Origin of the sequence: Bradyrhizobium sp. 197 (assembly GCF_023073375.1) — a bacterium.
Taxonomy (GTDB): Bacteria; Pseudomonadota; Alphaproteobacteria; order Rhizobiales; family Xanthobacteraceae; genus Bradyrhizobium.
Map to the genome: position 1 here is coordinate 1 of NZ_JADPJJ010000002.1, position 53,626 is coordinate 53,626.

Annotated in this window: 64 protein-coding genes and 1 pseudogene (1 of these 65 cut by a window edge); 35 read left to right on the plus strand and 30 right to left on the minus strand. The window is 63.7% G+C overall.

Annotated features, from left to right (window positions below):
* Nucleotides 1-201: 201 nt before the first annotated feature.
* A complete protein-coding gene (locus tag IVB27_RS00165; RefSeq protein ID WP_247440447.1) occupies nt 202-741 on the plus strand; it encodes a P-loop NTPase family protein in 540 nt (179 codons plus the stop codon).
* 49 nt (nt 742-790) lie between these two features.
* Here the strand turns inward: IVB27_RS00165 and IVB27_RS00170 are convergent, their stop codons facing one another.
* Genes IVB27_RS00170 through IVB27_RS00180 form a run of 3 tightly spaced genes read right to left on the minus strand, consistent with a single transcriptional unit; the run spans nt 791 to nt 4,709 of the window.
* Nucleotides 791-1,408 (minus strand): Isoquinoline 1-oxidoreductase subunit, encoded by a 618-nt coding sequence (locus IVB27_RS00170; protein ID WP_247440449.1) that lies wholly within the window; start codon nt 1,406-1,408, stop codon nt 791-793.
* Between the two features lie 8 nt (nt 1,409-1,416).
* Nucleotides 1,417-1,941, minus strand: a complete 525-nt coding sequence (locus tag IVB27_RS00175) for a (2Fe-2S)-binding protein (RefSeq protein WP_247440450.1) — start codon at nt 1,939-1,941, stop codon at nt 1,417-1,419.
* Entirely contained in the window at nt 1,938-4,709 is a 2,772-nt protein-coding gene (locus IVB27_RS00180; RefSeq protein WP_247440452.1) for a xanthine dehydrogenase family protein molybdopterin-binding subunit, read from the minus strand. Before IVB27_RS00180 ends, IVB27_RS00175 begins: the two co-directional genes overlap by 4 nt.
* A gap of 229 nt (nt 4,710-4,938) precedes the next feature.
* Between IVB27_RS00180 and IVB27_RS00185 the strand changes: the two genes are divergently transcribed.
* The 4 genes from IVB27_RS00185 to IVB27_RS00200 all read left to right on the plus strand — a co-directional run bounded on the left by IVB27_RS00185 (nt 4,939) and on the right by IVB27_RS00200 (nt 8,484).
* Nucleotides 4,939-6,546 (plus strand): multicopper oxidase family protein, encoded by a 1,608-nt coding sequence (locus IVB27_RS00185; RefSeq protein WP_247440454.1) that lies wholly within the window; start codon nt 4,939-4,941, stop codon nt 6,544-6,546.
* Between the two features lie 41 nt (nt 6,547-6,587).
* Nucleotides 6,588-7,511 (plus strand): IS1595 family transposase, encoded by a 924-nt coding sequence (locus IVB27_RS00190; protein ID WP_247440456.1) that lies wholly within the window; start codon nt 6,588-6,590, stop codon nt 7,509-7,511.
* 280 nt (nt 7,512-7,791) lie between these two features.
* Nucleotides 7,792-8,004: a hypothetical protein gene (locus IVB27_RS00195; RefSeq protein WP_247440457.1), complete on the plus strand. Its 213-nt coding sequence runs from the start codon at nt 7,792-7,794 to the stop codon at nt 8,002-8,004.
* Nucleotides 8,005-8,028: 24 nt separating this feature from the next.
* The gene (locus tag IVB27_RS00200; protein ID WP_247440459.1) at nt 8,029-8,484 is read left to right on the plus strand and encodes a hypothetical protein; all 456 of its coding nucleotides are present in this window, start codon (nt 8,029-8,031) and stop codon (nt 8,482-8,484) included.
* Nucleotides 8,485-8,945: 461 nt separating this feature from the next.
* Here the strand turns inward: IVB27_RS00200 and IVB27_RS00205 are convergent, their stop codons facing one another.
* Entirely contained in the window at nt 8,946-10,130 is a 1,185-nt protein-coding gene (locus IVB27_RS00205) for a hypothetical protein (protein WP_247440461.1), read from the minus strand.
* Nucleotides 10,131-10,332: 202 nt separating this feature from the next.
* Between IVB27_RS00205 and IVB27_RS00210 the strand changes: the two genes are divergently transcribed.
* Nucleotides 10,333-11,955, plus strand: a complete 1,623-nt coding sequence (locus IVB27_RS00210) for an ABC-F family ATP-binding cassette domain-containing protein (RefSeq protein ID WP_247440463.1) — start codon at nt 10,333-10,335, stop codon at nt 11,953-11,955.
* 71 nt (nt 11,956-12,026) lie between these two features.
* Nucleotides 12,027-12,902 carry an MBL fold metallo-hydrolase gene (locus tag IVB27_RS00215; RefSeq protein WP_247440465.1) on the plus strand — a complete coding sequence of 292 codons (876 nt, stop codon included), beginning with the start codon at nt 12,027-12,029 and terminating at the stop codon, nt 12,900-12,902.
* A 16-nt stretch (nt 12,903-12,918) separates the two neighbouring features.
* Here IVB27_RS00215 and IVB27_RS00220 read toward each other — a convergent pair whose 3' ends face one another.
* Together IVB27_RS00220 and IVB27_RS00225 are read right to left on the minus strand one after the other, a co-directional pair.
* The gene (locus IVB27_RS00220; RefSeq protein WP_276000864.1) at nt 12,919-14,010 is read right to left on the minus strand and encodes a type II asparaginase; all 1,092 of its coding nucleotides are present in this window, start codon (nt 14,008-14,010) and stop codon (nt 12,919-12,921) included.
* 251 nt (nt 14,011-14,261) lie between these two features.
* Entirely contained in the window at nt 14,262-14,510 is a 249-nt protein-coding gene (locus tag IVB27_RS00225; protein ID WP_247440466.1) for a hypothetical protein, read from the minus strand.
* 188 nt (nt 14,511-14,698) lie between these two features.
* Here IVB27_RS00225 and IVB27_RS00230 point away from each other — a divergent pair, with 188 nt between their 5' ends.
* Nucleotides 14,699-15,166: a cupin domain-containing protein gene (locus tag IVB27_RS00230; protein ID WP_247440468.1), complete on the plus strand. Its 468-nt coding sequence runs from the start codon at nt 14,699-14,701 to the stop codon at nt 15,164-15,166.
* Nucleotides 15,167-15,171: 5 nt separating this feature from the next.
* Here the strand turns inward: IVB27_RS00230 and IVB27_RS00235 are convergent, their stop codons facing one another.
* Nucleotides 15,172-16,134, minus strand: coding sequence for an alpha/beta hydrolase (locus tag IVB27_RS00235; protein WP_247440470.1), 963 nt, complete (start codon nt 16,132-16,134; stop codon nt 15,172-15,174).
* A gap of 116 nt (nt 16,135-16,250) precedes the next feature.
* Between IVB27_RS00235 and IVB27_RS00240 the strand changes: the two genes are divergently transcribed.
* Both IVB27_RS00240 and IVB27_RS00245 read left to right on the plus strand, forming a co-directional pair.
* Nucleotides 16,251-16,928 carry a nitroreductase gene (locus IVB27_RS00240; protein ID WP_247440473.1) on the plus strand — a complete coding sequence of 226 codons (678 nt, stop codon included), beginning with the start codon at nt 16,251-16,253 and terminating at the stop codon, nt 16,926-16,928.
* Between the two features lie 144 nt (nt 16,929-17,072).
* Complete coding sequence (locus IVB27_RS00245; RefSeq protein WP_247346629.1) at nt 17,073-17,276, plus strand: hypothetical protein; 204 nt, start codon at nt 17,073-17,075, stop codon at nt 17,274-17,276.
* A 27-nt stretch (nt 17,277-17,303) separates the two neighbouring features.
* Here IVB27_RS00245 and IVB27_RS00250 read toward each other — a convergent pair whose 3' ends face one another.
* The 3 genes from IVB27_RS00250 to IVB27_RS00260 are packed head-to-tail and all read right to left on the minus strand — an operon-like array spanning nt 17,304 to nt 19,899.
* The gene (locus tag IVB27_RS00250) at nt 17,304-18,425 is read right to left on the minus strand and encodes an HD-GYP domain-containing protein (RefSeq protein ID WP_247440476.1); all 1,122 of its coding nucleotides are present in this window, start codon (nt 18,423-18,425) and stop codon (nt 17,304-17,306) included.
* Between the two features lie 50 nt (nt 18,426-18,475).
* Nucleotides 18,476-18,796, minus strand: coding sequence for a PilZ domain-containing protein (locus tag IVB27_RS00255; RefSeq protein WP_247440478.1), 321 nt, complete (start codon nt 18,794-18,796; stop codon nt 18,476-18,478).
* On the minus strand, nt 18,793-19,899 hold the full coding sequence (locus IVB27_RS00260) for a DUF2336 domain-containing protein (protein WP_247440479.1): 1,107 nt from the start codon (nt 19,897-19,899) through the stop codon (nt 18,793-18,795). The genes IVB27_RS00255 and IVB27_RS00260 overlap by 4 nt, the downstream gene beginning before the upstream one ends.
* 301 nt (nt 19,900-20,200) lie before the next feature.
* Between IVB27_RS00260 and IVB27_RS00265 the strand changes: the two genes are divergently transcribed.
* Nucleotides 20,201-21,148, plus strand: a complete 948-nt coding sequence (locus tag IVB27_RS00265; RefSeq protein WP_247440481.1) for an AraC family transcriptional regulator — start codon at nt 20,201-20,203, stop codon at nt 21,146-21,148.
* A 45-nt stretch (nt 21,149-21,193) separates the two neighbouring features.
* Entirely contained in the window at nt 21,194-21,784 is a 591-nt protein-coding gene (locus IVB27_RS00270) for an NADPH-dependent FMN reductase (protein ID WP_247440483.1), read from the plus strand.
* 6 nt (nt 21,785-21,790) lie between these two features.
* Here the strand turns inward: IVB27_RS00270 and IVB27_RS00275 are convergent, their stop codons facing one another.
* Together IVB27_RS00275 and IVB27_RS00280 are read right to left on the minus strand one after the other, a co-directional pair.
* Nucleotides 21,791-23,872 carry a methyl-accepting chemotaxis protein gene (locus IVB27_RS00275; RefSeq protein WP_247440485.1) on the minus strand — a complete coding sequence of 694 codons (2,082 nt, stop codon included), beginning with the start codon at nt 23,870-23,872 and terminating at the stop codon, nt 21,791-21,793.
* An 89-nt stretch (nt 23,873-23,961) separates the two neighbouring features.
* On the minus strand, nt 23,962-24,402 hold the full coding sequence (locus IVB27_RS00280; RefSeq protein ID WP_247346654.1) for a DUF1810 domain-containing protein: 441 nt from the start codon (nt 24,400-24,402) through the stop codon (nt 23,962-23,964).
* A 191-nt stretch (nt 24,403-24,593) separates the two neighbouring features.
* Here IVB27_RS00280 and IVB27_RS00285 point away from each other — a divergent pair, with 191 nt between their 5' ends.
* The 3 genes from IVB27_RS00285 (at nt 24,594) to IVB27_RS00295 (ending at nt 27,106) form a co-directional block, all read left to right on the plus strand.
* Entirely contained in the window at nt 24,594-25,547 is a 954-nt protein-coding gene (locus IVB27_RS00285; protein WP_247440624.1) for a DUF2778 domain-containing protein, read from the plus strand.
* 63 nt (nt 25,548-25,610) lie between these two features.
* A complete protein-coding gene (locus IVB27_RS00290) occupies nt 25,611-25,868 on the plus strand; it encodes a hypothetical protein (RefSeq protein ID WP_247346656.1) in 258 nt (85 codons plus the stop codon).
* Between the two features lie 146 nt (nt 25,869-26,014).
* The gene (locus IVB27_RS00295; protein WP_247440487.1) at nt 26,015-27,106 is read left to right on the plus strand and encodes a TRAP transporter substrate-binding protein; all 1,092 of its coding nucleotides are present in this window, start codon (nt 26,015-26,017) and stop codon (nt 27,104-27,106) included.
* 20 nt (nt 27,107-27,126) lie between these two features.
* On the opposite strand, the gene IVB27_RS00300 is transcribed toward IVB27_RS00295, so the two are convergent.
* The 6 genes from IVB27_RS00300 to IVB27_RS00325 all read right to left on the minus strand — a co-directional run bounded on the left by IVB27_RS00300 (nt 27,127) and on the right by IVB27_RS00325 (nt 32,354).
* The gene (locus IVB27_RS00300) at nt 27,127-27,909 is read right to left on the minus strand and encodes an ABC transporter ATP-binding protein (protein WP_247346660.1); all 783 of its coding nucleotides are present in this window, start codon (nt 27,907-27,909) and stop codon (nt 27,127-27,129) included.
* Nucleotides 27,897-28,952, minus strand: a complete 1,056-nt coding sequence (locus tag IVB27_RS00305) for a dihydrodipicolinate synthase family protein (protein ID WP_247440489.1) — start codon at nt 28,950-28,952, stop codon at nt 27,897-27,899. Before IVB27_RS00305 ends, IVB27_RS00300 begins: the two co-directional genes overlap by 13 nt.
* 6 nt (nt 28,953-28,958) lie before the next feature.
* A complete protein-coding gene (locus IVB27_RS00310; RefSeq protein ID WP_247440491.1) occupies nt 28,959-29,780 on the minus strand; it encodes a GNAT family N-acetyltransferase in 822 nt (273 codons plus the stop codon).
* Nucleotides 29,767-30,804: an NAD-dependent epimerase/dehydratase family protein gene (locus IVB27_RS00315; protein ID WP_247440493.1), complete on the minus strand. Its 1,038-nt coding sequence runs from the start codon at nt 30,802-30,804 to the stop codon at nt 29,767-29,769. The genes IVB27_RS00310 and IVB27_RS00315 overlap by 14 nt, the downstream gene beginning before the upstream one ends.
* 40 nt (nt 30,805-30,844) lie before the next feature.
* Nucleotides 30,845-31,615, minus strand: a complete 771-nt coding sequence (locus tag IVB27_RS00320) for an ABC transporter permease (protein ID WP_247346677.1) — start codon at nt 31,613-31,615, stop codon at nt 30,845-30,847.
* A 91-nt stretch (nt 31,616-31,706) separates the two neighbouring features.
* Nucleotides 31,707-32,354 (minus strand): TetR/AcrR family transcriptional regulator, encoded by a 648-nt coding sequence (locus IVB27_RS00325; RefSeq protein ID WP_247346687.1) that lies wholly within the window; start codon nt 32,352-32,354, stop codon nt 31,707-31,709.
* A 101-nt stretch (nt 32,355-32,455) separates the two neighbouring features.
* On the opposite strand from IVB27_RS00325, the gene IVB27_RS00330 reads away from it, so the two are divergent.
* From IVB27_RS00330 to IVB27_RS00350, 5 genes are all read left to right on the plus strand, one after another.
* On the plus strand, nt 32,456-33,472 hold the full coding sequence (locus tag IVB27_RS00330; RefSeq protein WP_247440495.1) for an ABC transporter substrate-binding protein: 1,017 nt from the start codon (nt 32,456-32,458) through the stop codon (nt 33,470-33,472).
* A gap of 296 nt (nt 33,473-33,768) precedes the next feature.
* On the plus strand, nt 33,769-34,467 hold the full coding sequence (gene minC, locus IVB27_RS00335) for a septum site-determining protein MinC (protein WP_247440496.1): 699 nt from the start codon (nt 33,769-33,771) through the stop codon (nt 34,465-34,467).
* Between the two features lie 21 nt (nt 34,468-34,488).
* On the plus strand, nt 34,489-35,304 hold the full coding sequence (gene minD / locus IVB27_RS00340; protein ID WP_247346704.1) for a septum site-determining protein MinD: 816 nt from the start codon (nt 34,489-34,491) through the stop codon (nt 35,302-35,304).
* Nucleotides 35,301-35,582: a cell division topological specificity factor MinE gene (gene minE, locus IVB27_RS00345; RefSeq protein WP_247346707.1), complete on the plus strand. Its 282-nt coding sequence runs from the start codon at nt 35,301-35,303 to the stop codon at nt 35,580-35,582. The genes minD and minE overlap by 4 nt, the downstream gene beginning before the upstream one ends.
* Before the next feature lie 200 nt (nt 35,583-35,782).
* Nucleotides 35,783-35,968, plus strand: coding sequence for a hypothetical protein (locus IVB27_RS00350; RefSeq protein ID WP_247440498.1), 186 nt, complete (start codon nt 35,783-35,785; stop codon nt 35,966-35,968).
* Nucleotides 35,969-35,989: 21 nt separating this feature from the next.
* Here IVB27_RS00350 and IVB27_RS00355 read toward each other — a convergent pair whose 3' ends face one another.
* From IVB27_RS00355 to IVB27_RS00370, 4 genes are all read right to left on the minus strand, one after another.
* Nucleotides 35,990-36,235, minus strand: coding sequence for a hypothetical protein (locus IVB27_RS00355; protein WP_247440500.1), 246 nt, complete (start codon nt 36,233-36,235; stop codon nt 35,990-35,992).
* Between the two features lie 116 nt (nt 36,236-36,351).
* Entirely contained in the window at nt 36,352-36,741 is a 390-nt protein-coding gene (locus IVB27_RS00360) for a hypothetical protein (RefSeq protein ID WP_247440502.1), read from the minus strand.
* A gap of 92 nt (nt 36,742-36,833) precedes the next feature.
* Nucleotides 36,834-37,064, minus strand: coding sequence for a DUF6894 family protein (locus IVB27_RS00365; protein ID WP_211396093.1), 231 nt, complete (start codon nt 37,062-37,064; stop codon nt 36,834-36,836).
* Nucleotides 37,065-37,443: 379 nt separating this feature from the next.
* Nucleotides 37,444-38,445: a hypothetical protein gene (locus IVB27_RS00370; protein WP_247440504.1), complete on the minus strand. Its 1,002-nt coding sequence runs from the start codon at nt 38,443-38,445 to the stop codon at nt 37,444-37,446.
* A 318-nt stretch (nt 38,446-38,763) separates the two neighbouring features.
* On the opposite strand from IVB27_RS00370, the gene IVB27_RS00375 reads away from it, so the two are divergent.
* Entirely contained in the window at nt 38,764-39,381 is a 618-nt protein-coding gene (locus tag IVB27_RS00375) for a L,D-transpeptidase (RefSeq protein WP_247346795.1), read from the plus strand.
* 7 nt (nt 39,382-39,388) lie between these two features.
* On the opposite strand, the gene IVB27_RS00380 is transcribed toward IVB27_RS00375, so the two are convergent.
* Both IVB27_RS00380 and IVB27_RS00385 read right to left on the minus strand, forming a co-directional pair.
* Complete coding sequence (locus tag IVB27_RS00380; RefSeq protein ID WP_247440506.1) at nt 39,389-39,820, minus strand: COG4315 family predicted lipoprotein; 432 nt, start codon at nt 39,818-39,820, stop codon at nt 39,389-39,391.
* A gap of 121 nt (nt 39,821-39,941) precedes the next feature.
* Nucleotides 39,942-40,406, minus strand: coding sequence for a MarR family winged helix-turn-helix transcriptional regulator (locus IVB27_RS00385; protein ID WP_247440508.1), 465 nt, complete (start codon nt 40,404-40,406; stop codon nt 39,942-39,944).
* Nucleotides 40,407-40,509: 103 nt separating this feature from the next.
* Here IVB27_RS00385 and IVB27_RS00390 point away from each other — a divergent pair, with 103 nt between their 5' ends.
* The 3 genes from IVB27_RS00390 (at nt 40,510) to IVB27_RS00400 (ending at nt 44,010) form a co-directional block, all read left to right on the plus strand.
* A complete protein-coding gene (locus IVB27_RS00390; RefSeq protein ID WP_247440510.1) occupies nt 40,510-42,432 on the plus strand; it encodes an FAD-binding monooxygenase in 1,923 nt (640 codons plus the stop codon).
* A gap of 155 nt (nt 42,433-42,587) precedes the next feature.
* Complete coding sequence (locus tag IVB27_RS00395) at nt 42,588-43,559, plus strand: SH3 domain-containing protein (RefSeq protein WP_247440512.1); 972 nt, start codon at nt 42,588-42,590, stop codon at nt 43,557-43,559.
* A gap of 223 nt (nt 43,560-43,782) precedes the next feature.
* Nucleotides 43,783-44,010 carry a hypothetical protein gene (locus tag IVB27_RS00400; protein ID WP_247440514.1) on the plus strand — a complete coding sequence of 76 codons (228 nt, stop codon included), beginning with the start codon at nt 43,783-43,785 and terminating at the stop codon, nt 44,008-44,010.
* 19 nt (nt 44,011-44,029) lie between these two features.
* Here IVB27_RS00400 and IVB27_RS00405 read toward each other — a convergent pair whose 3' ends face one another.
* Nucleotides 44,030-44,245, minus strand: a complete 216-nt coding sequence (locus IVB27_RS00405; protein WP_524536456.1) for a DUF3551 domain-containing protein — start codon at nt 44,243-44,245, stop codon at nt 44,030-44,032.
* 175 nt (nt 44,246-44,420) lie between these two features.
* Between IVB27_RS00405 and IVB27_RS00410 the strand changes: the two genes are divergently transcribed.
* The 3 genes from IVB27_RS00410 to pdxY all read left to right on the plus strand — a co-directional run bounded on the left by IVB27_RS00410 (nt 44,421) and on the right by pdxY (nt 46,208).
* Entirely contained in the window at nt 44,421-44,627 is a 207-nt protein-coding gene (locus IVB27_RS00410) for a hypothetical protein (protein WP_345946791.1), read from the plus strand.
* Between the two features lie 90 nt (nt 44,628-44,717).
* On the plus strand, nt 44,718-45,077 hold the full coding sequence (locus IVB27_RS00415; protein ID WP_247440517.1) for a hypothetical protein: 360 nt from the start codon (nt 44,718-44,720) through the stop codon (nt 45,075-45,077).
* 318 nt (nt 45,078-45,395) lie between these two features.
* Nucleotides 45,396-46,208: a pyridoxal kinase gene (gene pdxY, locus IVB27_RS00425; protein ID WP_247440519.1), complete on the plus strand. Its 813-nt coding sequence runs from the start codon at nt 45,396-45,398 to the stop codon at nt 46,206-46,208.
* Between the two features lie 12 nt (nt 46,209-46,220).
* Here the strand turns inward: pdxY and IVB27_RS00430 are convergent, their stop codons facing one another.
* Both IVB27_RS00430 and IVB27_RS00435 read right to left on the minus strand, forming a co-directional pair.
* Nucleotides 46,221-47,534 (minus strand): hypothetical protein, encoded by a 1,314-nt coding sequence (locus tag IVB27_RS00430; RefSeq protein ID WP_247440521.1) that lies wholly within the window; start codon nt 47,532-47,534, stop codon nt 46,221-46,223.
* A gap of 70 nt (nt 47,535-47,604) precedes the next feature.
* On the minus strand, nt 47,605-47,835 hold the full coding sequence (locus tag IVB27_RS00435; RefSeq protein WP_247440522.1) for a hypothetical protein: 231 nt from the start codon (nt 47,833-47,835) through the stop codon (nt 47,605-47,607).
* 67 nt (nt 47,836-47,902) lie between these two features.
* Here IVB27_RS00435 and IVB27_RS00440 point away from each other — a divergent pair.
* From IVB27_RS00440 to IVB27_RS00460, 5 genes and pseudogenes are all read left to right on the plus strand, one after another.
* Nucleotides 47,903-48,073, plus strand: a pseudogene (locus tag IVB27_RS00440) (Flp family type IVb pilin).
* A 36-nt stretch (nt 48,074-48,109) separates the two neighbouring features.
* A complete protein-coding gene (locus tag IVB27_RS00445; protein WP_247440524.1) occupies nt 48,110-48,340 on the plus strand; it encodes a hypothetical protein in 231 nt (76 codons plus the stop codon).
* 171 nt (nt 48,341-48,511) lie between these two features.
* Nucleotides 48,512-48,766 carry a hypothetical protein gene (locus tag IVB27_RS00450; RefSeq protein ID WP_247440525.1) on the plus strand — a complete coding sequence of 85 codons (255 nt, stop codon included), beginning with the start codon at nt 48,512-48,514 and terminating at the stop codon, nt 48,764-48,766.
* A 105-nt stretch (nt 48,767-48,871) separates the two neighbouring features.
* Nucleotides 48,872-49,177 (plus strand): hypothetical protein, encoded by a 306-nt coding sequence (locus IVB27_RS00455; protein ID WP_247440643.1) that lies wholly within the window; start codon nt 48,872-48,874, stop codon nt 49,175-49,177.
* 72 nt (nt 49,178-49,249) lie between these two features.
* The gene (locus tag IVB27_RS00460) at nt 49,250-50,170 is read left to right on the plus strand and encodes a DMT family transporter (RefSeq protein ID WP_247440527.1); all 921 of its coding nucleotides are present in this window, start codon (nt 49,250-49,252) and stop codon (nt 50,168-50,170) included.
* 68 nt (nt 50,171-50,238) lie between these two features.
* Here the strand turns inward: IVB27_RS00460 and IVB27_RS00465 are convergent, their stop codons facing one another.
* The gene (locus IVB27_RS00465; RefSeq protein WP_247440528.1) at nt 50,239-50,589 is read right to left on the minus strand and encodes a zinc ribbon domain-containing protein YjdM; all 351 of its coding nucleotides are present in this window, start codon (nt 50,587-50,589) and stop codon (nt 50,239-50,241) included.
* A gap of 211 nt (nt 50,590-50,800) precedes the next feature.
* On the opposite strand from IVB27_RS00465, the gene IVB27_RS00470 reads away from it, so the two are divergent.
* Both IVB27_RS00470 and IVB27_RS00475 read left to right on the plus strand, forming a co-directional pair.
* Nucleotides 50,801-51,337, plus strand: a complete 537-nt coding sequence (locus tag IVB27_RS00470; protein ID WP_247440530.1) for a helix-turn-helix domain-containing protein — start codon at nt 50,801-50,803, stop codon at nt 51,335-51,337.
* Nucleotides 51,338-51,567: 230 nt separating this feature from the next.
* Nucleotides 51,568-52,239 carry a cell envelope biogenesis protein TolA gene (locus IVB27_RS00475; protein ID WP_247440629.1) on the plus strand — a complete coding sequence of 224 codons (672 nt, stop codon included), beginning with the start codon at nt 51,568-51,570 and terminating at the stop codon, nt 52,237-52,239.
* 141 nt (nt 52,240-52,380) lie between these two features.
* Here the strand turns inward: IVB27_RS00475 and IVB27_RS00480 are convergent, their stop codons facing one another.
* Nucleotides 52,381-52,638, minus strand: coding sequence for a hypothetical protein (locus IVB27_RS00480; protein WP_247346760.1), 258 nt, complete (start codon nt 52,636-52,638; stop codon nt 52,381-52,383).
* Between the two features lie 286 nt (nt 52,639-52,924).
* On the opposite strand from IVB27_RS00480, the gene IVB27_RS00485 reads away from it, so the two are divergent.
* Nucleotides 52,925-53,206 carry a hypothetical protein gene (locus IVB27_RS00485; RefSeq protein ID WP_247346762.1) on the plus strand — a complete coding sequence of 94 codons (282 nt, stop codon included), beginning with the start codon at nt 52,925-52,927 and terminating at the stop codon, nt 53,204-53,206.
* Nucleotides 53,207-53,250: 44 nt separating this feature from the next.
* Here IVB27_RS00485 and IVB27_RS00490 read toward each other — a convergent pair whose 3' ends face one another.
* A protein-coding gene (locus IVB27_RS00490) for a transglycosylase SLT domain-containing protein (protein ID WP_247440532.1) crosses the window boundary here: on the minus strand, nt 53,251-53,626 show its final stretch. Its footprint extends 419 nt past the window's final position; only the last 376 of its 795 coding nucleotides appear in the window; its start codon lies off the right edge, out of view; it ends in the stop codon at nt 53,251-53,253.

A 53,626-nucleotide genomic window follows, 5' to 3' on the forward strand; every position in this document is an offset into this window, starting at 1 on the left:
CGAGAACTTCTTCGGCAAGCTCAAGGAATTCAAGCGCATCGCAATGCGCGCCGACAAGACCGACCAGAGCTTCACTTCAATGATCTATCTGGCCGCGGCCGCGATAAACTCCAGATGAATCCCAACAGACCCTAGGCCATGTCGATCATGAGCGACCGAATATTATCCGGCAATGAGGCAGGACTACCATCTGCAAGTTGAATGCCTGAACCTCTGATCGAACGTACGGTAATTATTGGAAACAGCGGCTCAGGCAAAAGCACGTTGGCCGAAGTCATTGCGATTCTCGCCGATATCCCCGCGATTGATCTTGATCTGTTGCACTGGGAAGACGATGGCTTTGGCTCAAAGCGAAATGAAGCCGTCGCGCGAAAGATGGTTCTCGATATTTCAGGTCAGCCGCGCTGGATCATCGAAGGTGCATTCGGATGGCTTGCGGAAGTCGCCCTTCCCAAAGCAACCGCTCTCATTTGGCTAGATTTTCCCTGGAGCCTTTGCCGCGCCGGTCTGCTGGCTCGCGGTCTGCGGCGAGGAGCAACAAATCATGACGCCGCCGAACTGATGAAGTGGGCGGAGGCCTACTGGACTCGGCAGACACCTTCGTCGTTTGCTGGTCACTCTAAGCTGTTCAACGATTTCTCCGGTATCAAGTTGCGGCTGGAGAGCCGAGAACAAGTTGCTGAATTGCTCGAAAAGCTGCGCGACAAAGTGACCAATATTGATCCACGTTTTGGGCCTTAGGCTGCACGCTCGGAAGCCGACATTGAGTTGATGAGTGCTCGTCTTCGCGTCACGGCGCGGGACACGCCGCTCCGGTCTTCACCCAGGCCTCCACCAGCGCGCCGGCCTGCTCCTGCGTGCCCGGGACGGGCGAGCGGCCGAAGCCGGGCTTCCAGGCCCAGCCGACGAGGGTGTCCTTGCCGATATGGTCGATCAGGTCTTCCACCTTGCGCCCGCCATTGCGCGCGGGATCCCTGATCTGCTCGCAGATCTCGCCGATGGTCTTGCCCTCCCAGGCCATTTCCCGCGGAGCAAGATGCCATTCGGGATGGCCGGGCATGCGGCCGGGCTCGAAATTGGCCTTCTGATGGCAGGTGTTGCAGCGCATCGCGTCGAGCCCATGACCGTCGGCGCCGCGTGTGACCGGCGGCTGATGCAGGCGGGCATTGTCGCCCTGGTGCGGCCTGTCACCGGCCGGATGGCAATTGGTACAGCGCGGATGCGTCAGCACCTTGCCGAGCTCGGTGAAGATCGCAGCCGATCGCTTCTCGGTCTCAGTGATGCCGGCGAAGCTTTCCGGCGCGGCCAGCGCATGGCCCGCGCTTTCCGAGGCGGCGTAGCCCGCACTGAGACTGCCGGCGAGTGCCGCGACCACGGCCATCATCTTGAACCGCGCATCGGAGATCATGGCGCGTGTCACTTGGTGGCCATGAGGTAGCGGTTCGAATCGGCCAGGATCACGTCGCGCACCGCCTCGTGATATTTGATGTAGCCGGTGCAGCGGCAGAGATGGCCGTCGAGCGCGTCTGCGATGGTCTGCTCCAGTGCCTCGCGCGCGACCGGTGTCCGCGACAGGCGCTCCAGCAAGACCTGGCCCTCATTGAGGAAGCCGGCGGTGCAATAACCGCATTGAAAAGCGAAATGATCGATGAAGGCCTGTTGCAGCACCGAGAGCTGGCCGCCTTGGGCGTGGCCCTCGACAGTGCGGATCGATTTGCCGTCAAAGGACACGGCGGGCGCGACGCAGGTGGGGCTGGTGGTGCTGGTGCCGTCGGGCGCGTCGACGATGATGGCGCAGCTCAGGCATTGCGCGGCCCCGCAGCCGAACTTTGTCCCGGTCATCCCGAGCATCTCGCGCAAAAAATCGTTCATCGAGAGGTCGTCGCGGACGTCCATCGGGCCGTGCTTCCGGCCGTTGATGGTGAGGCTGAGGGTGGTCACGCGAGCACTCCCTTCAAAAGGTTTGCTGTGACCGGCAGCGCGCGGAAGCGATGGCCGGTGGCGTCGTGGATGGCGTTGATCAGCGCCGGCACGATCGGGATCATCACGACCTCCGCCATGCCCTTCGGTGCTTCGTCTGCTGTTTGCGGCTTCAGCATCTCGATCTCGAGATCCCGGAGCGGCAGGTCGGAGCCGCGCGCGACCAGATAGCGCCCGAGATTCCATTCGCCGTTGCCCGGGCCGCCCTCGAACGGTGGCAGGGTTTCGAGCAGCGCGTAGCCGACGCCCATGGCGAAGCCGCCCTGGGCCTGACCCATCACCACCTCGGGCACCAGCGCGGTGCCGCATTCGAACACGCTATAGGCCTTGGCGATGCGAAGCGCGCCGGTTGCGCGCTCGATCTCGACGCGAACGACCGTGCCGCACATCGAGGTGTAGGCGGTGCCGATCCGGTTGTTGTCGGTCGGCGGAAACTTGACGCTGACGCGGTTGATCCGCTCGAACTTGCCATTGGCGCGGCGAATCGCGAGCGCGTCGATGTCGGCGCGGTATTGCTCGCCGGACAGCGGAAAGCGTGCCCGCGACCACGCCCAGCGGGAGAAACTGTGCGCAACCGCACCGGTGACGAAGCCGCGCGCATGAGCTGTTGCCGCGAGCAGGGGGAGGGCCAGCGGTTCGAGGCCGGGCATCGTGAGCTGGCCGTTCTGCCAGCTTGCGCTGGCCCATTGCCGTGCGCGCGGATCTGACTTTGCGATGCGCCACAGCTCAAGCGCCGCGGGCCACAGGCCGAAGCGGAAGATGACGCGGGCGGCTTCCGCGGCGGAATGCGTGCCGACATGCGCGCCGATCGAGGAGCTTGTCGGCGAGCTGATCGCGGGCACCCAGCGCGGATTTTTCTCCGCGGCATCCTGGGTCTTCTGGTCGATGGTGGAGGGATCGCCTGATGTGACCAGCCCGAGCACGTCATAGCTGTCGACGCGGGCGACCGAGACCTCGTCGGCGATGGCACCGAGATGGCTGGCGACCCGGTTGGCCAGCGCCGTCCCGATGCCGTTGCCCATCTCGACATGATCGCAATAGATGACGATCCTGCCGTCGGGGGCAAGCTCCACGCGCCCGAGCGAGCCGTCCGCGCCGGAGCCATAGTCTTTCGTCACGCAGGCGACGCCGGTGCCGACCAGCCGATCCGACGATGTCTGTTTGAACTGTGCCCGCTGCTGCCAGATCGGGTGCTTCTCGAGCTTGTCGAGGATTTCGGGCGTGCGCACCGAGACGATGTAGGGATTGCCGGTCATGGTCCGGCCGTTCTGGGGCAGCGCATTGCGCCGCCGGAATTCGATCGGATCGCGCTTGAGCTCGGACGCCGCCTCGTCGATCAGGACCTCCAGCGCCGTCATGGCTTGCAGTATGCCGTAGCCGCGCATCGAGCCCGCGCTCACGCCGCGCGAGTGCACGGCGACGGTCCTGACGTCGACCTTCGGAATGTCGTAGATGCCGATTGCGCCAGTGGCCGCGACGACGGCGACGCTGGCCGAGAAATGGGCGAGGCCGCCGCCGTCGAGCACGTGGTCGGCGGCAAACGCCTTGATCTTGCCGGTCGCGCGATCAATGCCGATGCGCGAGCGCATCTTGATTGCGTGGCGCTTGATGCCGGCCTGAAACTGCTGGTAGCGGTCATGCGCCAGCCGCACCGGCTTGCCGGGAAAGCAGACCGCCGCGAGCGCAACATAGAGAATGAAAGGTGTGTGATCGCGGCCACCAAAACCGCCGCCGACATGGGCGAACTGCGCGTTGATGTGCGCCGGCTTGTAGGGCGCGCGGGCCTTGCCCAACAGATGCGCGATCGACTCCGCCGCCTCGTAGGGCGACTGGACGCCAAGCAGCAGTTCGAGGTTGCCGCCCTTGCCGTCGTACCAGGCGAGCCCGCATTCCGGCTCGAGGAACATCGGGTCGACCGATTGCGTCTCGAACTCGCGGTCGAGCACCAGCATGGAGGCGTCATCCGCTGCAAGCTCGGCACGGATCTGCTCGCCATATTTCGCCGCCTTGGCGTAATCCGCCGGCATTTCCTTGGCGAGCGGCGACCACACCGGCAGCGCCGCGCTCTGCACTTTCTTCGGCGAGACCCAGCCGGCCTGGAGCGGCGAATAGACGTCCGGCTTGTCAGGCGAGGGACCTGCCACGCGGGTGAAGCGGAAGGCCCCGTAATCCGGGACGACGACAGGCCCGGTCTCCTCGCCGAATTGAACGAAAGTGCCGTCGCGCAACGCGAGGCGCGCCTGGTCGAAGGCGTCGAACTTTTCGAAGATCAAAAGCGCGACCGGCTGGCCGAGATAGAGCGGCGTCTTGCCGATCGGACAGAACAGGTCGCCCGCATAGAATTCCGGCACCTGCGTCCCGATCCGGTCGAGATCGGCGGCCGTCACGACCACCGACGGCTTGAGCGCGCCGCCGAGGCGGCCCAGGTCCATGCCGGTATAGACATGCGTGGCGTCATTGGCGCGGACCAGGATCGCGTGCGAGGTGGCCTGCGGCCAGCCCGGCAGATCATTGGCGCGGAAGTCGGAGGCGTAAAGCTTTGCGCCGGTGACCTTGGCGACCCCGTCGACACGGCCGGCGCCCGTTGTCGCGGGATTGAACTTGCCGCGTCCAGGCAGCGTCTCCTGGGCTGCGAAGGGAGCTCCTGCCGCCGAGGCAAGATGCGACAGGCTGACCGAAATGCCTCCCGCCGATAACCACTTCACGAACTCGCGTCGCGAAGGCAGCATGATCTGATCCTTGTATGAGGTTCTAAAGCCGTTCCGATGCCGATGGCATCGATGCCCGGACGGTATGCGCCAACGCTAGCGTGAAGCTGTCATGATTCGTCATGCGACGATAGGAAGGGACAGAGCGTTTACATCGGATGAAGACGGCGGCTCCGGTGAATTTGCCTTTCGTGCTTGCTTTGCAGTCGAATCAAACCGAAGACTGATCGGCAACCGGGGGCGGAACTCAATGCAGCATGATCCAGACGATGTGTCTCCTGTCGCCACCGCGACGGGCACGACGAAACTGTCCCGGCGCCAATTGCTCGATTACGGTCTCAAGGCCGGCGCGCTGTCGCTGATCCCGGGCGCTGCGAACGCACAACACGCCGCACACGATCACGCAAGCATGTCTCACGCCGCAGACATGTCGCCGACCATGGGCATGGTGCCGGAAACGCCGGCTCCCGCCATGGACCAGCCGCTGGTCGAGCCCGAGGTGCGCAGATCCGCCAATGGCGTGCTCAGCACCACATTGCGCGTCGGCTACGCCTATCGCCAGATCGGCGGCGTCAAGCTCTATGTCAGGTCGTACGACGGCGGCAGTCCCGGTCCGACCTTGCGGATGAAGCCCGGTGAGACGCTGCGGATCAAGATGATCAACGACCTGCCGCCGAACCGCGATGGGTTGCCCGCGGACATCAGCCATCCGCACCAGTTCAACAACACAAACTTCCATTTCCACGGCGCGCATGCGAGCCCGAGCGGAATTGCGGACAATGTCATGCGCTCGATGGCGCCGGGTCACAGCTACAACATCGAGATCTCGCTGCCGGCTGACCACACCAGCGGCACTTATTGGTATCACCCGCATCACCACGGCAGCGCCGATATCCAGATGTCCAGCGGCATGGTGGGCGCCGTCGTCATCGAGGGCGATTTCGCCGGTGTGCCGGAGATCACGGCCGCGCGCGAGCGGCTGCTGGTGCTGACCCAGGTGGTCTACGACGCCAAGGGCATGGTCGAAAATTTCGAGACGCTGTTTCCGGAGACCGCGACGCGCTTTCTGGCGATCAACGGACAACGGCGGCCGGCGATCGAGATGCGTCCGGGCGAAGTGCAGCGCTGGCGCATCCTCAACGCCGCCTATCAGGACGACATGCTGCTCGACTTGGAAAAGCACGATCTGCATGCGATCGCCTATGACGGCATCCAGCTCGGCGCCATGCAGTCGCTCAAGCAGGTCCTGATCGCGCCCGGTCAGCGCGCGGACATTCTGGTGAAGGCAGGCGGCCCCGGCACCTACGCCTTCAACGCCGCGCCCTACGACCAGGGGCATCCTTCGCCGGTCGGGCCGCTGGCGCGGGTCGTCGTGGCTGGCGCGCCGATGGACATGAAGCTGCCGCGCGCCTTGCCGCCTGCGCCGCTCGCCACGATCAAGGATTCCGAGATCACCAACCGTCGCAAGGTGACTTTGTCGGCAACGGCGCCTGAGGCCGATGCGGCCGGCCATTGGCAGGAGTTCGAGTTCTTCGTCGACGGCAAGAAGTTCGATCCCGGCCGCATCGATCAGCGGGTCAAGTTGGGCGCGGTCGAGGAGTGGACCATCGTCAACACGCATGAGCATGACGACCACGTCTTTCACATCCATACCAATCCGTTCCAGGTGGTGTCGGTCAACGGCAAGCCGCTGGCCGTGCCGGAATGGCGGGATTCCGTGATCGTGGAGCGCAAGGGCGGCGAGGTCGTGTTCCGCTCGCGCTTCATCGATTTCACCGGTGTCTATATGCTCCACTGCCACATGATGAACCATGAGGAGATGGGCATGATGCAGACCGTGGAGGTCTACAAGCCCTAAGCCCAACCCCTAGATTTTGAGCATCCAAGGGGTTTCGCGTCATGTCGCAGTTCAACGCACCACACTTTCAGAGCCACGAAGCGGCCCGGGCCTATCTTGAGGCGATCCGCTGGGGCGCTGAGCGCGTTTGTCCCCATTGCGGTACGGTCGGGCGGTCTTACGAAAACAAGAAGAAGCCGGGCGTCTATCGTTGTGCGTCGAAGGAGTGCCGCAAGGACTTCACCGTCACGACCAAGAGCGTGATGGAAAGCAGCCATATCAAGCTGCACGTTTGGGTACAGGCGTTCTTCCTGATGGCGTCGAGCAAGAAGGGCGTCAGCTCCCATCAGATGCATCGCTCGCTTGGCGTCACCTACAAGACGGCTTGGTTTCTCACTCATCGCATTCGCGAGGCAATGCGCGCTGGCGGTCTCATGGCCCCTTTTCTGGGGAAGGGCGGCAAGCCGGTTGAAGAGACCTTCATTGGCCGCGTCAAGGGAATGCCGAAGGGAAAGGCCGCTTGGGCGCACAAAAACGTTGTGCTCACCCTGGTTGAGCGCGGTGGCGCAGCCCGCAGCTTCCATGTTGATGGCGTCCGTGCTGGCGATCTTCTCCCGATCATCCGCAACAACCTCAGCAAAGAGGCGAAGCTGATGACGGACGAAGCCAACTACAACAAGATCATCGCGGACATCGAGGGCATCGCTAGCCATCAGACCGTGAACCACTCTAAGGACGAGTACGTTCGCTATGAAGGTAGCGAGACGATCTCAACGAACACGGTCGAAGGCTACTACAGCATCTTCAAGCGCGGCATGAAGGGCATCTATCAGCATTGCTCGGAGAAGCACCTGCACCGCTACTTGGCTGAATTCGACTTCCGTTACAGCAACCGCATCGCGCTCGGTATCGACGATGGGGCACGTGCAGACCTTGCCGTCAAAGGTGCGGCTGGCAAGCGTCTGACGTATCGGCAATCTCACTAAGTGGGACTTCAGCAGGTGGATACGGCGGCTGCTGCGGCCGAAGGCTGCCCCGGCTGGAACGCGCGCACGCCCCAGACGTTGAAAACCATGAGACAATTAGATGTGTGACATAAGTCACACTCAACCCTTTGTGTTGTTGCCGGTGCGGCACACCGGGGCCATAATTGTCTCACACATGATCTGAACCTTATTGGACGAGCCCGAGACTAGAGCTAGCGTAAGGCTTCCTTAACTCGAATGCGCAGAATCAAGAATCATAAATGCGCTGGAAAGACGCGTCATGGCCGCTCTGATGGCATTTCTTCAGGCTACCGTTGCCGATTTCTCCGAGTGGGTACATCCGTCTAAAAAAACGGATGAAACGGAAGACCAAGATAATCTAATGATCGGCAAGTATCGGGCCGATTACTCTGAGCTTACGCCTGAGCAAATCCACCAAGACGATCCGGAGTTGACCGAGTTTTACGCTAACAGTCGCCCGGTTTCCCGCTAACCGCGAGTGTGTTAGTCCCATCCTATGGGATGGGCGCTTTACGATTCTAAATCCGCTCCAGATGTTTTTGATATCGTGTGGTGCAGGTGGCCTTATACGGCCGCGAAGCTCCAGCCGAGCGACGAAGCTCGCCCTGTTTTGGTAATCGATGTTCGGGATCAAATTTATGATCCGACAGAGCAGATTTACGCCGATATCACTGTCGCCTATGGCACCGGAGCCGAGAACATCACCGTGGCTGACTGGCGTAGCCACCTGCTGATTAACAAAGCAGAATTCCGGGCCGCCGGACTGCACAAACCCACGGTCTTCAAGCTGGATTTGAAAAATAGGAAACGCCTGCCGTGGGGCGAAAAATACTTCGTGCCGAACGAGTATGTTCGTGAACAGAAAATCATCTGCGGGAAACTGTCAGAAGCTCAAAGGTCGGCCGCTCTGTCCTGCTTTGTTGCTCAGAATCTAAGTTTTCCACTGCCCTGACATCAGCCCAGGCGCTCCCCTTTGCCCGGTTTCTTCTCACTCCGACGCTTCGGCTTCTCTTTCAATGGCTTTGGCGGCGTTTTCAATCCGGCCTTGAGAGCGTCCAAGAACCGCCGTTGGGCCTCTTCCTCACTGTATGCGTCGTCTTTTGGTCGCTTCTGCATCGATCAGTCCATGACAGTGAACAATTGACGATATTTCCTAGGATTCGTTGCGTATTTCCAAGCGTTTAGCTATATAACGTATGGCGCGCCGCCGGCTGGTACCCGACGACGCGCCACGCTTCATGCCTCAACTACGTTGTTGCATGTTCCACCTCCTTCGGGGCTTACCGTGACCGCCCCGTTTCGCGCCGCGTTAGCTACTCGGGTCCGCACCCTTTCGCTTCCCCACTGCACCAGTGCCACGGCCTGAATGCAGTCGGTCGTTCCAGACGGCGGGCTTCTGTCCGCCGCTTTGTCTTAGTGAAGCCTGGCCTCCGTCTCGCCTTCGAGGTCGAGGCCTTCAAATGATCCACCTTTGACGGCGAACTGTTCTCGGTCGGAAGCGCGACCGCTGTCCATGTTTTTAATGGATTTAGGGACGCCGGCAGCATCCGCGATCTTGCGCCACCAACGGCGAAACTCGTTCGCAGACCACGGCTTCTTATTCCATTCCGAAATGATAATCGCGCCGCGCTTGGGAATGACGCCCGTGAACTGCTTTTCCAACTCTGCTAGCACCATCGGTGCGCGCTTTAGATCCAATTCGAGAAACTTGCCGCCGAAGCTCGTCACGTGGCGCAGCACCAGAGCGTCATTCACATTATCCCACCGGATACCGTGCAGCCATTTCATGCCATCAACAATGATGTCGGACTGGCCGGCTTCCGTAACTGGAACGTATTCGCCGATTGTGTCCTTCTGGCCCAAGCCAAATGAAAACTGGATTGCCTGCGCGAGTGCAATCGAAGGCCGCACCATCTCGTGCGCCTTGGCGATGATGGCTTTGGTGTGAGCTTCGGTCAGCCGCTCGTCGCGGGTCGGCGGCATCGTGAAGCGCATCTTGTTCATGATGGTGCTGAGACGCTGACAACCAGGATCATCCAGAACTGTCGTGCCGAAGCCGAACAGTCCGCGCAGCTTAGTGACAAACGCATGCCCGGTGGCGACCTTTCCGTCGCCCACCCACACATCATAAAGCTTCCTGATGCCGTCGGCGTTGAGATCGACGAGGCGGAGATCGCCGTGCTCCAGCATGCGGTCAAGCATGTTGTCGGTGCCGAGGCGCACCTTGAAGCGCAGAGTGCGGTAGGGGGAACTATCGTGTGTGCGGTAGAGACGAATCAACTCGCCCAGCGTCTCTACGCTGGCTGTAACGGTCACGCCCTGCTGGTAACCATCTGGGACACGGTTGGAGAAGGCCCTAAACGCCGCCTTGGGCATTGCAACTGAGGAAGTTGTGGGGAGCTTCGGGATCGACGGAATGTCGGGGATTTCTGGCAACGCGTCATCCGCGCTAATGACCCGCAAGTTATACTTCGCGGCAAGCTTGTGCAGCACCTCCATATCGGCGGCCGTCTCAAGTTCTATCCTAGCCTGCGCTTCCGCCAAGAGGCGGGCCTGCGCGGCCTTCAGAACGGCACCGATAGAATCATCCTTGGACATGCCTCCATTATAGGCCTCGCCAAGTTCTCTACACAAGAGCGATGAAGGCGGAATCTAGGTTCCGCCCCCATATCCTGTGTTTGTGGTGTAAAGTATATAATTCGCGGGCCGGCGAAGGCGGAAGCCGGGCCCGGCCGGGCTTCCCCTGGCGGCCGGCATGGCCTATGACGCTGCAACGCAACAATCCCCCTAAAAAGCCCCCATGATCCGCCTCGACAACGTCAGCAAGCAAGCCGGCCACCAGATCCTGTTCATCGAAGCTTCCGCCGCCCTCAATAAGGGCGAGAAGATCGGCCTTGTCGGCCCGAACGGCGCCGGCAAGACCACGCTATTCCGGATGATCGCCGGCGAGGAACTGCCCGACGAGGGGCAGGTCTCGACCGATCGCGGCATCACCATCGGCTATTTCAACCAGGACGTCGGCGAGATGGCCGGTCGCAGCGCCGTGGCCGAGGTCATGGACGGGGCAGGACCGGTGAGTGCGGTGGCCGCCGAGTTGCGCGAGCTCGAGACGGCGATGGCCGATCCCGACAAAGCCGACCAGATGGACGAGATCATCGCGCGTTACGGCGAGGTGCAGCACGCGTTCGAGGAGCTCGACGGCTACGCGCTCGACGGCCGTGCGCGCGAGGCGCTGTCAGGCCTCGGCTTCAGCCAGGAGATGATGGACGGCGACGTCGGCAAGCTCTCCGGCGGCTGGAAGATGCGGGTGGCGCTCGCCCGCATTCTCTTGATGCGTCCCGATGTCATGCTGCTCGACGAGCCGAGCAACCATCTCGATCTCGAAAGCCTGATCTGGCTGGAAAAATTCCTGCACGATTACGAAGGCACGCTGTTGATGACCTCGCACGACCGCGAGTTCATCAACCGCGTGATTTCGAAAGTCGTCGAGATCGATAGCGGCTCGCTGACGACCTATGCCGGCGATTACGAGTTCTACGAGCAGCAGCGGGCGCTGAACGAGAAGCAGCAGCAGGCGCAGTTCGAGCGCCAGCAGGCGATGCTCGCCAAGGAGATCAAGTTCATCGAGCGCTTCAAGGCGCGCGCGTCTCATGCCGCTCAGGTGCAGAGCCGGGTGAAGAAGCTCGACAAGATCGAGCGGGTCGAGCCGCCGCGCCGCCGCCAGACCGTGGCGTTCGATTTTCTGCCCGCGCCGCGCTCGGGCGAGGACGTCGTGGCGTTGAAGAACGTCTACAAGGGCTATGGCAGCAAGCGCATCTATGACGGCCTCGATTTCATGATCCGCCGCCGCGAGCGCTGGTGCGTGATGGGCGTCAACGGCGCCGGCAAGTCGACGCTGCTCAAGTTGATCGCCGGCGCGAGCGAGCCCGATAAGGGCACCGTGGCGGTGGGCGGCAGCGTCAAGATGGGCTATTTTGCCCAGCACGCCATGGACCTGCTCGACGGCGAGCACACCGTGTTCCAGTCGCTGGAGGAACAGTTTCCGACCGCGGGGCAGGGATCATTGCGCGCGCTCGCCGGCTGTTTCGGCTTCTCCGGCGACGACGTCGAGAAGCGCTGCCGCGTGTTGTCAGGCGGCGAGAAGGCACGTCTGGTGATGGCCAAGATGCTGTTCGATCCGCCGAATTTTCTGGTGCTGGACGAGCCGACCAACCATCTCGATCTCGCCACCAAGGAAATGCTGATCACGGCGCTGTCGGATTTCGAGGGCACCATGCTGTTCGTCTCGCATGACCGGCATTTTCTCAGCGTTCTGTCGAACCGCGTGCTGGAGCTGACACCGGAGGGCATCCACCAGTTCGGCGGCGGCTACACCGAATACGTCGCGCGCACGGGGCAGGAAGCGCCGGGGCTGCGGAGCTAGCATTCCGCTACGCGCCTTGACGCGTTGCTGCCGCCCGCTACGCTCCTTCCAAAAAGGGGAGCGAAACAACCATGAAGCAACTCCGGATCGGCGACATCACCATCGATGCGGTGATCGAACGGGAAGGGCCGTGGCGGCGGCCGCAGGATTTTTTCCCGGCCTATGACGAGGGCGTGTTCAAGCGCCATCTGCCGACGATGGAGCCTGAGGTGTTCGACGCCGCGCGCGGCATGATGGTGATCACCTATCAGACCTTTGTGGTGCGCACGCCACGCTACACCATCCTGGTCGACACCTGCACCGGCGAGGACAAGGGGCATCCGCCGCCGTTCGATTTTCCCGGCAAGGAGCGCTGGCGCAACGAATTGTTCGCGCTTGGCATCGGCTTCGAGCAGATCGACTACGTCTTCTGCACGCATCTTCACATCGACCACACCGGCTGGAATACGAGCTTGCGCGACGGGCGCTGGGTGCCGACGTTTCCGAATGCGAAATACGTCTTCCACAAGGGTGAGTATGCGGCATGGGAGGCGGAGAATGCCAAGGGCAGCAATCCGCCCGGCACCGTGTTTCGCGACAATTGCCTGCCGATCGTCGAAGCCGGGCAGGCGCTGTTGGTCGATGATGATTACGCGTTAGACGACACCGTCACGCTGACGCCGACGCCGGGGCATTCGCCCTGTCATTGCTGCGTGAACATTTTCTCAAAGGACCAGCGGGCGGTGGTCGCCGGCGATCTCATGCATCACCAGATTCAGTGCCGCGAGCCGGACTGGTCGGCGAAGCCGGATTGGGATGCCAGGCAATCAGCGGTGTCACGGCGGAAGTTTTTCGCCTCCGTTGCCGATACCGACACGCTGATCCTGCCGGTGCATTTCCCGACGCCGACGGTGGGGCTGATCAAGCCGCTCGGTGGAGCGTTCGATTATCGCTTCAAGCGGGAGTAGGGCGACAGCGGATGATCTAATAAGTGTAGAACATCCGCTGGATCTCCTTGCTGTCGGTCGTCTTGGTCAGCGCCAGCATCAGCAAAATACGCGCCTTCTGAGGATTAAGCGTATCCGAGACGATGAAGTCGTGTTCGTCGTCCTTGGCTTCCCCATTGCGCGCGACGATGCCGTTCCCGACACGGCTGCTGCGAACGATCGCGACCCCCTTCTTGTGGGCGTCATCGAGAGCTGGCTCGACCGCGGGCCGGGCAAGGCTGCCATCACCGACGCCAGCATGCACGATCCCCTTCGCCCCGGCAGCGACAAAAGCGTCGATCGCGAGCCGGTTCATGTTGGCGTAGCCGTAGACAATGTCGACTTGCGGCAGGACATCGAGGTTAGAAACGTCAAATTCGGAGTCCGCCGTGTGCCGGCGCGTCGATTGACGATAGAAGTACGGCTTGTTGCCCTGCATGTAGCCGAGAAAGCCGAGTTCGGGTGTGCGGAAGGTGTCTGCCGTCGAGGTGTTGCTCTTGGTCACCTCGCGCGCCGCGTTGATCTGATCGTTGAGAGCAACGAGCACGCCCTTGCCGACCGCCTCGTCACTGCCTGCGAGGATCACCGCATTAAAGAGGTTGATCGGCCCATCCGCGCTGATCGCTGTCGATGGCCGCATCGCGCCCGCGATGACGACAGGTTTCCTGCTCTTGACAACCAGGTTCAAAAAATAGCTGGTTTCCTCGATCGTATCAGTCCCGTGCGTGATCACAATCCCATCGACGTCGTCCTGCGCGAGGAGCGAGTTGACGCGCTTTGCAAGCTTCAGCCAGTAGTCATTGTTCATGTTCTCGCTGGCGATCTGGAAAACCTGCTCGCCCTTGACGTTAGCCACGGTTTTCAGTTCGGAGACGGCGTTCAGGAGGGTCTCTATGCCCACCGTGGCTGCGGTGTAACCGACCACGGTGGTGCTGCTCGCCCCCGTGCCGGCGATCGTGCCGCCGGTTGCCAGAACCATGACGTTGGGCAGACCGGAGCCCCTTGCGTTCGCGACGTCAAAACTGATGAGCAGCGCGAACAGCAAGCTCATTGTCGCCATTATCTGACCACGCACTCGAAGTTGCCACATCTCGACCTCCATTTTCTAGAAAGCCATGTCGATGCGCCCCATTTCGCTCAGCACTGCATGATCCGTCAGCCCAGGCCTTCTGTCTAGGGTGGCGATGGTTTCGGATGATTTGGTTTGGGCGGTCGGCGCGCGGCAAAAGTTCTTCGCCTCTGTTATTCGGAAACACACACGCGAATGGCCGGGACAAGCCCGGCCATGACGCAGTTCGTTTGGCGATTGCACGCTAAAGCAACAGCAAATTCGCAGCGCGATTACGCGCCGACTTCGCACTTCTTCATGAAGCTGTTCTTGGCGGCGCCGGCGAGCGGCTTGCCATCGGCGCTCATCGCCTTGGGCGCGCAGGCGTCGGCCTTGCACTTCTTCATGAACGAGGTCTTGGCAGCGCCGGCCAAGGCCTTGCCGTCCTTGCCGACCGCTTTGCTCTCGCAGGTGTCTTCCGCGAAGGCCGAACCCGCTGCAAAGGTCGCAACGATCGCAGCCAGGAAAATCCGCTTCATCATGGTTGTCTCCCTAAACCAGAAATGGCACGCGGATTGGAACCGGGAATCGTGGCGCAATCAAGCAGGATCGGCGCCTGTGGCGCCATTTTGATCACCGGCGGGGGAGGATTGCGGCGTGTTGCGCTGCGCGCTGACCTGGCCGGGCAACCCTGCTAGCTTCGGCCGAGTTTAGCTGGAGGAGCATCGTGATGGACGCCGTGATTCCGAAAGTGCCGGAGGCCGCCGCTGATCAGCATTCGCATCTGGTCCGGCCTCAAGAGATGGAATGGCAGAAGACGCGCTTTCCGGGCTGCGAGGCCAAGACGCTGCTGTTCGATCGCAGCAGCGGTCTGATGACCGCCCTGATGCGCTTTGCGCCGGGATCGGTGCTGCCCGATCACGAGCATGTCGGCGTCGAGCAGAGTTACGTCATCGAGGGCGCTCTCGTCGACAAGGAGGGGCCGGCCAAGGGGATCGCCTGCAAGGCCGGCGAATTCATCTGGCGCGAGGCGGGCAGCCGGCATGCCGCCTGGTGCCCGGAGGGTGCCTTGATCCTGGCGATCTTCCAGGTGCCGAACAAGTTCTTCGAATCCGACGGCCGCGTCGTCGATGCCGCCGGGCAGGATTGGGACGAAACGTGGGGGCGCACCGACGCGCAACCGGCGCGGCGCGCCTAGCGGTCTCATACGCCCCGCGCGAGCAGCGCCTTGAAGTCCGCGCGTGCACGTTGCGCTTCGGCGCGCGCCACCTCGGAGGCGTCCCCGAGGCCGAAATAGCCGTGGATCAGGCCGGCGCCCTCATGATGCTTCACCCGCACACCGGCCGCCTCCAGCGCCCGTGCATAGGCCGCGCCCTCGTCGCGCAGGGGATCGTACCAGGCTGTGGTGACGATCGCGGGCGCGACGCCGGCGAGCGATGTGGCGCGTAGCGGTGAAACGCGCCAGTCGGTCGCGTGAGCCGGATCGGCGAGATAATGGCCGCAAAACCACTCCATGACGGCGCGCGAGAGGAAGTAGCCTTCGGCATTCTCGGCGCGCGAGGGAAAGGGCGCGTTCTCGCGCGCGTCCGCATAGCTGCCAACCACGTCGGTCACGGGATAGACCAGGAGTTGCGCGGCGAGCTTGATGCCGGCGTCGCGGCAGGCGATCGCGGTGGTGGCGGCGAGATTGCCTCCGGCGCTGTCGCCGGCAACGCCGAGGCGTTTTGCATCGCCGCCAAATTCCGCGACGCGGTTGAAGATGTCGCTGACCGCGGCGAAGGCGTCCTCGAAGGCGCCGGGAAAGCGCGTCTCCGGCGGACGCCGGTAGTCGACGGAGATAACGACGGCGCCGGTCTCGATCGCAAGGTTGCGCGCCTGCCGGTCATGGGTCTCGAGGTCGCCCGCGACCCAGCCGCCACCATGGAAGAACACCACGGTCGGCACGGGATTGGTGCCGACCCGGTAGACCCGTGCATCGAGCGGGCCGGCGCCGCCTTTCACCTTGATATCCGCGACGATGTCGACCGGCGGCGGCGCTATGGCCGCGCGCGAGGCAGCCAGTGCGCGCAAGGAATCGCGGGCGCTCTGTGGCGTCATCGTCGTGTGATCGCGCATCGGCAGCAGCGGAATGATCTGGGCGATGACGGGATCGAGCGGTGCGGCCATGGGATCCTCACGGGGTTCTTGGTCTTCCTTGCGGGTTAGCATAGATATTGCGCGCCGCATCGGCAACCGCTCGCATGTTGCGATGCCAGGGGATGAACGGGCAGGGAGGTCTTGAGGTGGAATTCGAAACGCTGGTCCAGTCGCGCCGCAGCGTGCGTGGCTTCAGGAACGAGCCGGTGCCGCGCGCGGTGATCGAAGCGATCATCGACAGCGCCAAGCGTGCGCCGTCGTCGATGAACACACAGCCCTGGCACGTCCACGTGCTCACAGGCAGCCCGCTGGAACAGCTGCGCCAGCGCAACATGAAAGAAATGGTCGGCGGCGCCAAGGTCAAGCGCGACATCGTCAGCCACGGCGAGTACCAGGGCGTTCACCGGACACGGCAGGTCGACATCGCCAAGCAATTGTTCGGCGCGATGGGGATCGCGCGCGACGACAAGCCGATGCGGCAGGACTGGGTGCTGCGCGGCTTCCGCCAGTTCGACGCGCCGGTCTCGCTGGTGCTGACGTATGACCGCGTGCTGGATCCCGGCGCAGTCTGCCATTTCGATCTGGGCGCGCTCTGCTACGGCATCGTGCTCGCGGCCTGGGACCGCGGTCTCGGTTCGGTGATCAACGGGCAGGGCATCATGCGCTCCGACATCGTGCGCGAGGTCGCAAACATTCCGGAGGACGAGGTGATCATGACCTGCGTCGCGATGGGCTATCCCGACGACAACTTTGCCGCGAACGCGGTGCGCTCGGACCGCGAGGGCAACGACGATTTCGTTCGCTATGTCGGATTCGCCGAGTAGTGCACGTCGAGTAGTGCACGCAGAGGAGATTATTCTCTCGACGATTTTTTTGGGCGTAGAGCCAAGCGGCCTCTTGCAATCTCGATCATGCAGGAGGAACAATATGCGGACTGAGAGGTTTGTTGCTGGCGCGAGGGAATTGACATGCGGCGGCTGGCTAGCCTGGTTCGGCGGTTCTTCGGCCCGCGGGTGCGGCGCCCGATCGATGATGATCCAACTCTTCCTTTCACACCCGACGAACTCGGCCGGCTGATCCGCAGCGGGCGGCACGAGGACATGAAGCTGCTGGCCGAAGGGCTGGCCTGCCGGTCCATCCCGCGCCGCGCCAGACATCGCGCCGCGCACTAGGTCCGCGTTGGCGACGGATTGACGCGGTTACCGCGTGAGCGCGACGTGCTTGAACGAGGTGACCAGAGCTTTCTCCAGCTTTCCATTCATTCCGCAGAGAATGTTGTAGGCCTCTGGCCTCGGCATCGTCGGCTTGTAGTGCCGGTGCTCGATCAGGGCCGCGAAGATGTCCGAGATCGTCAGGATGCGCACGACATCGCCGATGTTCTCGGCGCAGAGCGCATCCGGGTAGCCGCTGCCGTCGAGAAATTCGTGATGATGCCGCACGGCATTGAGGATCTCCGGCGAGATATTGTCTTGGTCTTTCAGAAAATCATAGCCGGCTACCGGGTGAGTCTCGATCATGGCACGTTCCCCCGGATCGAGACGGCCGGGCTTGTCGAGGATGGCAAGCGGGATCCGGGCCTTGCCGATGTCGTGGAACATGGCCGCCGTGTACAGGCGCTCCAGATCGCGCCTGCCGACGCCGAGGCTCAGGCCGAAGTCGATGGTGACGCCGGTGACGAGCAGGCAATGCTGATAGGTCCCCTCGTGATGGCGCCGCACCGTCGTGAGCCATTCCGACAGGCCATGCCGGGTGATGCGATCGGCGATCTGGCGGCCGGCTTCCTTCGTGGCGTCGACGTCGAGGGGCTCGCCGCGCGTGACGGCCGTGAACATCGAGGCGATGGCGGTCGCCGCGGTTTCGACTGCATTGTCCGGTTGCGGCGCGTGACCTGAGGAAGCAGACGCCTCTTCGGCGGGATCAGCCAGCGCTGCCAATAACTTGATCTTGTCGATCGTCCCGGGAAGGACGAGCGTGGCCCCGAGCGCGTAGGCCTGCGAGATACTCATGTGAGAGGAGTGCTCGACCAGGAAGATGCGCTTCGTCGCCTTCGCGAGCTTTGCGGCTCGTTTCTTGATGGCCGCAACGGTGTGAACGTCACGCAATTCCGCACGGATGACGATCGCGAACGGCATCTGGGACAGCTTGGCTTCCGCGTCGAGCCGTTCGCCTGCGACGGCAAACTGTTGCTCGAGAATCGAACAAACGCTCGACAATTTGTCGGAGGAATCAGCCAGCACATGCACGAACGCGCGTGCCGCTTCCTTCTCTCGGATGCCGCCGTCGCTTTTGACGGGGCGGGATATGGTTCGCGCGTTCTGCACGGTTGACCTGAATTATGCTGGAACTGGATGAGGCTGATGCATCCTTGGGCCTATTTCCTCTGAGCGGCAGTCTGCGCGGCGGCTGCCGGTTTCTTCTTGCTATCTGCGGTGATGAAGTGAACGCCGGCCGTGGTGCCGTCGATCCACACCAGTTCGCACCGCCGGAAGGCGAGACCGGTCGAGGACAGCAGCAGGAAGAACTCCTTGGCCTGGAGCACGTCGAGCGTGCCTTCAACCTCGATCTTCGCGCCGCTCTGAGACACGTCGAGCAGGACGCAGCTGCGTTGCCAGGTGCCGTCCGAGCCCATCAGATTGACGCCCTGCTTGTGATCCATCCGTACGCGAAGCGCCTTGCGACCATCGAACTTCATCGGTTAACCCCCATTTTCGCGCCGCGATTTCCCCGATCGCTTGTACCGGCGCTTGCTGCGATTTCTCCCCAGCGCACGTTCCATTGGCTGGTCGACAGAAGAAGTGTCTCGAAGATGTGTTGCGCACGTTCGCGCTCGGCAAAGGACAGCCGTGTGCCGCTGCGATTGGTGAGGATCGCAAGTGTGGTTGCCCAGTTCAGCCGTGACGCCCGACAGGCCATGACCAGCCCCTCGCAGTCGTCATCGGTCATCACTTGCTCGACAATCTCGATCGGAGCCGTCGACAGCACCGACAGCGCCGTGAACAGGTTGGCGGTCTCGCCGCGGATCGCGAAGCGGTTCACCGTGGAATCGTTGAGCTTGCCGACGCGGTTAAGGGCGACGATCTCCGGCCGTGCGCCCGCATAGTCGGCCGGACAGACGGGCTTGAGCGGAGCCGGTGCTGGAACCTGCGCGGGCGAAACTGCCGATGCGTCGAGCTTGGCTGGCTTCGTCGGGCCGGGTGAGGCCGAGAGCAGCCTTCGCACGACCAGGTCGGGCGTGCCGGGCCGCAGCGCCAGCGCCTTCATGATCTCGCCGTCCTGCTCGGCCTTCGCGACCAGCGCGTCATAAGCCGCGTCGGAAAATTCGACCCCCGGGTTCTTGATCAGGGCAAGGCAGATCGAGCTGCCGCGCCTGATCAGCGCCTCGGTCACGGCCGGCTCGATCGCGTTGCGGGCGGCGATCGCGCGTAGATGCCGCTCGCCACTGGAGGCTGCGACCACCACAAGGTCGGCTGCGGCGAGTGCCTGAGATCTGAGCAGGACGGGACACGCCACGTTCGCATCGGCGTGCGAGGCGAGCCGCCGCAACGTCTCCGGCGGAGCCGCCTTGAGTTCGGCAAGCGCGGCACTGAGCTGAATCAGAGCAATGGCATCGACCCGTTCCGTCAAACGCAGCAGAACGCTGTCGACCACACCGCAGAGCAATTCCTGAGATCGGTCGCCGCTGCCAGTGAGCAACTGCACAATACCGGAAAGGATCCGTGCGCAGCGGTCCAGCGGACACGTTGCGACCGCATCTTCCAGTTCAACCAGAACATCAGCAGGCGAATTTGCCATCATGGCAGGGGCCTGTATTCAAAATGAACTTCGACTAACCAATGACCTCCATTGTGCCCCACAGGCGTTAATTTGAAATTTAGACCTTGAGCGCCCGGGTATTGGTGCACCGCCGATACTGCAGGAAACGATATCGAAATTCGGCGAGGCTTGATCCGGCGACTTGTCCTTTCAACGGGACCCTCCAATTGATCGAGATGGATTAAGATGATTCTTTCGGTCCCACGGGACGCCGAAAGGGGGAAGCTCGAACCGGCATCGTCGCCGGGCGCGCGTCTGTTGCGACGCGACGTTTCGTATTGCCATGAACAGTGTTGATGACGCGCCCAGCTTGGCGCCAAAGATATTTCGTTTTTCCGACGTCGATGAATTTCGGAATGCCATACGCGGCCTGAATTTCGAGTTCACGCCCTTCGTACGGAGGATTTCGGCCGAGCAGACGATTCTGTCGCTGCCCGGCTGCGACGTGAATTTGACGCGCGCGTTTCCCCGCATCGTTGACGCACAGCTGGTCGAGAACTGCACCGCGATCGGGTTCACGATGGACGACCTCAACGTGCCCATCCGCTTCAATGGCTCGCAGCGCGCCCGGCCGGTTATCGTCATCGGCAGCGGCGGCGCCGCTTACACCACCATCGAGGAGGTGCAGCGGCAAATTGCCTCGGTGGTGTTCAGGCCGGAGGTGATGGATCGCGGCTGGCCCCACGCAGCCTCGAGCTTCAAGATTTTTGAAACGCCAGTCGTGGGCCTGAACCGGCTGCGCAGCGTGGTTCGGGAGGTGCTGGCTGCCGCGTCGGAACCCGTCGGTGCAGCGGAGGTGCCGCTGAAGGGCGCAGCCATGAAGGAATCGCTGCTTGGAGCCGTCGATGACGCGTTCGACAGCGTTGTCCCCGCACGATGGACCCTGCGTCCCAACGACGAGCGGAATTTCAAGATCTTCCGGAACATTCGCGCGCTTCTGTCCGACGACCTCTCGCAGCCGATCTACAGCGAGGAGATCGCGCGCAAGCTTAACCTGCCGGTGCGCACCATGCACGACGTCGTCCGCCGTTATCGCGGCATGAGCCTGCATCGCTATTTGCGCCTGCGCCGGCTGTGGCTGGTGCGCCAGCGGCTGCTCGTTGGCGCCGACAGCGTCAAGGCCGTGGCCCTGGCGTTCGGCTTCTGGCATCTCAGCGACTTCTCCAGAAGCTATCGCGATCAGTTCGGCGAGACGCCATCGCTAACGCTGGAGCGCGGCCGAGGCCGATAGCGGGATCAATGGATTGGAGCTGTGCCTTCGTGCTAGACTGCGGCCATGAGTAATCGCATCCTCGTCCTGTACGGTTCCTACCGTTCCGACCGCATGGGCATCCGCCTTGCGAATTTCGTCATCGATCGCCTGCGCGGCCGCGGCGACGACGTCGTGTTGATCGACGCCAAGGCGATCGGCCTGCCGATGCTCGATCGCATGTACAAGGAGTATGCCAAGGGCGCAGCACCCGAGGCGCTGGAGAAGCTGGCCGGAGAGATCCGCGGCGCAGACGGTTTTGTCTTCGTCACCGGCGAATACAATTGGGGAATTCAGCCGGGGTTGAAGAACCTCACAGACCATTTCCTCGAAGAGTGGTTCTGGCGTCCGGCCGCGATCGTCAGCTATTCCGCTGGCCGGCTGTCGGGTGCGCGCGCCTCGACCGCATGGCACGGCACGCTCTCGGAAATGGGCATGGTGGTGGTATCGAGCACCATCGGCGTCGGCCCGATCGCGCAGACGCTGTCGGAGGCGGGCGAACCGATCGGCGAGGGCGGCAAGGCGCTGGAACGCTCGTTCCCGCGCTTCGCCGACGATCTCGCATGGTGGATCGAGGCCGCGAAGGCGCAGCGGGCGCGCAAGGCGCCGCCGTATTGAACGGCCTTACGCGGCCCTGACCTCGCCGAGGAAGCGGTCGAACTGTCCGGCGAGATCGCGTGACTGCGTCGACAGCTGCTCGGCCGCGCCCAGCACCTCCCTCGCGGCCGTGCCGGTGTCGTCGGCGGCGCGCTGCACGCCTGATATGTTGGTGTTGACCTCCTGGGTGCCGCGCGCGGCCTCCTGGACGCTGCGTGAAATCTCCTTGGTCGCCGAGCCCTGTTGCTCGATCGCGGCCGCAATCGCGGTGCCGATCTGGTCGATCTCGCCGATCACGTCGGCGACGTTGCGGATCGCGGTCACGGTCTCGTCGCTCGCGGCCTGGATCGCCGAAATCTGCTCGGAGATTTCGGTGGTGGCCTTGGCGGTCTGGCCCGCCAGCGACTTCACCTCGGACGCAACCACCGCAAAGCCGCGGCCGGCGTCGCCGGCGCGTGCGGCCTCGATGGTGGCGTTCAGCGCCAGCAGATTGGTCTGCTCGGCGATGCTCTGGATCAGCGTGACGACGTCGCCGATCTTCTGCGCGCCCTCGGCCAGCGAGCGCGCGGTGTCGCCGGTGCGGCGGGCGTTGTCGACGGCGCGGGCCGCGATCTCGGTGCTTTGTGCGACCTGACGGCCGATCTCCGCGATCGAGGAGGTCAGCTCTTCGGTGGCGCTGGCGACGGTCTGCACGTTGGTCGACGTCTGCTCGGAGGCGGCGGCGACGACCGCGGCCTGGCTGTTGGTCTGGGCCGCCGTCGTGGTCATCGACTGCGCCGTGCTCTCCATGGTGGATGAAGCGCGGGACAGGCCGCCGACAAGCTCGGTGACCTTGGTTTCGAACGCACGAGTGAGCCCGTCGAGCGCCTGTGCGCGGCGCATCTTGCCGTCGTTCTCGGTCTGCTTCTCCGCCGCGAGCCGGTCGGCCCGGATCATGTTGTCCTTGAACACTTGAACGGCGGCGGCCATCGCGCCGATTTCGTCGGAGCGCTCCGCGCCGGGGATATCTTCCGCAACATCGCCGTCGGCAAGCCGCGCCATCCGTGTCGTCAGGTTGACGATCGGGGCGCAGACGCGGCGGCGGACCATGACGATAAGGCCGGCGCTGGCGATCAGCACGGCGAGAAGGCCGATGAGAGCGACCGTGAAGCTGGTGCGCGCGGCTGAAGACGCGCCGGCGAGGATCTGCTCCGCGTTGTCGTAAAAGGCATCGCGAACGCCGATGATGGAGCCGAGCCCCTTTTGTGACGCCGCGTAATACGTCTCGACGTCGTGCTCGTATTTGCCGCTGACGGCGCCGTCCTTGACGAGCTTGAGCTCGCGGCCGAACTCCTCGACGTAGCGCGAATTCATGGTTTCGAGCGCGCCGCCGACATTGGCCGGGGTCGCGGGATTGCCACGCAATTCCATCAGCGACATCACGATCTGGTCGCTGCGGCCCTGCATGCGGGCAACGTCGGCCTTCTCGGCATCGGTGGCGACCTTCTTGCCGCCGACGAGGTTCTTGTGAACGCTGGCATTGAGACCGCCGATGTCGCGCAGCGTCATGGCGATGTTGGCGTTGTTGGACTGGCGGTAGGCATCGCCATTGAGGATCGCCATGCGGCGGACCTGCTCGTTGAGCAGTGCGGTCACGCTGCCGTTGAGCACGGCGTTGTCGGCGACGACCTTCTTGGCGGCGTCCTTGCGCGCCTCCGCCGGCCCGGCGATCGCCTTGTCGATGGCCTCGCGCAGGGCGGTGAACTTCGCGTTGATGCCGTCGATATTGCCGCCGAGGGCGGTGCCGTCGTCGAACGGGCCGGGCAGCTCCTTGCGCAGCGCGTTCATCCTGTCGCGGGCGCCGTCGGTCTGCTTGCGCAGCTTGCCTTGCTCAGCGAGTTGCGCCGGGTCGACCGTGGCAGGGCCGTAGAGGATGTTGGTGGAGAAGCCGCGTTCGGGATTGAGATAGCGCGGGATGTCGCTGACGGCGCGGACGATCGCGAGCCGGCCCTGGGCTTCGGTGATCCGCTCGATTGTCTGGTACTTCGTCACGGCGACGTAGACGGCGAGGCCGCCGCCCACGGTCGAGAGCGAGACGATGGCGGTGGTCAGGAGCGTACCGATTTTCATGATTCTGTCCGGCAATTGGCGCGGGGGAATTATTTTGCACGAACAATAGGCAGGTGATGTTAATCCCGGGTTTACGCTCGTGGCCGCGGTCACCTGGCCTTTCGGTCAAGGGCGGCGAGGATCTCCAGCGTGGCGCCGTCGCGTTCGCCCGAAAAATATCGGGCGAGCGCCTGATCGAAAACAGGTTCGTCGGACACCGCGCCGAACAGCGTCATCGACGAGCGGAATTTGGCGTCGTCGGGCGCACCGAAGATGGCGTCGATGGTCCGCCCCTCGACGGCGAGCACGAGCCTCGTGCATTCGATCAGACGCGGACCGAGGACGGGGTGGGCGAGGTAGGCCTTGGCCTCGGCGCGGGAGGCGATGGCGTAGCGCTGCGACATGGCGCTGAAGCCGAGGCCGGCGACCTGCGGGAAGACGAACCATATCCAGTGGCTCTGCTTTCGGCCCCGGGTCAGCTCCTCCTGGACGTCGCGAAAAACCGGGTCCTGGGCCCGGACGAAGCGCGTTAGATCGAAAGGATCGGTCATTGGATACCCTGGGGGAGCCTTGGCGGCCGCGATTATGCCTAACTTTTGGCTCCCAATGTGGTAGCTGGTATAGAATCTCCGGGTGGGGGTGGGTCCCCCCGGGGGTCGATTTTGGGGATCTGATGGTTTCCGACCGCGCACAAGCCGAGGGGCTATTGTCGCGCCGCCGTATTGGGCGAGCCGAGACGATACTGCTGTCTTTGGCCGCCGTCGCGCTGGCGCTGGGCGCTGCCGCCTGGGTCGCGGATATCGGCGATTCGGCCTCGCTGGCCACCGCCGCACTGCCGCCGGCCAATGCCCCTTCGTTCGATGATCGTTTCGCTTCCACATCTGGCAGTCCGCCCACCCGCGAACTCGGCCTGCGGACGCTGGAGCTCTCCGCCTTGAATGCGGTCCAGCTCAAATTGCGCGACGCAAAGGCGATGCTCGCCCAGAAACTTCAGGGCGACGATTGGCGCGCGACCCTGACCGATGACGACAGGCACGTGGTCGACGAGACAAGGCCTTCGCAGCGGGCCGATGGTGGCGTCCCGATGCCGCGCTCGCGCCCGGCCCAGGCGGCCTTCTCCGCCCAGATCGCCTCCAGTCAGGCCTTTGCGGATGCCAATCCCAGGATCGACAACCGCAACTTCTTCGAAAAATTCACCGACAAGATCAAGCTGGCCTCGCTGACGCCGGACAGCGGCCTGTTCGGCAAGGCGCCGGATCTCGCCGCCCTCGGCTACGATTCGCGGACCGCGGTCTATGACATCTCGGCCAAAGCGCTCTACCTGCCGAGCGGCATCGCGCTGGAAGCGCATTCGGGCATGGGCGCGCTGATGGACGACCCTCAGCATGTCGACCAGCGCATGGTCGGCGCGACCCCGCCCGCGACCTATGACCTGAAGCCGCGCGAGAAGCTGTTCCACGGCGTCCGCGCGCTGCGCTTGACCCCCGCGGAGGGCACCAGCGCGCTCGGCCGCGTCGGTCTTCTCACCCACAATTTCATGCTCGGGCCGCGGGGCGACTCCAACGGCTGCGTTTCGATCAAGGACTATGATCGATTCATGAAGGCCTACGACAACGGCGAGTTCAACCGCCTGATCGTGGTGCCGCGCCTGAGCGGATCGGCGACCGCCTCGCAGCGCGCGAGCACCGACTCCTGATTGGCCTGCACGGCGGGGCTGCCGTTTTCCCTTCATTAAGCCGTCATCGTCCAGAAGCAGCCCATGAGTGATCCCCAAAATTCCGAGACCCCGCTGCGCACGACGTTCAAGATCAAGCTGAACGGCGACACGCTGGCGATTGCGACCGTCGGCCAGGCCTATCAATTCCTCACCAACTTCAAATCGGTCGAGTGGATGGAATTTCGTTCGCTGCATGAAGACGCGGTCGCCGCGCTCGAAGGCGCCGCCGACAACGCCATGCTCGTAGTGCAGGCGACCAACGCCGTGCGCGCGCTGTTCGTGAGCGCGAAGCTGCTCTGAGAGCAACACTACGTAGCCTGGATTGCGTTACGCTCCATCCGGGCTACCGCTCACAACTTGAACTCCGCTATAGGAACAGGCAAGGGCCCGCGAAGGTCGTTGCTCCAGGCCGATACATTCAAACATACTTCAGGGAGAGACCCATCATGAAACGCCGTACATTCCTCAAGGGCGGCGCCGTCGCCGGTGCGACGACGCTGGTTGCCGCACCTGCAATTGCGCAAAGCGCGCCCGAGATCAAATGGCGCCTGACCTCGAGCTTCCCGAAGTCGCTCGACACCATCTACGGCACGGCGCAGACCTTTGCGAAATACGTCGCCGAAGCCACCGACAACAAATTCCAGATCCAGACTTTTGCGGCCGGCGAGCTCGTCCCCGGCCTGCAGGCGCTCGATGCCGTCAGCGTCGCGTCCGTGGAGATGGCGCAGACCCCGCTCTATTTCTACATCGGCAAGGAGCCGGCGCTGGCTTATGCGACTGGCGCGCCCTTCGGCATGAACCATCGCCACCAGGAATCCTGGTGGGCGTTCGGCGGCGGCGCCGAGCTCACCAACGAGGCGCTGAAGCCGTTCAAGGCCCACGCCATCCTCTGCGGCAATTCCGGCACGCAGATGGGCGGCTGGTTCCGCAAGGAGATCAAGACCGTCGACGATCTCAAGGGTCTCAAATTCCGTATCGCCGGCATGGGCGGCCACGTGCTGGCGCGGCTCGGCGTGGTCCCGCAGCAGATCGCGGGCGGCGACATCTATCCGGCGCTGGAGAAGGGCACGATCGACGCGGTCGAATTCGTCGGTCCCTATGACGACGAAAAGCTCGGTTTCCAGAAGGTCGCGAAATATTACTACTTCCCCGGCTGGTGGGAAGGTGGCGCCATGCTGCACATGATCGTCAACGACGAGAAGTGGGCTTCGCTGCCGAAGCAGTATCAGGCGATCGTCAACCAGGCGGCGTCAGCTGCGGGCGCCTGGATGCTCGAGAAATACGACAGCGTGAATCCGGCGGCGCTGAAGCGGCTGATCGCCAATGGCGCGGAGCTGAAGGCGTTTCCGCAGCCGGTGATGGAGGCCTGCTACACCGCGACCCAGGAGCATCTGAACGAGCTCGCCGCCAAGAGCGACCTGTTCAAGCGCACCAAGGAGAGCCACGACGCGTATATGAAGGAGCTGCTGTTCTACACGCAGATCGCGGAAAACTATTACGACAATTATCTGCTCGGCAAGATGCGCAACAAGACCTGATCGCAGGAGGGGCACGGTGCTCACGCCGCGCCGAGGCCCAGCTTCTCATAGACCCGCCTTGCATAGGCGCCGAACGCGTCGGTCGTCTTGAGCGGAAGGTCGCGCGGGAAGGGCAGGTCGATCGGGAAATAATCGGCCATCTTCGCCGGGCCAGCGGTCAGCACGGCGCAGTGCGAGGACAGGAACACCGCTTCCTGGATCGAGTGCGTGACGAAGACGATGGTCTTGCCGCTCTCGCGCCAGATCCGCAGCATCTCCAGATTCATCTGCTCGCGCGTCAACGCGTCCAGCGCGCCGAACGGCTCGTCCATCAGGATCAGTTTTGGGTCGTGAATGAAGGCGCGCGCGATTGCGGTGCGCTGCTGCATGCCGCCGGATAGCTCTCGCGGATATTTCTCCTCGTAGCCCGCGAGCCCGACCAGATTGAGCAGATCGCGCGCCCGCCCGCGCGCGGCCTTGATCGGCAGGCCCACGATTTCCGCCGGCAGCAGCACGTTGTCCAGGATCGTCCGCCATTTCAGCAGCAGTGCCTGCTGAAACACCATGCCGACGTCGCGGGTCGGATCGAACCGGCTTTTGGCATTGCCGATCTTTACCGTGCCGCCGTCGGCGCCGTGTAGCCCGGCCAGAATCTTCATCACCGTGGTCTTGCCGCAGCCGGACGGGCCGACCAGCGAGACGAGCTCACCTTCCTGCACGTCCATGGTGACGTCGGAGACCGCCAGGAATTCGGCGCCGCGGCTGCGGTAAATCTTCCGGACACCGCGCAGGCTGATGAAGGGCTCTTCGGTCATGCCAGCCATTTGTCTAAGTTGGCGCCCACGAACGCGTCGTCGCTGAGGTCGGCGTGCTCGCGGTACACGCGATCGATCTCGTCTTTCTGGCCGGGGCTGAGACCCTCGTTCGGATCGAGGCACCACAAGCCCTGCATCAGGCCCTGTCGCCGCAACACCTCGTGGCAGCCGGCGATGCAGCCGTGAAAATTATTGGCGACGTCGAAGAAGGCGCTGTTGCAATCGGTGACGCGGGCATCGAGCGCGAGCAAATCGGCCGGGACGCTGTCCTTGTGCCGTGCCGCCTTGCAGCGCTCGAATTGCTTGATCGCGCTCGCCGTCCACACCGACCAATGGCCGAGCAGGCCGCCCTTGAAGTAGGTCCGCGTGGTGACGCCGTTGTCGCGCAGGTCGAACGGCAGCATCAAATCGAGCAGGATGTGATCGTCATTGCCGGTGTAGATCGCGACGCGGTCGAGCGAGCCGGCCGCGGCGACGCCGCGCAGCACGTCGAGTGTCCGATAGCGGTTGAACGGCGCGATCTTGATCGCGATGACATTGTCGATCGAGGCAAAGCGCTGCCAGAACCGGCTTGAGAGGATTACGCCGCCGACCGCCGGCTGGAGATAGAAGCCCACCAGCGGAATTTCGGCCGCGACCGCCGTGCAATGCGCGATGATCTCGTCCTCGGAGGCGCTCTTCATCGCGGCGAGACTGAGGAGCCCTGCGTGATAGCCGATGTCGCGCGCGGTGCGGGCTTCTGTGACGGCCTGCCGGGTCGGGCCGGCGAGGCCCGCGACCATCGCCAGCGGACGTTTGGTCCAGTTCGCCGCAGTCTCGGCAGCGAGCTCGAGCACGGGACGGTAGAGGCCGACATCGCGGATCGCGAACTGCGTGGTGTGCACGCCGACCGCAAGGCCGCCGGAGCCGGCGTCGATGTAATAGCGCGTCAGCGCGCGCTGATGCTTTTGGTCGAGCTGGCGTTCGGCGGTGAGCGCGAGCGGATGCGCCGGCAGCACGGTGCCGTCGGCGATCAGCCTGCGGATCTCGCTGTTGATCTGGCTGTGGTGCATGATGTCCTATCCGAATTCAGGGCCGGCGACGGCGAATGGCATGTCTTCCCCCGCGGCAGTGGCGGGGCCGAACCGCATGCGCTGGAACGGCCGCTCGATGGTCCAGCCCGATGCGGTCAATCCTTCAGGGAATGCGGCTTGTGCCGCGACGGCGTCGAGCAGCAGCGGTCCGCTCTCCGATTGCGCGATCGCATCGACCAGGGTCAGCGCGGCTGCGGCGTCGTCGGCAAACAGGGGGCCGATATGGCGCGCGGTGCGTCCGTCGCGAACCAGCGCGATGGCGCCGTTCGCAGAGACGATACGTGAGCCGGGGCGCCGCGCAAAGGCAGAGAGCAGGGCGGTGCGATCAAAACCGGTGGCCCGCAGGTCCCGGGCACGAAGCGCGTCCAGCGTCGCGGATGAAGGTGCCTGCGCGGTCGCGTGACCTGATTTCACCAGCTTCAGGCGGCGCAATTGCAGCGTCGGCGTGAACCCGAGCGGTCCATAGACGGCGACGCCGTCGGGCGTCGCATCGAGCCAGCTCGTCAGGCCATTTTCGCGCGCCGTCTTCAGGCAGGCATCGACCAGGCGCGTTGCGAGGCGACGGCGGCGGTGCGTTGCCGACACCAGCACCATACTGATCCAGGCGTTGTTGCCGGGGTAGGGGAGTAAAGCCGCCGTAGCGACCAGTCGCGCGCCGTCGCGGATGCCGAATACGACGCCTTCGCGCAGGAAGACGCGCCAGTCCTCCTCGGTCTGGTTCCAGTGTGCTTCCGTCGAGAGGAGCAGGCCCGCGGCGGCGTCTTTGACGCCGAGTTTGATGACGGGCAGGCCGTCAGTAGCGTCCATCGCGCACCTCGTATTTGGTGGGCTTGCCGAGGCTCGGCATGGCGCGGGACACCCAGTCCGCCGTCCAGGTGATCAACTGCTCGGTGTCGACGACGGGCAGGCCGAACAGCTCGACCGCCTTGGACGTGTCGGTCAGCCACGCCGTCGGCTCTTCCTTGCCTGTCAGCACCGGGGCACGGCCGAACCTTGCGCCGAATTTTTGCGCGAGATCGCGCACCGCCAAAATCTCGTGGCCGCTGACATTGATCGGCGAGGTCGGCGCCGTGCAATGCGAGAGGCAACGCAGCGCCTGCGACGAGGCATCGCCCTGCCAGATGAAATTGACATGACTGATGCTGACGTCGATTGGCGTGCCCGTGAGCACTTTCACGGCGATGTCGTGCAGTACGCCATAGCGCATGTCGATCGCATAATTGAGGCGGAACAGCTGTCCGGGCGTTCCGAATTTGCGCGAAAAATATTCGAACATGCGTTCGCGGCCGACGCAGGACTGGGCGTATTCGCCGGGCGGGTTCGGTGGCATGTCCTCGGTCGCGCCTTTGCCGTCCACGGGAACGAAGGGATAGATGCAGCCGGTCGAGAACGCCACGATCCGCGACGACGGGAAGGCCTGGGCGACCAGCGCCGGCACGTGCGCATTCATCGCCCAGGTCAGCGACAGATCACCCTCCGCGCCGAATTTGCGGCCGGCCATGAAGACGATGTTGGGCGCCTTCGGCAGCGCCTGAATTGCGGTCTCGTCCATCAAATCGCAATTGATCGTCTCGACGCCGCGCGCGTGCAGCCAGTCCTTGACGCTTGCGTCGCTGAAGCGGGCGACGCCGATGACACGGCGATCGGGCACCGCGGCTTTTGCGAGCCCCGCCAAGGTCGGTCCCATCTTGCCGGCCACGCCGAGGATCATGATGTCGCCCTTGACCGTGGCGAGGTCGTCGATCAATGCCTGCGTTGGGCGGCACAGGAGATCGTCTAGCGCGGCGATATCGGGGATGGTCTTCGGCAGGTTCTGGCGGGTGAGGAGCATCGATCTGGTCCTTGGTCTTTAAGTCTGCCGTTTTGTGTTTTCAGGTTTGTCTTGCGTCGCCGACCACGAACATGCGTTCGAGGACGAGAACCAAGCCATAGAGAGCGACGCCGAGCAGCGTCAGCAGCACGACGGCCATCACCATCGCGGGCGTATCGAGCGACGACTGCACCTGGATCATGAGGTAGCCGAGCCCGCGCTCGGAGGCGATGAACTCGCCGACGATGGCGCCGGCGACCGCGAGGATGGCGCCGACCTTCATGCCGGAGAATATGTAGGGCAGCGATCCCGGCAGCTGGATCTTGCGGAACAGCGTCCAGCGCGAGCCGCGCAGCGATTTGACGAGATCGAGCAGATCAGGTTCGACCTCGCGCAAGCCCCGCGCGGTGGTGAGCAGGATCGGAAAGAAGCAGATGCTGAAGGCGATCAGGATGTTCGGCACGATGCCATAGGAGAACCAGACGATGAGGAGCGGGCCGAGCGCCACTTTCGGGATCATGTTCAGCGTCACGAACAGCGGCAGCAGCACGAGGCTGAGCAGCGGCGCCCAGCTGAAGATGACGGCCAGCGCGACGCCGACGAATGCGCCGAGCGCAAAGCCGCCGAGGATCTCGATCGCCGTCACCAGCGTATTGGCGCCCCAGGCGTAGGTAGCGGTGCCCAGCGTCTGGATTGTCGCCAGCGGTGAGGGCAGGATGAATTTCGGCACGTGGAAGGCATCGACCATGACCTGCCAGAGCACGAGCACGGCGAGATGCACGATCAGGACGATCGCAAAGCTGCGCGTATTGCGGGCGCCGTCTCCTGCCACCGGTTGCTCCCTGTTGCCAGCGGCCGCCTTGCCGCTTGCCGCTGGTCGCAAGCCTAACCGGCCTTGAGGAAAGTTTCAACCAGTTGGTTGATTACGGCCGGAGCGAATGCAGCACGAGATCGGCGACGTGCCGGCGGCGGGCGCGGCGCGCGGCCCGGCTCGACAGGTCCTTGCCGAAGATCGCCGACAGCGTCGGCGTATTCGAGAGATAGAAATAGCCGAGGCCCGCAATGGAGATATAAAGCTGGATCGGGTCGATCCCCTTGCGGAACATTCCGGCGCGGACGCCCTCGTGAAGGATGTGGGACACGCTCTTCACCAGCGGCGAATGCATCGCCTCCAGCCGCGTCGAGCCGCGGACATGGCGGGCGCCGCCGCGGTTCTCGTCGTTCAGAAGCACGATGAAATCGGGGTTTGCCGCGAGGTAATCGAACGAGGCCTCGATCAGTTTGCGGATCGCCTTTTCCGGCGGCAGGCCCTCGAGATTGAGCTGGCGCTCCTGCTCGCGGATATCGGCGTAAACCCATTCGAGCACGGCAAGATAGAGCGAATCCTTGTCGCCGAAGTAATGGTAGACGAGCTGCTTGTTGACGCCGGCGCGCTCGGCGATCTCGTCGACGCGGGCGCCGGCAAAGCCGTGCCGGGCGAACTCCTCGCGCGCCGCGGTGAGTAGCTTCTTGCGTGTGGCGACGGGGTCGCGCCGCTGCGGCACGGTGTCGCCTGAACGTTTTGCGGGCATTTCCAACCAAACAGTTGACAAGTGGAGAGCGGGCTTGTTGCATTGGTATCCTCACGGGGGGAGAGCGACAAGCCGGGTCGCGGGCAATGAGGAGAGATGCGATGAAGCGTTTGCAGGCGGCGGGCTCGGCCCTGGCTTTGGCCCTGATGCTCGGTTCACCGGTCGTGCCGGCGACCGCGGGCGAGGCGGTCAATCTGATCCTGAACTGGACGCCGACGGCCGATCACTCGCCCTATTATTACGCCAAGGCGCAAGGCTGGTACGAGAAGGCGGGCATCGACCTGACCATCGAGGTCGGCAAGGGCTCCGGCGTCTCCGCCGCCAAGGTTGGCTCCGGCGGCTCGCCCTTCGGCGTCGCCGATCTCGCCACCATGCTGGTAGCCAAGAGCAAGGGTGCCGACACTGTTGCCGTGATGAGCGTCTACGCCAACACCGGCCAGACCTTCTATTGGCTGAAGAGCTACGGCGTGAACGGGGTGAAGGATTTTGCCGGCCACAAGATCGGCAATCCGCCCGGTGATGCTTCGCGGGTGATGTGGCCGGCCTTTGCGAAGGCCGCAGGGCTCGCACCCGACTCGGCCAGCTTTGTCAATATCGGGCCGACCGCAAAGATCGCGGCGCTCAAGAGCCACACCGTCGATATCATCAGCGACTTCTACAACGAGCACGATTTGAAGGTGATCGAGTTCGGGCCCGATCTCGGCTACGTCAACTGGAAGGACATCGGGCTCAACCCTTACGGAAATTCGCTGATCGTCAACGGCGGCTACCTGCAGAAGAACCCGAAGCTGGTCGAGGATTTCGTGCGCGTCACGCAAAAGGCCTTTGCGACTTGCGTCGCCGACGCCGCGCCCTGCCTGAAGGCGCTGCTCGACCAGGTCTCCGGTCTCGACAAGGAGAACCAGGAGCGCCAGTGGGAGCGCATCAAGTTCTTGATGACGGACGAATTCACGACGACGAAGTCGCTCGGCTGGATCGACGGCGAGCGGATGAAGAAGGACTACGAGCTGGTCCAAACCTATCTCGGCATGGAGAAGCCGTTCGACGTGACCACGGCGTTCACGACCAAGATGCTGGATCCCGCCATCAAGATGGATGCGAGCAAGGTGAAGAAGTAGGGGGGCGGAAGGCGTCCCGTCATTGCGAAGGACGCGTGCCGCATTCTGATCTCGTGCCCCGGACGCAGCGCAGCGCCTCTTCGGCGGTGCGCTGCAGAGCCGGGGCCCACTCGCCGGGAGCAGGCCGTATGGCCTGGGTCCGGCGCTGCGCAGCAACGCCTGCGCGTTGCAGCGCGTCCGGGACACGAGGCGCGATTACCGGCCGCCTCCACGTAACCCCGCGGAGAAATTAACCAGCCATTAACCATATCGGCCGCATCGTTAACCATTCAATAACTGGGAACGAGTCGGCCGATATGGAGGCTGCAGTAAAACCTCAACGCCAAATGGTACGCCTGCGCGGGCGCTCCTATGTGGCCTTCGTGTTCGTGCCGACGGTTCCGATCCAGGACTGGCTGCAGGAAATCGACACCACCATCGCGCGCTCGCCGGGCTTTTTTGCCGGCAGGCCCGTGGTGATCGACCTGTCCTCGGTCGATCTTAGCCAATCCGGGATCGGCCATCTGCTCACCAGCCTCCAGGACCGCAACATCCGCGTGCTCGGCATCGAGGGTGTGGAGGAGGCGCGGTTGACGCCGACGATGCCGCCGCTGCTGTCGGGCGGGCGGAGCTGCGTGGTCGAGCCGAGCGCGCCCAAGAAGCCTGAGACCAAGGTCGAGACCAAGCCGACCTCGCTGCTGCTCGAAACTCCGGTGCGCTCCGGCCAGACCGTGATCTTCCCCGAAGGCGACGTTACCATTTTGGGTTCGGTCGGCTCCGGCGCCGAAGTCGTCGCCGGCGGCTCCATCCATATCTACGGCGCGCTGCGCGGCCGCGCCATGGCGGGCGTGAACGGTCACACCAGCGCGCGCATCTACTGCCAGAAGATCGAGGCCGAACTGCTTGCAATCGATGGGTTTTATCAGACCGCCGACGATATCGACGCCGCCCTGCGCGGCAAGCCGGCCCAGGCCTGGCTGCAGGGCAACACCATGCGAATTACGGCACTGAACTGACCAGCAAAGGAGATATTTCAGATGAGTAAAGTACTGGTCGTGACATCAGGCAAGGGGGGCGTCGGCAAGACGACGACGACCGCCGCGCTGGGGGCTGCGCTGGCGCAACGCGGCGACAAGGTCGTCGTCGTCGATTTCGACGTCGGCTTGCGCAACCTCGACCTTGTGATGGGCGCCGAACGCCGGGTCGTGTTTGACCTCATCAACGTGGTGCAGGGCGTGGCCAAGCTGCCGCAGGCGCTGATCCGCGACAAGCGGCTCGAAAACCTCTGGCTGCTGCCGGCCTCGCAAACCCGCGACAAGGACGCGCTGACGGAGGAGGGCGTGGGCAAGGTCATCGACGATCTGCGCGGCCGCTTCGACTGGGTGATCTGCGACAGCCCGGCCGGCATCGAGCGCGGCGCCTCCATGGCGATGCGCTTTGCCGACGAAGCCGTGATCGTCACCAATCCGGAAGTCTCCTCGGTGCGCGATTCCGACCGCATCATCGGTATGCTCGATTCCAAGACGGTACGGGCCGAGAAGGGCGAGCGCGTCGAGAAGCACATCCTCATCACGCGCTACGATCCCTCGCGCGCCGCGCGCGGAGAGATGCTGACCATCGAGGACATCCTCGAAATCCTCGCGACCCCCTTGCTCGGCATTATCCCCGAGAGCCAGGACGTGTTGAAGGCCTCCAACGTTGGTACACCGGTGACGTTGTCGAACGCGGACGGCGCACCCGCGCGGGCCTATATCGACGCGGCGCGGCGACTGTGCGGCGACACCGTGCCGATGCAGGTGCCGACCGAGCGCAAGGGCTTCATGGATCGTCTGCTGCGACGGAGGGCTGCATGAGCATGGGTCTGCTTCGGCTTCTCCGCGGCAAAAAGGCTTCGGCACCCGTCGCTCGCGAACGGCTGCAGATCCTGCTTGCCCATGAGCGCGGACTGCGCGGCCAGCCCGATCTGCTCGGTGTGCTGCGTGAGGAAATTCTCGCCGTCGTCTCCAGGCACGTCACGCTGGATCCGACCAAGGTCATCGTCCGGCTCGATCGCGGCGACGAGGTGTCGACCCTGGAGGTCGATATCGAAGTGCCCAATGACTTCGAGCGTAAGCGGGTCGCGGTCGCATAGGGACGCGGCCGAAGGCCCTTCAAGTTTGGGGTGGGTGATAGGGCGGTCCGCTGGGCATAGCGGGCCGCCTTTGTCATTTGTGTTAGTCCGGCCGATGTGATCGGCACCTGGCGGAACGGGATTTGCGGCGAAATCGTTGTCAACGACCCGCGGAACAGCAGGAGCGATGCACCGCGGTTTCGTCAAACGGGAGAGCGCCCATGATGACCGAGGTCCAGGTCCATACCGTCGCGCGCCAGATGCTGGAACAGCATGGTTTCGCGGCGATTGCGAAGGCCGCCGAGCAGGCCCAGGCTTGCGAGGGCCGCGGCGAGGCCGATGACGCCAAAGAATGGCGTCACATCGCCGAGGCGATGAAGATCATGCGCGGTCCGCACCAGAGCTGAACTCGCAAAGCCCGAGCGCGCTCAACGCTCCCCGCGGTCGGCGCCCTGCGGCGTGCGATTCTGGGTCTGCGGCTGGCTGCGCTCGCCTGTCTCCTTGCAGGGCAGCGGTTCCCATGAGCCGTCTGGCGCCTGCTGATAGGCGCTGCAGGATGGGGACGCGGACTTGTCCTCGCCCTTCTGGGCGTCGGAGTTCTTCGCCAGCACCGGCGCAGTCAGCACCGTAGCGAGGACAAACGCTCCGGCGAAAGCGACATGTATGTTCCGCATGAGGGGTCTCCTGTTCGAGGTCGAAGGGGTCCTGCATGCTGGCAAGAATTGTGACAATTATTAGCCGCGACAGCGCCTTCGCCGTCGCGTGCTTAACGCGGTGAGGAACCGCCTTGCTAGCCGCCCTTGCTGCGGATCAGGCCGGCGAGGTTGGTCTTTTGGGCTTCGCACCAGCTGGGCATGCCGAGGCGGCGCTGGTTGAGATCGGTCGCCTGGGTGGCCACCGCGACCTCGGCCATCAAATCGTCGTCCTGCTTCTCGCCCATCTTGCCACCGGTGTGCATCCAGGCGATCGCCTTGCGCACCTTCTCGGTGGTACCATCGGGCAGCTGCATCTGCTCCGCCTTCTGCACCAGGTCCTGGTAGACGACATCCGTGCCAGGACATTCGACCTTGGCGGCGAAGGCCTGCAAGACCAACGTGACATAGGTCGAACGTGGATGGTCGGCCGCTTGGACCGGCGCCGCCAGCAGCAACAGGGCCGTCATCAGAAAACCAGTGCGCATCCTTGGTACCTCCCCGCATTTTTGGGAAGGCTAGCGGCTGGAGCGCCGCTCCGCAATGGGGATAGCGCGCGGCCGCGAGGCCGGCCGGCGAGCTAGCGTTGCCAGGCCGGCACGGGATCTAGCGGTGTGCGGTAGACCTCGTTGTGATCGCGGTCGGTGACGCGCACAGCGCAACCCTTGCGTTGCAACTCCGGCTTCACCTGCGAAAGTTCGGTGGCCAGTTGGTCGGCGCGGTCGGAAGCACCCTCGATGTCTTCTAGGATGATTCCGCCCTGGTTCTTGAACTCTTCACCAACCACGAGATCGAAGGAATAGTAAGGCATCCGAATTCCCCGGTATGACGAATTGAGCTTCGAGTGGACGTTTCAACACGTGACCGATGGTACCACTGAGTCGATGTTTATCGAATGAACGGCGCGCGCAATCTCTGTGCTTATGGCGCAGAAATGATGTGCAACATTCAAGTGCGTTAAGATTTTATTAAATATGTCGGCGCGATCATGAGGCATGGAATTGCAGCAGAACCGGGCTCCGGGAACCGGCAGCTGCAAGAGAAGGCCGCCGGCATAGATCCCGACGGCCTTTTCTCTTGATGCAAAGCGCGCGAAGCGTCGCTTCCCGTGGTTGCCCGGACTCAACGCATCATATCGACTCGGACAGCATCCTTAGTCGCAACACTCTGCATCGTCGCGTGACGATCGTTCAGCGCAACGGCATTGGCGGACGCACGACAGGTCCATCGTCGTCGGCAACGGCTTGCGTCGTTATGGGCGCAGCTGGCGGTGGGACCGTGGCCGCCTGCGAAGGCGGCGGTGCGAGCGGCGCGGGCGAATAAGACGGCATGTAAGTCTGCGACACGGCCGGCTTCGGCTTGCGAACCGGCGGCGCCGGAGGCCGCGCGGACACGCGCGCGCGCGGATCGACGGGCGGCCTTGCATCGGCCACCGGCTTTGGCGCGGGCGGCTTCGCCATCTCGCGCGCCATCTGCTCCTGTCCGGCCTTCAACTCGGCGATGTTGACCTTGAGCTGCTCGATCTGCTGCGCCATCGCGGCGAGATCGCGCGTCATCGATTGCACAGGATCGGACTGTGTTGCCGTGGGCACGGCTGCTGCAACCTGAGTTGGAGGCGGCGCCACGGATTGATCGGTCGCTTGATCCGCTGCGGCTTGATCCGTTGCGGCCTGCTCCGCAGGTGGCGCGGCCTGCGCGGCGGCGACCGGTGCCGTCTGCGACGTCGAAGGCAGCAGCGACGCCAATGCCGGCGTCCATTCGGCCAGCAACTGTCTTGCGGTGTCGCCGTGATTCTCCCAGGCGACAGTGGCGGCCGCGCTGCCGCCCGCAAACAGCAACGTGACGAGCGCGCCGCGCAGCCATTTGCCGGCGGAGGATCGCTTCTGCCGGCCGCGACCATCACTGGCCGCGATGCGCACGGCGGTGTCGACCGAAGGCACCGCCGCCTGCGGCCCCGCGACAGGGCTGAACTTCGGCTCCGGACCAACTTTGGACTTCGGCGTGAACGCCGGATCTATTTTGGGCTCTGGACGGGTCGTGATCTCAGGCGCGAACGCGGGCGCAACGCCGATGGCGCGAGAGGCCAGCACCATCTCGGGCGAAATCTGCACGGCGTCGTGCGGGTCATTGTTCGTGACCGTATCCTTCACGATCTCATCGACGATTTGCCGAGAGTTCAGCGTCGCGAGCATCGCAGCTCCTTTTGATGCCTTCGTCGTCCGCATTGGCGCGAGCCGATCCGTTGAGGTGAGCCCATCCAAATCTGACGAGCCAAGCACGATACGCACGAGTCCAGCCGGATTTGACCAAAGCAAGGCGAGGGGATGGAGACTGTGCGACGCTCTTCCACCGTTTGTGGTGATGGAACCCGCTCGGTCAAACACGCGCACGTGTTCCGCATTGCCTTGTTTTCAGCACGATTTGGGCAGCATCTGGTACCGCTGGGGGTGCTGCTATCGCTATCGGGGCCAGCGGTGCCAAAATCTTTATTCGTTCTATTCGTCGTTGCCATGCTTCCGCTTGGCGGTTGCATGCAGGCGACACTTTCGCCATCAACGGATGCGAGCATGACGCCGCGCGACCGGCAGTTGCTGGCGCATGCGCCTTACGCGCAGGCGAACGTGCCCGAGCAATATCTCCGGCATATCGTCGATTATCCACGCAAGGAGCAGCCAGGTACGATCCTGGTCGATACCAATGCGCGCTACCTCTATTTCGTGCTGCCCGACGGCAAGGCGATGCGTTATGGCGTCGCGGTCGGCGAGGAAGCCATGGCGTTCTCCGGCGTGGCGCGGGTCGGCCGGTTGGCGGAATGGCCGGACTGGGTTCCGACAGCGGACATCCAGGCGCGGCTCGGACCCTATCCAGCGCGCGTCACCGGCGGTCCCGCCAATCCGCTGGGCGCACGGGGCATCTATCTCTATTCCGGCAACAAGGACACGCTCTACCGCATCCACGGCACCAACCAGCCGGAATATATCGGGCAGGCGATCTCGTCCGGATGCATCCGGATGCGCAACGAGGACGTGATCGATCTCTATGACCGGGTGAAGCTCAATTCAACGGTCGTGGTGTTACCGCCCGGACAGAGCGCGCAAGTCGAGGCGAGGCCCAGCTGGCGCGGGTGAGGTCGCCCTACTCCGCGGGCTGGGCAACGCGCCATTGCAGCGTCGTGGCATTGCCGTTGGTATCGCCCGGCGCCTTGTCGGCGGGCGAGGTGTAGAGCGGGCGATAGCGGTAGGCCCACATCTTGCTGCCGTCGTCGCGATTGATCACGGTGAAGTCGCCAACGGCCCTGGCGTCCGCCGTTGCGGCCAGCGGGATCCAGTTCTCGATGCACTTGCTGTTGCAGTTCGACGTCTTCCCGGTGGTGTCGCGTTCGTAGTAATAGAGCGTCATTCCCCTGAGATCGACGAGCTTTGGACCCTTTTTGGTCAGGACGACTTTGGCTGGCGCGATCGCGGCCTCGACCTTCGGCGGGGCAGGGTCACCGCCGCCATGGCCGTTTGCGAGTGCAGGGGCGGTCGAGAGCGCGACGGCCGCCGCGACTATGATGAACCTGGACATCCAAAACTCCCGAACGGCAAAGTTAATCGCGCCTTAAGCGCAGAACGGTGCCGACAGTAGCAGCCGAACGTTAGTTCCAGGTTTCGCGGGTGTGCGACAAATAGGGGCAAAAACACGGGGCCTAGGCCTGCACCTCGCGCAACGGGGCGCGGCTGAGCTCGTTGCCGGCGGCGATGACCTTGTGCAACAGCCGCATCAGCTCCTCACCTTCCTTCGCGCTGAGCCCGCGCAGCATGATGCGTTGCGCGGATTCGACGGCCGGCGTGATCTTGCGCAGCGTGCGGCGGCCTTCGTCGGTGATTTCGAGCTCGCGGGCACGGCGGTCGCGGCGCGAGGCCCGGCGCTCCGCGAGCCCCTTCAGCACGAGGCGGTCGATCACGCCGGTGATGGTGGTGCGGTCGTAGGCGATCAGGCCTGCCAGCGTCACCTGGTCGAGCCCCGGATTGGCCTTGATGGTCGCGAGCGCGGCGTATTGCACCGGCGTGAGGTCGAAGCCCGCATCGCCGACCTCGGCCAGAAACACCGCCACCGCGATCTGCTGGAACCGGCGCGCCAGATGTCCGGGCATGTCGTTGTTGTCTTTCACCGGATTCTCCGTTGGGGCAGGGACGGTTGGGGTCGTTGACAAGTATACTGATAGTCAGCATACTGAGCAATATCCAAACAGAACGTTTCGCGGAGAGGTGCTCATGCAATTCCATCTCAATGGATTTCAACCGGGCGACCCTGAAATCGCCGATCCCGCAGAACGCATTCAGGCTTCCGGCGCAGCGGGGGCCATGCCTGACGAAGTGGATGTCCTCATCGTCGGCTGTGGCCCTGCGGGCCTGACGCTCGCCGCCCAGCTTGCGCAATTCCCTGACATCAAGACCTGCATCGTCGAGCAGAAGCCGGGGCGCCTGCTGGTCGGGCAGGCCGACGGCATCGCCTGCCGCACCATGGAGATGTTCCACGCCTTCGGCTTTAGCGAGCGCGTTCTGAAGGAAGCTTGTTGGGTCAACGAGACGACGTTCTGGAAGCCGGACGAACGGATTCCGGAAAACATCGTCCGCAGCGGCCGGGTGCAGGACGTCGAGGACGGGCTGTCGGAATTCCCGCACGTCATCCTCAACCAGGCGCGGATCCATGACGGCTTTCTTGACGTCATGCGCAAAGCGCCGGCGAGGCTTGAGCCGCATTACAGCCGGCGCCTGCTCGATCTCGAGGTCGATCCGGCCGCGGGTCCCGCCGACCATGCCGTGACCGTGCGGCTCGAACGGGTCGATGCCGGGAACGAGGGCAAGGTCGAGACGATCAGGGCGCGCTACGTCGTCGGCTGTGACGGCGCGCGCAGCACGGTGCGCAAATCGATCGGCCGCGAGCTGCACGGCGATTCCGCCAATCATGCCTGGGGCGTGATGGACGTGCTGGCGGTGACCGATTTTCCGGACATCCGCTTCAAGGCCTTGATCCAGTCGGCGAAGGACGGCAGCCTGCTGATCATCCCGCGCGAAGGCGGCTACATGGTCCGCCTCTATGTCGAGCTCGCCAAGCTCGACATCGGCGAGCGCGTCGCCAATCGCAACATCACCGCCGATGACGTGATCGCCAAGGCGCAGCGGATATTGAAGCCGCATACGCTTGAGGTGAAGGAGATCGCGTGGTGGTCGGTCTACGAGATTGGCCAGCGCCTGACCGACAAGTTCGACGACGTGCCGGAGGCCGAGATCAACTCGCGTCTGCCGCGCATCTTCATCGCCGGCGATGCCTGCCATACCCACAGCCCGAAGGCGGGGCAGGGCATGAACGTCTCGATGCAGGACGCCTTCAATCTTGGTTGGAAGCTCGCCGCCGTTTTGCGGAAGCAGTCTGCGCCAAGCCTGCTGCATTCCTATTCGGCCGAGCGCCAGGCGGTTGCGAAAGAGCTGATCGATTTCGACCGCGAATGGGCGGGCATTCTTGCGTCCGCCGCCAGGACCGGCGGCGCCGATGCCGCCAGAACGCAGGCCTATTTTGTGAAGCATGGCCGCTACACCGCGGGCACCGCGACGCATTACCGGCCGTCGATTCTGACCGGAGCGACGTCCCACCAGCATCTCGCGCAAGGCCTCGTCATCGGCACGCGCTTCCATTCCGCGCCGGTGATCCGGCTTGCGGACGCCAAGCCGGTCCATCTCGGTCACGCTGCGCAGGCGGATGGCCGCTTCCGCATCTACGCGTTTTCGCCTGCGGAAGATCCGGCGGCCGAGGGCTCGGCCATTCGCGCCTTGTGCAATTTCCTCTCCGAGGCGCGGGAGTCACCGGTCAGGCGCCATACGCCTGCCGGCGCCGACATCGACAGCGTCATCGACCTGCGGGCGGTGTTCCAGCAGGATCATCGCGAGCTCGCCGTCGAGGCGATGCCCGCACTGCTGCTCCCGCGCAAAGGCCGCTACGGCTTGATCGACTACGAGAAGATGTTCTGTCCGGATATCAAGAATGGTCAAGACGTTTTCACCATGCGCGGCATCGATCGCAAGGCCGGCTGCATGGTCGTGGTGCGGCCGGATCAATACGTCGCGACCGTGCTGCCGCTCGAGGATTTTGCGGCGCTTGCTGCGTACTTCGACGTCTTCATGCTGCAAGTGAATTGACGGGCCGCCACGGCGCTTGCGCGGTGTCTCGATGAACGGCGAATGAATATTGAACCGTGCGCGGTATCCGTCTCGATCTTTCGACGAATGAGACCATCGTACGCGGAACGCCCGTTCTGCTTGCGCGTTCCGACTCGAACGAGGAGGACTACGCCATGAGATTCCGAAGTGTGTTGTTAGCCGCATTGCTGCTCGCCCCGACGGCCGCACTGGCCGCACCGGGCATGGTCACCGTCTCGACTGGCCTGCGCGCCGGGCCGGGTTCGGGCTTTCCGCTGGTCGATCGCATCCCAGGGGGTGCCCGCGTCAACATCCATGGTTGCCTGCGCGGCAACGCCTGGTGCGACGTGAGCTTCTCCGATGACCGTGGCTGGGTGTCGTCGCAATATCTCGAATACCTCTACCGCAATCACTACGTCTATCTCCCCGACTATGTCGACGAGATCGACGTGCCCGTTGTCCCTTTCGTGCTGACCTCGTATTGGTCGAGCCATTATGAGGGGCGGCCCTGGTATCGGCGGCATGCCCATTGGAACAGCTACTGGACCTCGCATCAGCGCGACGCGACGCGGATGACGATTGATCCGCGCGCGGCTCGCATCGGCCGCGCGGCAACGCGCGATGCGGCGATCGCACTCGGGCGCCACGGTGCGAATGTTAAGGGTGCGGCTGCGGTCTCCGGTCGTGATGCCGTGACCTCACGGCACGACGCCGCGATCGCCAGGCACGAGACTGCGGTTACGACGGACCGGAACCGTGCTGGACGAAGCGAGCGCATCGCGCATGAGCGGACCAATCTGCAGAGCCGCAATCCGCGCGATGCGCAGGCCCGCATCATGCACGAGCAGGCTGCGAGCCGCGCGGCCGTGCGTGCGCAGCCGATGGCGCGCCCGCATGAGACGCCGCGTGTATTAGCCGCGCCCGCAAGCCGCCGTGCGATGCCGCATGTTGCCCAGCCCAACGTGAGCCACGGCTCGCCGATGAATGCTCATGCCCAAATGCCGGCGCCGCGCGCGGCTGCGCCCGCGATGCCGCATGGCGGCGGCGGCGCTCCTCACATGAACGCCGCACCGCGTGGCGGCGGTGCGCCGGCCGGCGGTCCCGGTGGCGGCCACCAAAAGCATTAAATCAGCCCAACGAAAGCCCGGCCCTCGCGCCGGGCTTTCTGCTCGGTCCGAACCGGTTCCCGGCACGTCTAATTTAAGAAAGTTCTTCGCGGGCAGATTTCATCGATCGTAATATGTCTACCCAAAGCTGTAAGCATTCCACTCGGGGCAGCGGGGCACGGGAGGATGAACGATGAGACAGAGCCAGGCGGAGACGCGCCGCCAAAATGTCGCGAAGCGGTCGATGACCAAGGAGGCCAAGCAGCTGTCCGAACTGATTGCCGGACTGCGCCAATCCCTCGACGGGATTCACAAGGAGCGGTCCAGCATCAAACTATCCGGCGCCGAGATGGGCCTTCTTGACGAACGCCGAAACAATCTGCTGCTCACCATCGCAGCCCTCGACGACCGCCTTTCCGCGGTACAGGGGCTGATCGATCTCGGCCGTCCCCACATCATCCGCGTCCACTGATCGAAGCGCAGACCTGATGCTATCGGATTCGTCGCGGCGGCGACGGAACCGGGCTCAGCTGCCGGCTTTGCGCGGCATAAGGATCGGCGTAGCACTGGGCGGATTGCCCGGAAGCGGTCGCGGCGCACTGCGCGATCGTCGCAAAACCGCAATCGATGCTGCGGCCGTCGATGGTGTAGATCTCGATGCAGACGGGATGGCGCGGATAGTAGGTCTGCGCGGCTGTCGGCGCCACGCCGGGCAAGCCCGCTCCAAGCAAGCCCGCGGCAAGCAGAATCGTGTTCCTGATATGGTGCGCGATCGACCTCCCTCGTTCGGCCGGAACCAAAGCACAAAGCTGCCGTGGATGGCATCAAATTGCCACGCTTCCGGCGAATTGCCGACAAAGCCCGCTGCCAGGAGGAGAACGGGTGCAGGGCAACGCTAGGGGATGCGCATTGGCCTATAAGATGATCGCAGAACGCGACAACGAGAAGTGCAGTTATGCCCGCGAAAGCCGGTTGCTCATCGTGGCGAAGGCAAAGGTTTGGGCGAGCGAGGGATGGAAGGTCGTCATCACCGACCAGGACGGCAAGGCCTACGCGCCGCCCGAATTCGATCAGCTATTGGCGGCCTGACCGCAACACGGGGCTGCTTCTTCTTTTGACGCGTTTTCTTTGCGCGAACCGGTATATCCACTTCGCTCGAAAGCGCTCCAGGGGACGACATTGATTTCACTATTTCGACCGGGGCGCGACGTGATCGTGCCCCTGATAACTCTTGCCGCCGCCGCCGTCCTGACGGCGACAGTTGCCGCCGCGCAAAATCTCGATGCCGGCAAGTCGCCGGAAAAGCTCTTCGCCGATGGTTGCGCGACCTGCCATCGCAGCCCGCGCGGCCTTGCCAAGGGGCGCTTCAGCCTGACGCTGTCCTGGTTCCTGAAAGACCATTACGCAACCAGTTCGGACACAGCCAAGGCGCTCGCGGCGTATCTGGAATCGGTCGACACGCCGCCGCCGCGAGCCGCGGCCAAACCGGGTGCAAAGCGATCCGGGCCGCGTCCTTCCAAGCCGTCGCAAAGCCAATAGGCGTGGTCCGGTTCGGCTACGCGCGCCGATAGGTCTGCGCGAGCAGCCCTGCGTGGACGGCGCGGAGGTCGGCGCTCATGCGCGTTTGTCCCGTCGTAACATAGGACAGCCAGGCGCCGTCGGCGGCGAAGCGGACGACGTGGAGTTCGGGCGTGCCGTCGGTCGCACGGTGGCGCTTCAGCCGCGCCGGAAGAAGCGCAGAGCGAGGCGAAGATCGCGGTCTATGCCGATGCCATGGCCGACTTGCTCTGCGCTTGCGAGGCTGGCGCGGCGGGCTACACTTGCCACACCCAGCGTTTGATCCTACGGACCTCCTCCATGCTCATCATCTCCATTCAAAGCCAGGTGGTCCACGGTCATGTCGGCAACAGCGCGGCCGCCTATGCCATGCAGGCGGAGGGGGTGAACGTCGCGGCGGTGCCGACGACGCTGCTGTCGAACCATCCGCGTTATCCGAGCCTGCGCGGGCGGGTGCTGGAGACCGAGCTCGTTGCAGATCTCCTGAAGGGCCTCGAGGAACGCGATCTCGTCGACGAGGCCGCGGTGCTCGTCACCGGCTATCTCGGCTCGCCCGGCAATGCCGCTGTCATTGCCGATTTCGTCGAGCGGGCGCTGACCCGCAATTCAAAGCTCGTCTATCTCTGCGATCCCGTGATCGGCGATGACGGCCGCGTCTATGTTGCCGACGGCATTTTGGACGTGGTCCGCCACCGGCTGCTGACGGCTGCGGATTTGACCACGCCGAACCAGTTCGAGCTCGAGCTTCTCTCCGGGCTCACCATCGCGGATGAGCAGGGCCTGCGCGCGGCTTGCGCGACGCTCGCCGGGACCGGCCGCATCGACGTGGTCGCCACCGGCTGCACGCTCACCGACACGGCGGAAGGGCAGGTGGAAACGATTCTGTGCGCCGACGGTCAGTTGTCGCGCTTGGCGACACCGCGCCTGCCGATCCGGCCCCATGGCACCGGCGATCTCCTCACCGGCCTGATCGCGGCGCATCTGGCCAGGGGCAGGGCAACCGAGGCGGCGGTGCGGCTCGCGGTCGAGACCATCTTTGCGGTGCTGGTGCGCACGCAGGAAGCCGGCACCGCCGAGATGCGGCTCGTGCCACTGCCGACGCCGGGACGGTAAGCCTTAGCGGATTTACGTCGCGCGCTTCGCGGCCGATTGCGCCGACTTCTGCGGCTTTGCCGGGACCTTCTGCTCGCGCGTCGCCTGCGACTTCGCCTGTGCCTTGGACCGCTTTGCGCTGGCGACAGCCCGCGCTTTCCTCGGCTTGACGTTGGCGACTTCCTTGCGGTCCGACGTTCCCCGGCGCGAGACGTATTCCGGACCGTCGACCGGGCCGACATGCGGCGGATCGCGGCCGAGATAGGGCCGGCCGATGCCGAGCGCCTTGCCGTTGGCGTCGACCCATTTCCACAGCACCTCGGTCGAAACCCAGCGCTGCGCGCGGTTGTCGCCCTTGGTGCTGACGATGTCGGCCGCCATGCCGTGGCCGTAGCCGCCGCGCGTGCTGCCGCCGTGATAGGAGCGGTCGGAGGCGGCCTTCAAGCCGCTCGCGATCGACTGGCGATAGTTGTCGCGGAACGCGCTGGTGATGCCCGGCGAGAGGCCGGCGGCCTCAGCCGCGAGCAGCGTCCGGAACAGCTTTTGCTTAAAACTCTTGTCCATGCCGCCGATGACGTAGTCCATCATCGACATGCCGGCGTGGTCGGCCGCCTTCGGATCCTTCCAGCCAAAGTCCTCGTCGACCAGTTTCGTGAAGCTACGCATTACTGTGATCGTCTTGCCCTTGCGCTTGACGGTGACGGCGCGGCGATCCTCGACCTTGATCGAATCTTCCTTGGGCGTGCGCTGGTAGAGCACCCAGAGATAGCGGTCGATGCAGGCTTCCATGACGAAGCATTCGTCGAGCACGGCGGCGGTGTCCGCGGACGGCGAGGCCTTGCTCGCGGCCGGCGCCGGACCGGTCGTGATCGTCGCGGGCGACAGCGCGTCGGTCGTCACGATCTCGGAGGGATCGGCGGATGCGAGTTTTATCGCGGGCTCTTGCGCTGGCGGTGCCTCGCTGACGACGGGCGTGGGTTCAGGCGAAATCTGCGGCGCGGGCGGCGCCTCGGTCGGCAAGATCAGCACTGGGTCGGACGAGGCGAGCTTGATGGCGGGAGCAGGCGCTTCGGGCGTTGCTGCTTCAGCGGTTACCAGGCTCGGAGTCGCGGCGACCGCGGCCGCGATATTGGCGGTCAGGGCGACGCCGTCCTCGATGGTCGCAGCGTGCGGGATGTCGGCGAGGTCGAACCGGCCGAGATCTTTCGCGCGCGAGACGGCAGAAGCATTGGCGCCGCTGTTCTCGATGAGGGCAGGGGCATAGGCGGACAAAGAGAGCGCCAACCAGCCGGCGAGAACCGCCGAGGGGCAGGATACCGCCACCAGAAGAGACCGCCGATCATCCATGATCCCTGCCTCCAAACGGTTCTGTTTGAACCTCGTCTTCTCCGAACAGTCGTGATGCCGACGCTCTTGATCATGCAGTCTTGTGATCATGCAGTCTTGCACGAAAAGGCAGGCCGCGCGTCAATTGTTCGGAGGACGGTGTGGCGGCGCAATGGCGCAATTCGGCGAAAGCGGGCTTTTCGGACAGGTGTTGCGCAGCGGCAACGGCGGGTTCCGCTGCGGTTCCAAGGGCGCCACGGCCAAAAAGGCCTGCAAATGCAGCATTCATTGTCGTCAATTTGAGGCGGTCGAGTTTACTCAATCTTGGATTGTGACTGTGTAAGTCTCCCGCGCCGGCGATTCCCGGTAGAGTTGGGAAGGACACGCGTGTGAAATTGAGATGCTAATGGGCCGAATTCGCCGCCGATGAATCCGGCGCCACCGCGATCGAATACGGACTGATCGCAGCCGGCATCGCGCTCGCGATCATCGAGATCATCTACGCGCTCGGCACCAACCTCGTCGCAAAGCTGCAATCGCTGGCGACGGCGTTGAAATAAGCTGCGTGGTGCGGCGCCCGACGCTTCGGAGCAACCTTGAGCCGGCTAGCGCGTTATGCGCTCATGACGCATTCCTCGCTTCGTCCCATGGACGCCTTCGACCCCGCCGAGCCCGCCATCCTGCATGACCTGCTCTCCGATACGATCATCACCTGGACCGCTGAGCAGGCCGACGATTACCGGCGCGCCAGCCGTCCGGGCGGGGACGGAACCGTGAGCTGGAAGGTCTACGTCTTCGACGGCTGGGGCAATGTGCTCGGCGGCTGACCAATGCTCATAAAAGTGTCATGTCCCAGCCGGCGATGATTCGACCAAAGCCTTGCGCGCATTAAACATATTGCCATGCGCCGGACGCGTTGTTGCAATGCACCAACGTATGTCGCATTGCAGCAAAATGCGCTTAGATGTGCTCCGAACCTTCCATCAGGAGCATCACCAATGAACAAGAAGACTCTGTCGATTGCCGCCGCCATCCTGACGATCGCGGGCAGCACCGCGGCTTTCGCCGCCGAGCTGCCGACCTATGAGGCCAACGGTTTCCCGGTCTCCCCGATGCAGGTGCGCGTGCTCGGTGCCGCGCATGTCGAGCAGCAGGCAACTGCGCCGACCACCGTCGCTTCGGTCCACCAGGCCCGCGTGCTCACGCCGCGCAAGGTCAAGACCGCTGACGTCACGACGGGCAGCGCGCGCTGATCTGAATTCACCCCGACCTGAAGCAGGCTCGCCTCCACGCGAGCCTGCGCCGACCGCGTTCCCTTTCGGGAGCGCGGTCTTTTTTTAGCGCGGCGGGTGCGCGGATTGAGAAAGTCACGGCGAGAAAAAACGCCGTCACGTGCCGGTTGTGTACGGCGGTTCAAAGCGACTGTGATCTCTTTAATAGTTGCTTTGCAGATCGGGGCGCTTGATGCGGGCGTCGCTTATCGAGCGGCCAAGAATCATTTTCATAATGGAGCCGTCATGCCCGTTGGACAGAAAGCCGTTATTGCAAGCGCCTCGCCGCGCGCGTTTATCCTCAGGCATATCGCGTTGTTCGCAGCTGCCGCGCTGTTCGTGTTCGTTCTGAGCCTGACATATGGGCTCGATCTCAGCCCCGGGTTTTTCTAGCGCGTCAGCGACGTGCCAGCCCTGCAACCGCGTGGGTTGAGCCTCATCACGCGCTGACCTAAGGCTTGCCGCATGGATCAGCGGACGAGCGGCGCTGACGCTCTCACTCACAAAAACGATGCGGCGCCGGCGCTGCTTGGTGTCGTCTGCGGCCTCGCCGCGGCGCTGTTCTGGGCGCTTGGCTTTGCCGGCACGCGGCATGGCCTCAAGATCGGCTTTACGCCGGTCGATCTGCTGGTGCATCGCTATGTCTGGTCGGGCATTGCGTTCCTGCCGCTGGTGATGCGCGCAGGCGTCGGCGATCTCTGTGGCATCGGCTGGGGCAGGGGCCTTGTGCTGATGGTGCTCGGCGGTCCCGTGATGTCGCTGATCTCCTACACTGGTTTTCTGTTCGTGCCGCTCGGCCATGGCAGCGTGATCCAGCCCTCCTGCGCGACACTCGGCGGCCTGCTGCTCGCGGCGTTGTTCCTGAAGGAACATATCTCTGCATCGCGCCTTGTCGGCGCCTTCGTCATCGTCGGCGGCCTCGGCGTGATCGGCGCGGAATCGATCGGCCATATCGGCGCCGACGGCGTGCTGGGTGATCTGACCTTCGTGCTGACCGGATTCATGTTCGCAAGTTTTGGCGCGCTGCTGCGCCACTGGCGTGTCTCCGCGGTGTCGGCCGCGCTCGTCATCAACGTGCTGTCGTTGCTGCTCTTGCCGATCTACCTCATGACCGGCGGGCTCGCCCGGGTCGCAGCGATAGGTGTCACCGAGAACGCCATCCAGGCGCTGGCGCAGGGCGTGCTTGCAGGCCCCGCCGCGCTCTATCTTTACGCTGTTTCGGTCCAACGCCTCGGCGTCGCCCGCGCCGCCGTGATCCCGGCCTGCGTGCCGGCGCTGACGCTGCTCACCGGCTGGCTTCTGCTCGGCGAGCAGCCGACGATGTTGCAGGCCGCGGGCCTGGTGACGGTGCTGTGCGGCTTTTATCTGGCGCAGCGGCAGCGATAGATCGCAGAACCGCGGGTTTCAGAGAACGGCCGACCGCCCGAAAAGTTCGGGGCGAACGCATCGCCTTGCTACGCCTTCCTCACGAACTCCGATTTCAGATTCATCGCGCCGATGCCGTCGATCTTGCAGGCGATGTCGTGGCCGTCGCTGGCCTCCTGCAGGCGGATGTTGCGGACCTTGGTGCCGCCTTTGACGACGGAGGAGGAGCCCTTGATCTTGAGGTCCTTGATCACGATGACGCTGTCGCCGTCGGCGAGCACATTGCCGTTGGCATCGCGCACGCCGGAATCCTGCGCGGCGTCGGCGGCCGCTTCCGCCGTGCCGCTCCATTCATGGCCGCATTCCGGGCAGACCCAGAGACCACGATCCTGGTAGGCGTGCTTGGAATTGCAGTTTGGGCATGTCATTGAGTCGGTCATCGTTTGCCTCGTCACCCGTCACGGGCGCGCCGCACGCCTTCCGCCGGAAAAGATGGATTGGGAGCAAATCCTTTACCATGGCTTCCAGTCCCGGTTAAACCCGGGGAAACTTAGGAGTTCAAGAAAAAGTCTGCGGTATTGAGGGCCGGGTTTACCGGCGGCGTCCGTTCGACGTCGCCGCGGGAGGAGCGTCCAGGAGGAACGTCCCGTCATGAGCGAGCATCGTGCTGCCGTCAGACATCACACGTTGCGGACCGGCATTGTCGAGTTCGACAACGGCACCGGCAAGATCATCAGCGCGCCCTGCACAATCCGCGACGTCTCCGGCACCGGCGCCCGCCTGGGCCTCAACGCCTCGTTATGGGTCGCGGAGCAATTCACGCTGGTCTTCAGCAGCGGCCTGCGCAAGGACTGCCGGGTCGCCTGGCGCAAAGGCAGATTGATCGGCAGCGCGTTCGCCGACGGCTATGCGAGCACGGACGAGCAGGCCGTCATGATGACCGCGGACGAGCAGTCCCGGCACAGGCTCGGGATCGGTGCGCGCGTCAAAACTGCGCGCGAGAGGCGCGGCTACACGGAAGCGCAGCTCGCCGAGCTGATCGGTGCCACGCCCGGTTTGGTGTCGCTGGCCGAGCAAGGCGAGGCGGACATTCCGCTGTATCAGCTGATGCATATCGCGGATCTCTTGATGGTCGGGCTCGACGGGCTCGTTGCGGGGCCAGCGCCTGAGGACGTCGATGCGGCGTAGTTGGCACCCGTCCAACAAAAACGTCGAAAACAACCCCATACACAGTAGAAATCCGTAGGGATTTCAACGTTTTGCAAATCCGAAAAATTGTTGATGGTGGGCTCCGCATCGTCCGGATCGACTTCGGCGATACCGAATCGAATTTGACTTGTCGGGCAAAACAGGGGCAGTATGGCATCGTGGCGCCGGTGCGACGGCTGAAGCTGATGCGTCGCAAGGCACGGGGCGACATGCCAAAAGACCTGAAAACAAAACCAACAAGAAAACTGAAGACCTACCAGACCTCGCTCGGCTTCTACGACCAGGCGGTCGCCGCGCCATCGATGAAGGCGGCACTGGACGCCTGGGGCGCCAAATCCAATCTCTTCCATCAGGGCGCCGCGAAGGAGACCGACGACCCCGACATCGTCGCCGCGACCATGGCAAGCCCCGGTGTCGTGCTCAGGCGCCCGGTCGGATCGGACGGCCCGTTCACCGAGCACGCCAAGCTGCCGACCGATCTCATTGACGACGAGGCGAAGCCCAAACCCAAAGCCAAGTCCAAAGCGAAGTCCAAAGCCAAGCCGAAAAAGCCTGCGGCCAAGGCTACAGGGAAATCATCCCGCGAGATCGACGATCGACAAGCCCGCAAGGCCGCCGCGGCGTTCGAGAAGGAGGAGCGGCGGCGGGAAGCCGAGCGCCGGAAGGAAGCGGCGGCCCGCGCCAAGGAGCGCGCGCGGCGGGACAAGGCGGTCGCGAGCGCGCAGGCGGCGCTGGACAAGGCGAGGCGGGAGCACGACACGCGGGCGGAGGCGATCGACGCCGAGCGCGCCGCGCTCGATGAACGCGCCGAGGCGGAGGCGACGCGCTGGGACAAGCAGAGGATGAAGCTGGCGGAGGCGGTGCGGCGCGCGCGGGAATAGGGGCCGCCGGGAGCGATTCAAGGAGGAGCGAGATGTCCGATCATGGCGCGTTGTAGCGTCACGAAGACCCCGAGACATTCACGCATTCCCAGAGCAAGGCCTAGGTGACGGCCGCTTCGATACAGAGGTCGATTGGCGGAGTCAGCCGTGCGCCTGAAGGCAGGCGCGAACCTTGTCTGCCTGCGCGCGCGGCACGGCATGGGCGCGCCACTGCTCCATCGTGGCGCCGGCTGCGGCCAGGCACCGGTTGATGTTGCGCGCATAAGTGTCATGGGACATACGATCGCGCTTGGCTTGGCAGGCAGCGTCGCCGCCACACTCGTAAAGGGGGGCAGCCTTGGCCATAGAGATGCCCAGCGACAAAAACATCACGACGAAAGCCGTCATCAGCTTGTTCATATATCCCCCGGAGTCCCGAATCGACTTGCTTTAATGGCCAAACGTCTAGCGTGTTGAATTGCCGCCTGCAACCCGGGGACGCCGGACCGGTCGATTGAGTTGCGCGCTTCGTTGTCGCCGGCAAGCCGGCATCAGCCTGTGGCTTGCAAGATGGGTTTCGCGTTTCACGAACCCGTCGTTCCGACAGGGCGCCGGAGCCATCAGCGGTCATTCAAGCAATTCTGGATCAAATTGGGCTTGCGTTGCTTTGCGTCCTTTTGCACTCTTTGGCTAGGAGGCCCGTCGTATGAAAACAATGACCGCCGCGTGTGCTCTCGGAATGGCCCTGGTGCTGTGTAACCTTGGGATATCAGGTGCCGAAGCCCGGGCGCGGAAAGCCCAGATCGTTCGGGAACCGCAGCAGAGGCTCATCGTCACGGCGCCCGTGCTCAGGCCGACGCCGTGGGATTACAATATCGTTCCGCGCTATCGTTATCGTCCTGAAGACGACAGGGTCGATCCCTACGGCCCGCCTTTGGTGTCGTCGTGGGTCCGCTATGAGGGCTGGCGGTGGCCCTATTGGTGGTGAAGGCCAACGACGGACGCGGAATGGAATTTAGCTAGCTACCCGCCCTACAGATCATCCGCCGCAAGCCGCAGAAACTGCCGCTTCATCGCGTTGACCCTGGCGACATAGTTCGCGACGAGGTGATCGCCGCAGCGCTCGCCGGCGATCATCTGGAAGTGGCGGCGCGCGTAGGCTGTGGCAGGACCTGCGCCGCAGAGATGGATGAAGGCGGCCAGATCCTGCCTCTCGCGCGTGCTCGCCTTCACATCGCCCGCGCGGGCGAGAATTTCAGCGACATTGCGATCCAGATACACCGATGCCAGCTCGATGGCGTGGCTCGGGATCGCGCGGACATAGAAGCTGGTGAACCCGCAAGCAGTCTCCGTGACCGCGTTGCCGCGGATACAGAACCGCGCGGCGTCGGCGTAAGCTGGATCGGTC

Bases quoted from the DNA above. Each gene is read 5' to 3' on its own strand.
- IVB27_RS00165 (WP_247440447.1), top strand. From the start codon at position 202: ATGCCTGAACCTCTGATCGAACGTACGGTAATTATTGGAAACAGCGGC.
- IVB27_RS00170 (WP_247440449.1), bottom strand. From the start codon at position 1,408: ATGATCTCCGATGCGCGGTTCAAGATGATGGCCGTGGTCGCGGCACTC.
- IVB27_RS00180 (WP_247440452.1), bottom strand. From the start codon at position 4,709: ATGCTGCCTTCGCGACGCGAGTTCGTGAAGTGGTTATCGGCGGGAGGC.
- IVB27_RS00185 (WP_247440454.1), top strand. From the start codon at position 4,939: ATGCAGCATGATCCAGACGATGTGTCTCCTGTCGCCACCGCGACGGGC.
- IVB27_RS00190 (WP_247440456.1), top strand. From the start codon at position 6,588: ATGTCGCAGTTCAACGCACCACACTTTCAGAGCCACGAAGCGGCCCGG.
- IVB27_RS00195 (WP_247440457.1), top strand. From the start codon at position 7,792: ATGGCCGCTCTGATGGCATTTCTTCAGGCTACCGTTGCCGATTTCTCC.
- IVB27_RS00200 (WP_247440459.1), top strand. From the start codon at position 8,029: ATGGGATGGGCGCTTTACGATTCTAAATCCGCTCCAGATGTTTTTGAT.
- IVB27_RS00205 (WP_247440461.1), bottom strand. From the start codon at position 10,130: ATGTCCAAGGATGATTCTATCGGTGCCGTTCTGAAGGCCGCGCAGGCC.
- IVB27_RS00210 (WP_247440463.1), top strand. From the start codon at position 10,333: ATGATCCGCCTCGACAACGTCAGCAAGCAAGCCGGCCACCAGATCCTG.
- IVB27_RS00215 (WP_247440465.1), top strand. From the start codon at position 12,027: ATGAAGCAACTCCGGATCGGCGACATCACCATCGATGCGGTGATCGAA.
- IVB27_RS00220 (WP_276000864.1), bottom strand. From the start codon at position 14,010: ATGTGGCAACTTCGAGTGCGTGGTCAGATAATGGCGACAATGAGCTTG.
- IVB27_RS00225 (WP_247440466.1), bottom strand. From the start codon at position 14,510: ATGATGAAGCGGATTTTCCTGGCTGCGATCGTTGCGACCTTTGCAGCG.
- IVB27_RS00230 (WP_247440468.1), top strand. From the start codon at position 14,699: ATGGACGCCGTGATTCCGAAAGTGCCGGAGGCCGCCGCTGATCAGCAT.
- IVB27_RS00235 (WP_247440470.1), bottom strand. From the start codon at position 16,134: ATGGCCGCACCGCTCGATCCCGTCATCGCCCAGATCATTCCGCTGCTG.
- IVB27_RS00245 (WP_247346629.1), top strand. From the start codon at position 17,073: ATGCGGCGGCTGGCTAGCCTGGTTCGGCGGTTCTTCGGCCCGCGGGTG.
- IVB27_RS00255 (WP_247440478.1), bottom strand. From the start codon at position 18,796: ATGAAGTTCGATGGTCGCAAGGCGCTTCGCGTACGGATGGATCACAAG.
- IVB27_RS00260 (WP_247440479.1), bottom strand. From the start codon at position 19,899: ATGATGGCAAATTCGCCTGCTGATGTTCTGGTTGAACTGGAAGATGCG.
- IVB27_RS00265 (WP_247440481.1), top strand. From the start codon at position 20,201: ATGAACAGTGTTGATGACGCGCCCAGCTTGGCGCCAAAGATATTTCGT.
- IVB27_RS00270 (WP_247440483.1), top strand. From the start codon at position 21,194: ATGAGTAATCGCATCCTCGTCCTGTACGGTTCCTACCGTTCCGACCGC.
- IVB27_RS00275 (WP_247440485.1), bottom strand. From the start codon at position 23,872: ATGAAAATCGGTACGCTCCTGACCACCGCCATCGTCTCGCTCTCGACC.
- IVB27_RS00280 (WP_247346654.1), bottom strand. From the start codon at position 24,402: ATGACCGATCCTTTCGATCTAACGCGCTTCGTCCGGGCCCAGGACCCG.
- IVB27_RS00290 (WP_247346656.1), top strand. From the start codon at position 25,611: ATGAGTGATCCCCAAAATTCCGAGACCCCGCTGCGCACGACGTTCAAG.
- IVB27_RS00295 (WP_247440487.1), top strand. From the start codon at position 26,015: ATGAAACGCCGTACATTCCTCAAGGGCGGCGCCGTCGCCGGTGCGACG.
- IVB27_RS00300 (WP_247346660.1), bottom strand. From the start codon at position 27,909: ATGGCTGGCATGACCGAAGAGCCCTTCATCAGCCTGCGCGGTGTCCGG.
- IVB27_RS00305 (WP_247440489.1), bottom strand. From the start codon at position 28,952: ATGCACCACAGCCAGATCAACAGCGAGATCCGCAGGCTGATCGCCGAC.
- IVB27_RS00310 (WP_247440491.1), bottom strand. From the start codon at position 29,780: ATGGACGCTACTGACGGCCTGCCCGTCATCAAACTCGGCGTCAAAGAC.
- IVB27_RS00315 (WP_247440493.1), bottom strand. From the start codon at position 30,804: ATGCTCCTCACCCGCCAGAACCTGCCGAAGACCATCCCCGATATCGCC.
- IVB27_RS00325 (WP_247346687.1), bottom strand. From the start codon at position 32,354: ATGCCCGCAAAACGTTCAGGCGACACCGTGCCGCAGCGGCGCGACCCC.
- IVB27_RS00330 (WP_247440495.1), top strand. From the start codon at position 32,456: ATGAAGCGTTTGCAGGCGGCGGGCTCGGCCCTGGCTTTGGCCCTGATG.
- minC (WP_247440496.1), top strand. From the start codon at position 33,769: ATGGAGGCTGCAGTAAAACCTCAACGCCAAATGGTACGCCTGCGCGGG.
- minD (WP_247346704.1), top strand. From the start codon at position 34,489: ATGAGTAAAGTACTGGTCGTGACATCAGGCAAGGGGGGCGTCGGCAAG.
- minE (WP_247346707.1), top strand. From the start codon at position 35,301: ATGAGCATGGGTCTGCTTCGGCTTCTCCGCGGCAAAAAGGCTTCGGCA.
- IVB27_RS00350 (WP_247440498.1), top strand. From the start codon at position 35,783: ATGATGACCGAGGTCCAGGTCCATACCGTCGCGCGCCAGATGCTGGAA.
- IVB27_RS00355 (WP_247440500.1), bottom strand. From the start codon at position 36,235: ATGCGGAACATACATGTCGCTTTCGCCGGAGCGTTTGTCCTCGCTACG.
- IVB27_RS00360 (WP_247440502.1), bottom strand. From the start codon at position 36,741: ATGCGCACTGGTTTTCTGATGACGGCCCTGTTGCTGCTGGCGGCGCCG.
- IVB27_RS00365 (WP_211396093.1), bottom strand. From the start codon at position 37,064: ATGCCTTACTATTCCTTCGATCTCGTGGTTGGTGAAGAGTTCAAGAAC.
- IVB27_RS00370 (WP_247440504.1), bottom strand. From the start codon at position 38,445: ATGCTCGCGACGCTGAACTCTCGGCAAATCGTCGATGAGATCGTGAAG.
- IVB27_RS00375 (WP_247346795.1), top strand. From the start codon at position 38,764: ATGCTTCCGCTTGGCGGTTGCATGCAGGCGACACTTTCGCCATCAACG.
- IVB27_RS00380 (WP_247440506.1), bottom strand. From the start codon at position 39,820: ATGTCCAGGTTCATCATAGTCGCGGCGGCCGTCGCGCTCTCGACCGCC.
- IVB27_RS00390 (WP_247440510.1), top strand. From the start codon at position 40,510: ATGCAATTCCATCTCAATGGATTTCAACCGGGCGACCCTGAAATCGCC.
- IVB27_RS00395 (WP_247440512.1), top strand. From the start codon at position 42,588: ATGAGATTCCGAAGTGTGTTGTTAGCCGCATTGCTGCTCGCCCCGACG.
- IVB27_RS00400 (WP_247440514.1), top strand. From the start codon at position 43,783: ATGACCAAGGAGGCCAAGCAGCTGTCCGAACTGATTGCCGGACTGCGC.
- pdxY (WP_247440519.1), top strand. From the start codon at position 45,396: ATGCTCATCATCTCCATTCAAAGCCAGGTGGTCCACGGTCATGTCGGC.
- IVB27_RS00430 (WP_247440521.1), bottom strand. From the start codon at position 47,534: ATGGATGATCGGCGGTCTCTTCTGGTGGCGGTATCCTGCCCCTCGGCG.
- IVB27_RS00450 (WP_247440525.1), top strand. From the start codon at position 48,512: ATGAACAAGAAGACTCTGTCGATTGCCGCCGCCATCCTGACGATCGCG.
- IVB27_RS00460 (WP_247440527.1), top strand. From the start codon at position 49,250: ATGGATCAGCGGACGAGCGGCGCTGACGCTCTCACTCACAAAAACGAT.
- IVB27_RS00465 (WP_247440528.1), bottom strand. From the start codon at position 50,589: ATGACCGACTCAATGACATGCCCAAACTGCAATTCCAAGCACGCCTAC.
- IVB27_RS00470 (WP_247440530.1), top strand. From the start codon at position 50,801: ATGAGCGAGCATCGTGCTGCCGTCAGACATCACACGTTGCGGACCGGC.
- IVB27_RS00475 (WP_247440629.1), top strand. From the start codon at position 51,568: ATGCCAAAAGACCTGAAAACAAAACCAACAAGAAAACTGAAGACCTAC.
- IVB27_RS00480 (WP_247346760.1), bottom strand. From the start codon at position 52,638: ATGAACAAGCTGATGACGGCTTTCGTCGTGATGTTTTTGTCGCTGGGC.
- IVB27_RS00485 (WP_247346762.1), top strand. From the start codon at position 52,925: ATGAAAACAATGACCGCCGCGTGTGCTCTCGGAATGGCCCTGGTGCTG.